Origin of the sequence: Bartonella sp. 220B, from assembly GCF_026930205.1 — a bacterium.
In the GTDB taxonomy this organism is placed as follows: Bacteria; Pseudomonadota; Alphaproteobacteria; order Rhizobiales; family Rhizobiaceae; genus Bartonella.
In genome coordinates, this window is sequence record NZ_JANHOI010000001.1 from 173014 (window position 1) to 230684 (window position 57671).

At 37.9% G+C, this 57671-nt stretch carries 56 protein-coding genes (2 of these 56 only partly in view); 30 read left to right on the forward strand and 26 right to left on the reverse strand.

Annotated elements, in window-relative coordinates; genetic code table 11:
- A protein-coding gene (locus tag NPX99_RS00600; protein ID WP_269029825.1) for a lysine--tRNA ligase crosses the window boundary here: on the reverse strand, nucleotides 1-55 show its 5' end (the start). Its footprint begins 1607 nt before the window's first position; the window shows 55 of its 1662 coding nt (coding positions 1-55); its start codon is at nucleotides 53-55; its stop codon lies beyond the left edge, outside the window.
- Nucleotides 56-225: 170 nt separating this feature from the next.
- Here NPX99_RS00600 and NPX99_RS00605 point away from each other — a divergent pair, with 170 nt between their 5' ends.
- A complete protein-coding gene (locus tag NPX99_RS00605) occupies nucleotides 226-375 on the forward strand; it encodes a hypothetical protein (RefSeq protein ID WP_269029826.1) in 150 nt (49 codons plus the stop codon).
- 74 nt (nucleotides 376-449) lie between these two features.
- On the opposite strand, the gene NPX99_RS00610 is transcribed toward NPX99_RS00605, so the two are convergent.
- Nucleotides 450-1676 (reverse strand): argininosuccinate synthase, encoded by a 1227-nt coding sequence (locus NPX99_RS00610; RefSeq protein ID WP_269029827.1) that lies wholly within the window; start codon nucleotides 1674-1676, stop codon nucleotides 450-452.
- A gap of 178 nt (nucleotides 1677-1854) precedes the next feature.
- Between NPX99_RS00610 and NPX99_RS00615 the strand changes: the two genes are divergently transcribed.
- Entirely contained in the window at nucleotides 1855-2493 is a 639-nt protein-coding gene (locus NPX99_RS00615; RefSeq protein ID WP_269029828.1) for a LysE family translocator, read from the forward strand.
- A gap of 2 nt (nucleotides 2494-2495) precedes the next feature.
- Here NPX99_RS00615 and rlmN read toward each other — a convergent pair whose 3' ends face one another.
- The 6 genes from rlmN to lptC all read right to left on the reverse strand — a co-directional run bounded on the left by rlmN (nucleotide 2496) and on the right by lptC (nucleotide 8785).
- Nucleotides 2496-3725 (reverse strand): 23S rRNA (adenine(2503)-C(2))-methyltransferase RlmN, encoded by a 1230-nt coding sequence (gene rlmN, locus NPX99_RS00620; RefSeq protein ID WP_269029829.1) that lies wholly within the window; start codon nucleotides 3723-3725, stop codon nucleotides 2496-2498.
- A 41-nt stretch (nucleotides 3726-3766) separates the two neighbouring features.
- On the reverse strand, nucleotides 3767-4270 hold the full coding sequence (locus tag NPX99_RS00625; protein ID WP_269030022.1) for an invasion associated locus B family protein: 504 nt from the start codon (nucleotides 4268-4270) through the stop codon (nucleotides 3767-3769).
- A gap of 753 nt (nucleotides 4271-5023) precedes the next feature.
- The gene (ptsN, locus tag NPX99_RS00630; protein ID WP_269029830.1) at nucleotides 5024-5488 is read right to left on the reverse strand and encodes a PTS IIA-like nitrogen regulatory protein PtsN; all 465 of its coding nucleotides are present in this window, start codon (nucleotides 5486-5488) and stop codon (nucleotides 5024-5026) included.
- A gap of 1162 nt (nucleotides 5489-6650) precedes the next feature.
- The gene (lptB, locus tag NPX99_RS00635; RefSeq protein ID WP_269029831.1) at nucleotides 6651-7445 is read right to left on the reverse strand and encodes an LPS export ABC transporter ATP-binding protein; all 795 of its coding nucleotides are present in this window, start codon (nucleotides 7443-7445) and stop codon (nucleotides 6651-6653) included.
- 6 nt (nucleotides 7446-7451) lie between these two features.
- Entirely contained in the window at nucleotides 7452-8057 is a 606-nt protein-coding gene (locus tag NPX99_RS00640; RefSeq protein ID WP_269029832.1) for an LptA/OstA family protein, read from the reverse strand.
- Between the two features lie 83 nt (nucleotides 8058-8140).
- A complete protein-coding gene (gene lptC / locus NPX99_RS00645) occupies nucleotides 8141-8785 on the reverse strand; it encodes an LPS export ABC transporter periplasmic protein LptC (RefSeq protein ID WP_269029833.1) in 645 nt (214 codons plus the stop codon).
- Nucleotides 8786-8974: 189 nt separating this feature from the next.
- On the opposite strand from lptC, the gene ihfB reads away from it, so the two are divergent.
- The 7 genes from ihfB (at nucleotide 8975) to NPX99_RS00680 (ending at nucleotide 14364) form a co-directional block, all read left to right on the forward strand.
- Nucleotides 8975-9265, forward strand: a complete 291-nt coding sequence (gene ihfB / locus NPX99_RS00650; RefSeq protein WP_269029834.1) for an integration host factor subunit beta — start codon at nucleotides 8975-8977, stop codon at nucleotides 9263-9265.
- Entirely contained in the window at nucleotides 9262-9558 is a 297-nt protein-coding gene (locus tag NPX99_RS00655) for a lipopolysaccharide assembly protein LapA domain-containing protein (RefSeq protein ID WP_269029835.1), read from the forward strand. The genes ihfB and NPX99_RS00655 overlap by 4 nt, the downstream gene beginning before the upstream one ends.
- Nucleotides 9559-9721: 163 nt before the next feature.
- On the forward strand, nucleotides 9722-10654 hold the full coding sequence (locus NPX99_RS00660; protein WP_269029836.1) for an RsmD family RNA methyltransferase: 933 nt from the start codon (nucleotides 9722-9724) through the stop codon (nucleotides 10652-10654).
- 2 nt (nucleotides 10655-10656) lie between these two features.
- Nucleotides 10657-11511, forward strand: coding sequence for a TrmH family RNA methyltransferase (locus tag NPX99_RS00665; protein ID WP_269029837.1), 855 nt, complete (start codon nucleotides 10657-10659; stop codon nucleotides 11509-11511).
- Nucleotides 11501-12004, forward strand: coding sequence for a signal peptidase II (gene lspA, locus NPX99_RS00670; protein WP_269029838.1), 504 nt, complete (start codon nucleotides 11501-11503; stop codon nucleotides 12002-12004). Before NPX99_RS00665 ends, lspA begins: the two co-directional genes overlap by 11 nt.
- A 597-nt stretch (nucleotides 12005-12601) precedes the next feature.
- Entirely contained in the window at nucleotides 12602-13375 is a 774-nt protein-coding gene (locus tag NPX99_RS00675) for a Bax inhibitor-1/YccA family protein (protein WP_269029839.1), read from the forward strand.
- 110 nt (nucleotides 13376-13485) lie between these two features.
- Nucleotides 13486-14364, forward strand: coding sequence for an endonuclease/exonuclease/phosphatase family protein (locus NPX99_RS00680; protein ID WP_269029840.1), 879 nt, complete (start codon nucleotides 13486-13488; stop codon nucleotides 14362-14364).
- On the opposite strand, the gene polA is transcribed toward NPX99_RS00680, so the two are convergent.
- From polA to NPX99_RS00710, 6 genes are all read right to left on the reverse strand, one after another.
- The gene (gene polA, locus NPX99_RS00685; RefSeq protein WP_269029841.1) at nucleotides 14361-17267 is read right to left on the reverse strand and encodes a DNA polymerase I; all 2907 of its coding nucleotides are present in this window, start codon (nucleotides 17265-17267) and stop codon (nucleotides 14361-14363) included. The genes NPX99_RS00680 and polA overlap by 4 nt on opposite strands.
- Nucleotides 17268-17605: 338 nt before the next feature.
- Nucleotides 17606-18310, reverse strand: coding sequence for a DNA polymerase III subunit epsilon (gene dnaQ, locus NPX99_RS00690; protein WP_269029842.1), 705 nt, complete (start codon nucleotides 18308-18310; stop codon nucleotides 17606-17608).
- Nucleotides 18311-18314: 4 nt separating this feature from the next.
- Nucleotides 18315-18902 (reverse strand): dephospho-CoA kinase, encoded by a 588-nt coding sequence (gene coaE / locus NPX99_RS00695; RefSeq protein ID WP_269029843.1) that lies wholly within the window; start codon nucleotides 18900-18902, stop codon nucleotides 18315-18317.
- Complete coding sequence (locus tag NPX99_RS00700) at nucleotides 18899-19777, reverse strand: shikimate dehydrogenase (protein ID WP_269029844.1); 879 nt, start codon at nucleotides 19775-19777, stop codon at nucleotides 18899-18901. The genes coaE and NPX99_RS00700 overlap by 4 nt, the downstream gene beginning before the upstream one ends.
- Entirely contained in the window at nucleotides 19770-20366 is a 597-nt protein-coding gene (locus NPX99_RS00705; RefSeq protein WP_269029845.1) for a Maf family nucleotide pyrophosphatase, read from the reverse strand. The genes NPX99_RS00700 and NPX99_RS00705 overlap by 8 nt, the downstream gene beginning before the upstream one ends.
- 6 nt (nucleotides 20367-20372) lie before the next feature.
- A complete protein-coding gene (locus NPX99_RS00710) occupies nucleotides 20373-21191 on the reverse strand; it encodes a pyruvate, water dikinase regulatory protein (RefSeq protein ID WP_269029846.1) in 819 nt (272 codons plus the stop codon).
- Between the two features lie 576 nt (nucleotides 21192-21767).
- Between NPX99_RS00710 and rho the strand changes: the two genes are divergently transcribed.
- The 6 genes from rho (at nucleotide 21768) to NPX99_RS00740 (ending at nucleotide 28749) form a co-directional block, all read left to right on the forward strand.
- Nucleotides 21768-23033, forward strand: a complete 1266-nt coding sequence (gene rho / locus NPX99_RS00715; protein ID WP_126602128.1) for a transcription termination factor Rho — start codon at nucleotides 21768-21770, stop codon at nucleotides 23031-23033.
- Nucleotides 23034-23063: 30 nt separating this feature from the next.
- Nucleotides 23064-24371, forward strand: a complete 1308-nt coding sequence (mnmE, locus tag NPX99_RS00720) for a tRNA uridine-5-carboxymethylaminomethyl(34) synthesis GTPase MnmE (protein ID WP_269029847.1) — start codon at nucleotides 23064-23066, stop codon at nucleotides 24369-24371.
- A gap of 108 nt (nucleotides 24372-24479) precedes the next feature.
- Nucleotides 24480-26348 (forward strand): tRNA uridine-5-carboxymethylaminomethyl(34) synthesis enzyme MnmG, encoded by a 1869-nt coding sequence (gene mnmG / locus NPX99_RS00725; RefSeq protein WP_269029848.1) that lies wholly within the window; start codon nucleotides 24480-24482, stop codon nucleotides 26346-26348.
- A complete protein-coding gene (gene rsmG / locus NPX99_RS00730; protein ID WP_269029849.1) occupies nucleotides 26348-27004 on the forward strand; it encodes a 16S rRNA (guanine(527)-N(7))-methyltransferase RsmG in 657 nt (218 codons plus the stop codon). The genes mnmG and rsmG overlap by 1 nt, the downstream gene beginning before the upstream one ends.
- Nucleotides 27001-27798 (forward strand): ParA family protein, encoded by a 798-nt coding sequence (locus NPX99_RS00735; RefSeq protein WP_269029850.1) that lies wholly within the window; start codon nucleotides 27001-27003, stop codon nucleotides 27796-27798. The genes rsmG and NPX99_RS00735 overlap by 4 nt, the downstream gene beginning before the upstream one ends.
- A 45-nt stretch (nucleotides 27799-27843) precedes the next feature.
- Nucleotides 27844-28749: a ParB/RepB/Spo0J family partition protein gene (locus tag NPX99_RS00740; protein ID WP_269029851.1), complete on the forward strand. Its 906-nt coding sequence runs from the start codon at nucleotides 27844-27846 to the stop codon at nucleotides 28747-28749.
- A 24-nt stretch (nucleotides 28750-28773) separates the two neighbouring features.
- Here the strand turns inward: NPX99_RS00740 and NPX99_RS00745 are convergent, their stop codons facing one another.
- From NPX99_RS00745 to dapF, 6 genes are all read right to left on the reverse strand, one after another.
- Nucleotides 28774-29229, reverse strand: coding sequence for a hypothetical protein (locus tag NPX99_RS00745; RefSeq protein ID WP_329957918.1), 456 nt, complete (start codon nucleotides 29227-29229; stop codon nucleotides 28774-28776).
- 23 nt (nucleotides 29230-29252) lie between these two features.
- Entirely contained in the window at nucleotides 29253-30014 is a 762-nt protein-coding gene (gene gloB / locus NPX99_RS00750) for a hydroxyacylglutathione hydrolase (RefSeq protein ID WP_269029853.1), read from the reverse strand.
- A gap of 66 nt (nucleotides 30015-30080) precedes the next feature.
- Nucleotides 30081-30770 (reverse strand): septation protein A, encoded by a 690-nt coding sequence (locus NPX99_RS00755; RefSeq protein WP_269029854.1) that lies wholly within the window; start codon nucleotides 30768-30770, stop codon nucleotides 30081-30083.
- The gene (gene ftsY / locus NPX99_RS00760) at nucleotides 30767-32002 is read right to left on the reverse strand and encodes a signal recognition particle-docking protein FtsY (RefSeq protein WP_269029855.1); all 1236 of its coding nucleotides are present in this window, start codon (nucleotides 32000-32002) and stop codon (nucleotides 30767-30769) included. The genes NPX99_RS00755 and ftsY overlap by 4 nt, the downstream gene beginning before the upstream one ends.
- Nucleotides 32003-32016: 14 nt before the next feature.
- The gene (mtaB, locus tag NPX99_RS00765; protein ID WP_269029856.1) at nucleotides 32017-33300 is read right to left on the reverse strand and encodes a tRNA (N(6)-L-threonylcarbamoyladenosine(37)-C(2))-methylthiotransferase MtaB; all 1284 of its coding nucleotides are present in this window, start codon (nucleotides 33298-33300) and stop codon (nucleotides 32017-32019) included.
- A complete protein-coding gene (gene dapF, locus NPX99_RS00770; protein ID WP_269029857.1) occupies nucleotides 33300-34151 on the reverse strand; it encodes a diaminopimelate epimerase in 852 nt (283 codons plus the stop codon). The genes mtaB and dapF overlap by 1 nt, the downstream gene beginning before the upstream one ends.
- A 232-nt stretch (nucleotides 34152-34383) precedes the next feature.
- Between dapF and NPX99_RS00775 the strand changes: the two genes are divergently transcribed.
- The 8 genes from NPX99_RS00775 (at nucleotide 34384) to lpdA (ending at nucleotide 45498) form a co-directional block, all read left to right on the forward strand.
- A complete protein-coding gene (locus NPX99_RS00775) occupies nucleotides 34384-34929 on the forward strand; it encodes an AprI/Inh family metalloprotease inhibitor (RefSeq protein WP_269029858.1) in 546 nt (181 codons plus the stop codon).
- 99 nt (nucleotides 34930-35028) lie between these two features.
- Complete coding sequence (gene zapE / locus NPX99_RS00780) at nucleotides 35029-36207, forward strand: cell division protein ZapE (RefSeq protein WP_269029859.1); 1179 nt, start codon at nucleotides 35029-35031, stop codon at nucleotides 36205-36207.
- 282 nt (nucleotides 36208-36489) lie between these two features.
- Nucleotides 36490-37452 (forward strand): malate dehydrogenase, encoded by a 963-nt coding sequence (gene mdh, locus NPX99_RS00785; protein WP_269029860.1) that lies wholly within the window; start codon nucleotides 36490-36492, stop codon nucleotides 37450-37452.
- 90 nt (nucleotides 37453-37542) lie between these two features.
- Entirely contained in the window at nucleotides 37543-38739 is a 1197-nt protein-coding gene (sucC, locus tag NPX99_RS00790; RefSeq protein ID WP_269029861.1) for an ADP-forming succinate--CoA ligase subunit beta, read from the forward strand.
- A 3-nt stretch (nucleotides 38740-38742) separates the two neighbouring features.
- The gene (gene sucD, locus NPX99_RS00795) at nucleotides 38743-39645 is read left to right on the forward strand and encodes a succinate--CoA ligase subunit alpha (protein ID WP_269029862.1); all 903 of its coding nucleotides are present in this window, start codon (nucleotides 38743-38745) and stop codon (nucleotides 39643-39645) included.
- A 156-nt stretch (nucleotides 39646-39801) separates the two neighbouring features.
- The gene (locus tag NPX99_RS00800; RefSeq protein ID WP_269029863.1) at nucleotides 39802-42801 is read left to right on the forward strand and encodes a 2-oxoglutarate dehydrogenase E1 component; all 3000 of its coding nucleotides are present in this window, start codon (nucleotides 39802-39804) and stop codon (nucleotides 42799-42801) included.
- Between the two features lie 32 nt (nucleotides 42802-42833).
- Nucleotides 42834-44060, forward strand: a complete 1227-nt coding sequence (odhB, locus tag NPX99_RS00805; RefSeq protein ID WP_269029864.1) for a 2-oxoglutarate dehydrogenase complex dihydrolipoyllysine-residue succinyltransferase — start codon at nucleotides 42834-42836, stop codon at nucleotides 44058-44060.
- Nucleotides 44061-44091: 31 nt separating this feature from the next.
- Nucleotides 44092-45498 (forward strand): dihydrolipoyl dehydrogenase, encoded by a 1407-nt coding sequence (gene lpdA, locus NPX99_RS00810; protein WP_269029865.1) that lies wholly within the window; start codon nucleotides 44092-44094, stop codon nucleotides 45496-45498.
- A gap of 151 nt (nucleotides 45499-45649) precedes the next feature.
- Here the strand turns inward: lpdA and NPX99_RS00815 are convergent, their stop codons facing one another.
- Both NPX99_RS00815 and NPX99_RS00820 read right to left on the reverse strand, forming a co-directional pair.
- On the reverse strand, nucleotides 45650-46888 hold the full coding sequence (locus NPX99_RS00815) for a saccharopine dehydrogenase family protein (RefSeq protein ID WP_269029866.1): 1239 nt from the start codon (nucleotides 46886-46888) through the stop codon (nucleotides 45650-45652).
- Nucleotides 46889-46944: 56 nt separating this feature from the next.
- Nucleotides 46945-48042, reverse strand: a complete 1098-nt coding sequence (locus NPX99_RS00820; RefSeq protein ID WP_269029867.1) for a carboxynorspermidine decarboxylase — start codon at nucleotides 48040-48042, stop codon at nucleotides 46945-46947.
- A gap of 156 nt (nucleotides 48043-48198) precedes the next feature.
- Between NPX99_RS00820 and NPX99_RS00825 the strand changes: the two genes are divergently transcribed.
- The 7 genes from NPX99_RS00825 to mnhG all read left to right on the forward strand — a co-directional run bounded on the left by NPX99_RS00825 (nucleotide 48199) and on the right by mnhG (nucleotide 54920).
- Nucleotides 48199-48648, forward strand: a complete 450-nt coding sequence (locus tag NPX99_RS00825) for a BA14K family protein (protein ID WP_269030023.1) — start codon at nucleotides 48199-48201, stop codon at nucleotides 48646-48648.
- Between the two features lie 244 nt (nucleotides 48649-48892).
- Nucleotides 48893-51814 carry a monovalent cation/H+ antiporter subunit A gene (locus NPX99_RS00830; RefSeq protein WP_269029868.1) on the forward strand — a complete coding sequence of 974 codons (2922 nt, stop codon included), beginning with the start codon at nucleotides 48893-48895 and terminating at the stop codon, nucleotides 51812-51814.
- Nucleotides 51814-52155 carry a Na+/H+ antiporter subunit C gene (locus NPX99_RS00835; RefSeq protein WP_269029869.1) on the forward strand — a complete coding sequence of 114 codons (342 nt, stop codon included), beginning with the start codon at nucleotides 51814-51816 and terminating at the stop codon, nucleotides 52153-52155. Before NPX99_RS00830 ends, NPX99_RS00835 begins: the two co-directional genes overlap by 1 nt.
- Nucleotides 52155-53774, forward strand: a complete 1620-nt coding sequence (locus NPX99_RS00840) for a monovalent cation/H+ antiporter subunit D (protein WP_269029870.1) — start codon at nucleotides 52155-52157, stop codon at nucleotides 53772-53774. Before NPX99_RS00835 ends, NPX99_RS00840 begins: the two co-directional genes overlap by 1 nt.
- Nucleotides 53774-54259 (forward strand): Na+/H+ antiporter subunit E, encoded by a 486-nt coding sequence (locus NPX99_RS00845; protein ID WP_269029871.1) that lies wholly within the window; start codon nucleotides 53774-53776, stop codon nucleotides 54257-54259. Before NPX99_RS00840 ends, NPX99_RS00845 begins: the two co-directional genes overlap by 1 nt.
- The gene (locus NPX99_RS00850) at nucleotides 54256-54537 is read left to right on the forward strand and encodes a K+/H+ antiporter subunit F (protein ID WP_269029872.1); all 282 of its coding nucleotides are present in this window, start codon (nucleotides 54256-54258) and stop codon (nucleotides 54535-54537) included. The genes NPX99_RS00845 and NPX99_RS00850 overlap by 4 nt, the downstream gene beginning before the upstream one ends.
- On the forward strand, nucleotides 54534-54920 hold the full coding sequence (mnhG, locus tag NPX99_RS00855) for a monovalent cation/H(+) antiporter subunit G (RefSeq protein ID WP_269029873.1): 387 nt from the start codon (nucleotides 54534-54536) through the stop codon (nucleotides 54918-54920). The genes NPX99_RS00850 and mnhG overlap by 4 nt, the downstream gene beginning before the upstream one ends.
- Nucleotides 54921-54960: 40 nt before the next feature.
- On the opposite strand, the gene NPX99_RS00860 is transcribed toward mnhG, so the two are convergent.
- The 4 genes from NPX99_RS00860 to NPX99_RS00875 form a co-directional block, all read right to left on the reverse strand.
- Nucleotides 54961-55353, reverse strand: a complete 393-nt coding sequence (locus NPX99_RS00860; protein WP_269029874.1) for an MliC family protein — start codon at nucleotides 55351-55353, stop codon at nucleotides 54961-54963.
- A gap of 17 nt (nucleotides 55354-55370) precedes the next feature.
- On the reverse strand, nucleotides 55371-55766 hold the full coding sequence (locus NPX99_RS00865) for an MliC family protein (RefSeq protein ID WP_269029875.1): 396 nt from the start codon (nucleotides 55764-55766) through the stop codon (nucleotides 55371-55373).
- A gap of 402 nt (nucleotides 55767-56168) precedes the next feature.
- Nucleotides 56169-57299 (reverse strand): 3-dehydroquinate synthase, encoded by a 1131-nt coding sequence (gene aroB / locus NPX99_RS00870; protein WP_269029876.1) that lies wholly within the window; start codon nucleotides 57297-57299, stop codon nucleotides 56169-56171.
- A protein-coding gene (locus NPX99_RS00875) for a shikimate kinase (protein WP_269029877.1) crosses the window boundary here: on the reverse strand, nucleotides 57265-57671 show its 3' portion. Its footprint extends 235 nt past the window's final position; the window shows 407 of its 642 coding nt (coding positions 236-642); its start codon lies beyond the right edge, outside the window — the gene reads right to left on this strand; its stop codon occupies nucleotides 57265-57267. Before NPX99_RS00875 ends, aroB begins: the two co-directional genes overlap by 35 nt.

A 57671-nucleotide genomic window follows, 5' to 3' on the forward strand; every position in this document is an offset into this window, starting at 1 on the left:
CTGCATCTCTTAATTCTGGCGTAAGGTTAAGGGCATCATACTGGTCACGCATCATTATCTTGATCCTAAAATTAAATTCTTAAATGGCTTTGTGTATGGCTATTGTATTTATTCGTCAATAATAGCGCACTAAAATCTTCTTAATCATGCTCTTGTTATGACCAGTACCTGCCCTATTCTTTTCATTGTACCCTCTTTTATTTTTATTAATGAAGTATAAGTATCATGAACCGTAATTTACTCGTTTTGATCATTGGTATTTTAATTGCCATTATTCTAGGTCTTTCCTATTACACGTATCAGAAAGAAAAAAAATCCTCTAGTATCGAGCTAAAAATAGGACAATTAACCTCTTTGCAGACACCAATAAGTTAGAAAAATGACAAAATTAAACATTTTATATAAAAAGTCCTTTTTATTATATTTTAGGAGTCATTTTATAGAATCGTTTATTTACATGCCAAAGAACGCATTGCCAATGTGCGCAGACGTAGAGCATTTAATTTAATGAAGCCTGCAGCATCTTTTTGATCATAAGCTCCTTTATCATCCTCAAAAGTTACCAATTTACTAGAGTAAAGGGACTTGTTGCTTTGGCGTCCTTCAACAATTACATTCCCCTTATAAAGTTTTAATGTAACTTCACCTTCAACATCTTCTTGGGATAAATCAATCGCAGCTTGCAACATTTTCCGCTCAGGCGAAAACCAAAAGCCATAATAAATGAGTTCTGCATAACGCGGCATTAACTCATCTTTTAAATGTGCCGCTCCTCGATCTAGTGTTAAAGATTCTATTGCACGATGAGCTGTTAAGAGAATAGTTCCTCCTGGTGTTTCATAAATGCCTCGTGATTTCATGCCAACAAAACGATTTTCTACCAAATCTAACCGACCGATACCGTTGTCTCGTCCATAACGATTCAATTCAGACAGTAAATTCGCGGGCGATAAATTTTTCCCATTTATTGAAATGGCATCACCTTTCTTAAAGCCAATCGTGATTCTGGTCGCCTTATCTGGAGCAGCTTCTGGCGAAAGAGTCCGCATATGCACATATTCAGGAGCAGGAAGTGCTGGATCTTCCAACACTTTTCCTTCTGATGAAGAATGTAATAAATTTGCATCCACGGAAAAAGGTGCTTCTCCTTGTTTATCCTTCTCTACCGGAATTTGATGTGCATGCGCAAAGTTAAGCAAATCCATCCGACTTTTAAAAGACCAATCACGCCATGGAGCAATAATTTTGATATCAGCGTTAAGCGCATAAGCAGAAAGCTCAAAGCGTACTTGATCATTGCCTTTCCCTGTCGCCCCATGGGCAATTGCATCTGCACCTGTTTCTTTGGCAATCTCAATAAGTCGTTTTGCAATAAGCGGACGAGCTATGGATGTCCCCAAAAGATAAGTTCCTTCATAAACTGCATTCGCTCGAAACATTGGAAAGACAAAATCACGTACAAATTCTTCACGTAAATCTTCAATAAAGATTTCTTTAACACCAAGCATCTCAGCTTTACGGCGAGCAATTGTTAACTCTTCCCCCTGCCCTAAATCAGCTGTAAAAGTTACAACTTCCGTACCTAATTCACTTTGTAACCATTTAAGAATAATCGACGTATCCAACCCCCCTGAATAAGCCAAAACAACTTTTTTTACGTTTTGCCATTTTTTCATTTTAAAGCTCTATATGATTTGCTTTCTTTGCTTGTATTCAGAAATAAAAACGATATAAGCAGTATAAAATAAATTCTCTTTAAACAACATTAAAAAGACGCAAAAAAAAATGTAAGTGAATATGTTTTTGTCAGAGGTAAAAATGGTAAGCATCGCTTACAAATAAGAGGAGTTTTACGTGTCATTTCTACCAGAGTGGTCTGTTGTTGTACAATTTGCTTTAGCATCGTTGATTTTAGCGCTCATTCCAGGGCCTGATATCATGCTATCAGTAGGACGTACTATTGCACAAAGCAAAAAAGCTGGAATTATGTGCGCTTTAGGAAGTGCAACAGGTTTTGCCATTCAGGTGACTGCTGTAGCGCTCGGTTTATCTGCGCTTATTTTTACTTCGCCCCGTGCTTTTTTTCTCCTCAAAATTGGCGGGGCTTTTTATCTTTTATGGCTTTCCTTGCAAACATTATGTAGAAAAACGACATTTTCTCTCAACCAAACATCTCAAAAGCGTCAAAGCCTTAGACGTCATTATTTTGCTGGTATTGGAATTAATCTCTTAAATCCTAAAGTTATTCTTTTCAACGTAACTTTCCTACCACAATTTATTCATGCAAATGATCCCATGGCTACACAGAAATTGTTCATTTTAGGGCTCTCTTATATCCCTATTTCTCTACCAGTTACGATTTCCATGGTTTTTATGGCTCATAAACTTACTCAAAACCTTAAAAAAAATCCTTCTTATATTCGCTTTTTAGATTGGTGTATGGCGAGTATTTTTACCAGTTTTGCTTTACATCTTCTTATCATCCAAGATTAAAGTCATTTATTGCTAACTGCATCTTCAAATTTTAAACGTTCCGATTTTCGTAAGCGCTCTGAAGCTGATTTAAGTTGACCACACGCAGCCAAAATATCACGTCCACGCGGTACCCGAATAGGTGAAGCATAGCCTGCTCGATTAACCACATCAGCAAAACGCTCAATTTGCTCCCAATCAGAACATTGATAATTGCTTCCAGGCCATGGATTAAAAGGAATCAAATTAATCTTAGCAGGAATCCCTTTTAATAATTGAATCAATCGCTTCGCATCATCCAAACTATCATTAATATTTTTCAACATAACATATTCAAATGTAATGCGCTTGGCATTAGAAAGACCAGGATAATTTCGACAAGCATCCATCAAGAGAGAAAGTGGATACTTTTTATTGATGGGAACAAGCATATCCCGTAGTGTATCATTTACTGCGTGGAGTGAAATCGCCAACATCACTCCAATTTCTTCTCCAGTGCGGATAATTCCAGGAACCACACCACTGGTTGAAAGCGTAATTCGACGTTTCGATAAAGAAAGTCCCTCTCCATCAGAAGCAATCAATAAAGCTTTTTTAACTGCTTCAAAATTATAAAGTGGTTCGCCCATCCCCATCATAACGATATTGGTGATTTTACGCCCTTCAACTGGGACAATTGCTCCATCCGGAGTATTTTTATCAGGAAAATCACCTAAACAATCACGAGCAACCAATAATTGCGCTAAAATTTCTTCTGCTGTCAAATTACGAACAAGAACCTGTGTTCCCGTATGGCAAAAGGAACACGTTAACGTACATCCTACTTGTGATGAAAGACATAAAGTACCACGCCCTTCTTCAGGGATATAAACCGTTTCAATTTCAACGGGTCTTCCTGCTCCACGGGCTGGAAAACGCAACAGCCATTTACGCGTTCCATCCTTTGATATTTGTTCTCCAACAATTTCCGGACGTGCAATGGAAAAATGGTTTTTAAGCATTTCTTGCATGGATTTAGAAATATTCAGCATCTCATCAAAATTTGAAACACCGCGCACATAAAGCCAGTGCCAGAGCTGGCGTACACGCATACGCGTTTGGCGCTCTGGAACACCTATTGTCTTTAAAGCGTGCATCATTTCATCTTGTGATAAGCCAATTAAAGAGAGTTTTGCATCCCCCTCCACGATAACAGTATCTGTTTCTCGTGCTCGACATGCACCGACTGGTCTAAGGTCATATGAAATGGCCATTGTTTTCCAATTTATATCACGAATTTAGAGTTACAGAAACCTTAATGACATTTCTGGACCGCGTTTAATGCAGCAGTTATACCTTTTAAGGAATAAGTATAGGTGGTATGGGTTCCTCGTTTTGAAAGTGCTTTCACCGTCATACTCATCCCAGAACGCATAGCAGAAACAAGCTGCTTTTCTAGCGCTGATGATGCCAACCAAGCCGATGAATCTTTCGTAAAAAAATCAAAATCCACATTTCCAATGGTCACAGTAACTTTTGATCCTTCTTTAAGTGTATATCCAGCCATAAATTGTGGTTCAAATGAGATAGGTGAATCCGAACGCTTGGTAACCAAAAAGAAATTATCGCCATGATTAACCGTCGTTGGAAGTGCCTCTAAAGGTACCGATAACACGTAGCAAATCGTATTCTTCGGTGATTTATAAGAATAAGCTCCCCACGCTTCAAACTGATTCAAACGGCTTGGCGTTTGTGCACACGCTTCTCCGAAAGTAACCAGAACCATTATAGATGCAGCAATAATCGTCTTTTCAAACATCTTCATTTAGCTCACTTCTTTAGTCTCTAACAAGATTCTCATCATGAAAAAAGCTCATAAACGCTTTAATTGTAATCGTTCTTATCCTTTCAACAAGCAAAAAAATTTTACTCTAACAAGAAAAGATTTTTATTTAACTTTGACTCTTCGGTTGTTACGAAATATGGAATTTTTATTCAATAACCAGATTGTGAAAAATAACATCTTGATTGTATGCTACAAATTCCATTTCTCCTATAAAAAATCTTTCTTCTTTAAGCAATCAGACTTTCAAATAAAGTGTGAATATAGCATCACCCTGTTAAGAAATAAACCACGCCCTTACACCACGGAAAATTTGTTGTAAAGTTCCAGAAATGTATTCCATAAAGGAACAGCCTTTCGAATATCATTATAAATTTAACATGATTAATGCATTTGCGTTAATAAAAATCACAAAATATTCGCCCTTCAACAAATTATAGTGTGTCCACACTTTCTATTCAATACTGTTTAGATATCACCTTTTTACATTCTTCAAGCCATTTTAATTTTCAAATCCAATTCACGGATAAATTAAAAGACCTAAAAGCATGATAATGGATGCTTTGTGTACAAGCTTCAGAGTTGTTCGCGCTTTTTGAAATGATGATTCCATTGCTGGAATTCTTTTTAAATCACATGATATCATGAGTGGTTCTAAGCTCTTTAAGAACAGACTGTCTTCCCCATCCACTCTGTGGTGCATTGTAGAGAATATACCACACCATTTTTTTAAGCTGCATTTGATTCTGAATTCTGAATTAATAGAACGTAAAGTGCATGAGCATCATACGTATTACGTAATTTTTGAACAACATCAACATGACGCAAAACACGTGCAATCTGCGATAAAGCTTTTAAGTGATCTGCCCCAGCATTTTCAGGGGCTAAAAGGAGAAAAATAAGATCTATAGGCTCGTCATCAAGAGCTTCAAAGTCAACAGGGCTTTCAAGGCGCGCAAATAAACCAATGATTCGATGAATATCAGGCAATTTTCCATGAGGAATCGCAATACCACCACCCAGACCCGTTGAACCTAGTTTTTCACGTTGCAAAACAATATCAAAAATCACACGTGCACTAAGACCTGTCAGTTCAGAAGCTTTTTCAGACAAAATTTGTAGAACTTGTTTCTTCGAATTCGCTTTAAGAGCCGGAATAATTGCTTCCGGTGCAATTAACTCACTCAAATTCATATTTTAATTTTCCTTTTACACGCTTAAATACTCATCAATAAATCTGTAAACATATTCATTTTCTTGCATCATCGCATGTGACTTTATTTTTCAATTTATAACGGGTGACGGCTCAATTCATCTCACTATCAGTGCAACAATAAATAGTCACTCAGCTCCTCATTAACAGCATGAGAAAACAAAGAAATGAAATTGTCCGTAAAATTAATTTTCCTACGATAGTCGCAAAGGCATTGTTCGTAAATCTATCAACCTTTTTATTACAAGAACTCGTGTATCATTTCTCATCAGATCTTCCTCTTCTTTTTAAAACCTAGCTCTTCATAAAATGAGAAGCATATCGAGGTAAAATAGCTTTTTACTTTGATAATCACCATGCAGCTTGAACACCGCCCAACTACAACGATCTAAAAAGCTTTAAGTCGTTCAACATTTATTTTAAAGGGATTCACATATTCAGATTAGCATCCGCTGCCATGCATCCGCTTTTAAATGCGCAATGCAAACCAACAAAATATCACAAATCTTATTTGACAACCGTAATATATAACCCATGGCGCCACCCTCAAATATCCTAAACAGCGCTATTGTTCCGTTGTTTTTTCAACAAAAAAGATATCATCAATACCCTCTCTTTTCCAACAACATGCGCATTTATTATTTATAGCTCCGTTTATCATTCATTATCAGGTTAATCTAGTGATATCTTTTCCATGCTATAGTCAAAAGCGAACGAAATCTATAAATATAGTAAAATCACCTCATCTTGTTGAGGATTTTTCAACATTTAGCAAAAATTCAATTTAAGGTGATCATCATAAAAAAAGTTTTGGCACAAATAAGGAGCCTCTCAACAATAACCCAATAAATAGAACCCCCATTATATTAACAAAACTAAAAAACATCCGTAGCCTTTTTTCTGCGAGACTGTTGTGTCTTCTGTTTTATTTAAAGTTCTTAATAACATAATCATAGCTTCCGCAACGCATTAATAATTGTTCTTGGTTATACAATGGAGACGCATCTTTATAATCGCAGTTAAGAATCAAAATAAAGCTTTACTTCCCCCTGTATAATGCGTTTAATTTTCTGAACATTCAAGAATGGTGTTTGTGTTCATCATATCCTCTTTAGATTTAAGGTATTCATTGAAACTATAAAATCAGAGAGAAAACTGATTTCCTAAATAAATTCTGCGCACATCAGCATTGTTGATAATATCGTTGGGACAACCGTGAACTAACACTTGCCCTGCATGAATGATATAAGCACGGTCGACAAGACCTAATGTTTCTCGTACATTATGATCTGTTATCAAAACACCAATTCCGCGCTGGGTTAAATAACGAATAAGCTGCTGAATATCAAAAATGGCTATAGGATCAATTCCTGCAAATGGTTCATCAAGTAACATAAAATGGGGACGAGAAGCTAGAGCACGTGCAATTTCAAGCCGTCGGCGCTCTCCTCCTGATAAAGAAAGAGCCGACATCTTGCGTAGATGATCAATTTTAAATTCATGTAAAAGAGCATCCAATTCTTCACGTCTCTTGAGGGGATCCTTTTCAACACCTTCCAAAACAGCCTTGATATTGTTTTCTACTGAAAGTCCGCGAAAAATCGACGCTTCTTGCGGAAGATACCCAAGACCTAAACGTGCACGTCGATACATTGGTAGATGGGTGACATCAAATCCATCAATTCTAATAGACCCTCCATCAGATTTAATAAGGCCCGTAACCATATAAAAACAAGTTGTTTTACCCGCACCATTGGGACCTAAAATTCCAACAGACTCTCCAGTACGAATACCAAAAGAAACTCCCTTAACAACCTGCCTTCCACGATAAAACTTAATCAAACGACTAGCAATCAAAGTCCCCTTTAAACGCTTTTTTAAAGCTTCATTTGCAAGATCATTTCTGTCCGTCTGTTTTTTTCTTTTGATTCCAAACATAAAATCTTAATGGCCATTTTTTTGATTTTGTTTGAAAATAATAGAAACACGGCCCTTTTTCTCAGATGTCTCACAACCTTCTAAAAAAGCCTTTCCGCTTTTCATATCTGCCGTTAGCTTGCATCCTGTTGCCACATTATCACCATCAGTTAATACAACATTATTCCCTGTTAAATGCATGATTTTCGACTTACCATCAAAAACGCCCTTATCACCTGTAGCAATCTGTGTAGCATTTTTTATATAAACTTTTCCTAAAGCTTCCATTTTCTTAATACCTGTTGAACCAAACCAAGCAGGCAATGCCTTTATCTCTCCTTGATCCTTATGAGCACCTTTATATGCTTTATCGTAGTACACAACCAATTTTGCCGTTCGCAAAAGGCGTTCACCTTGAATCACCGAAACATTACCATTAAAGAGCGCTATCCCCTCTTTATCACGTATTTCTAAAGAATTCGCATAAAGTTCTAATGGTTCTTTGTCGTTTGATAAATTAATTCCAAAATGAGCAACTTCAGCATATCCCAAAACTGTTCCAATCCCTAACATTCCCATGCCTAAAGCCACAATCATACTCAACCATTTTTTGTATGGTTTCTTCGGCTTCATCTCATCACCCTTAATTCCTCTGTCCATATACACACAGACTTATTTTTCATAATAGACACTTAAAAAGTCGTATTGAAACTTTCTCATTGCTTATCAAGCACTAAATGCACACCACCATGAAAGTACATATTTTGTCCTTTTTTTCGAATTTGCAAAGCATTGGCTGCAAGATGCAAACCTGCACGCTGAATATTGACAGGTTGATTTGTGTTTAATTGCCCCTCAGATAAATTAATATTTGCCGCCATAAATTGCGCAGTCATTCCATCATTTGTTGTAATAGTGAATGGCTTATCCAGTTGTAAACAACCATTCATATTATCATAAACTCCCCCTTGCGCATCAAGAAAAACCCGTCTTTGTTTACCCAAATGCGCTTCAGCTGTGATATTTTTCAACCCAATCACTCCAGAACGGATACGATCTTGAAATACCTTTTCTGCTTTAAGCCAATAAGGCTCATGAGAGCGCGTATAACCTTCTAATTTTGGATTGACCATTGTTAATTTCATTATCTCTCCCTCTTCACTCTTTAAAGTAACAGGATCAGAAGAAACGGGAACAAAGAAAAATGTAAACCAGCAAAAAACCAGTGCTGCCACCAATGCCAAAAGAGGTAAAAAAAACTTCAATAGGCTAATGCGACGCGAATGACGGTATGCTTTTTTAAAAATATCACTGCAAGATGATTTTGCTGAAAAAGCTTCATAATAATTGTGTACGGACATACTACCCTAATCTCTTAAATATTCCGTGTTTTCAACCTGTATAACCTTTATAAAAGGGATTTTCAAATTTTGTTTCTTGCAATTTGTTTTTTCTTGGTTTTATTTTGCTTTCAACCATTTATATGTTGTAATATGCATACATAAAATGCACAATTATAAAAAACCTTTTTATATGAAAGCGAGGCTATTTTGGTTAAATCAGAGCTTGTGCAAATTATTGCCCGTCAGAATCCGCATCTTTTCCAACGTGATGTGGAAAATATTGTGAACGCTATTTTTGAGGAAATTTCAACAGCACTTGCTAATGGTAATCGCGTTGAACTTCGCGGATTTGGGGCTTTTTCTGTTAAAAGCCGCTCCGCCCGTAACGGTCGTAATCCACGAACAGGTGAAGCCGTTGTCGTTGAAGAAAAATGGATTCCTTTTTTCAAAACTGGCAAGGAATTGCGTGATCGCCTTAATCAACGAGTGACTTTATGATAATTAAGCGTATTCTTTCAGTAGCTTCTTTGGTAGTTTTTACAGTATTCTTAGTTGCTTTTATTTTAGTAAATCGTCAAATAGTTGCATTGACGCTTGTCCCTTTTCGGATAAACTCTGAAAGTTTTATTTACCATGCTCCTTTTTTTATATGGCTCTTTTTCTTTTTTGGTCTTGGTATTTTACTAGGAATCTTAATTAATTGGTTTGCATATCATAAATGCAAAAAAGCGCTAAAAAAAAGCAGCGCTGAGCTCGAGAAATTAAAAACCTCTATTACAAATATAGTGTAATAGTATTTTAGTGAAATCTTTTCTTTGTTGTGTTCAACGGAGAGTAAAATGCTCTTTCTCTTTTTTCCTATACATGCTTTAATTAAAAATCTCTGCACTCTTACAAGAAATTTAAGAGCTTTTTAATGTAAACTTTTAAAATACCTGTATCATGATACCGAATATGCCTGCACAATGTATTCAACCTCACCAAAATGATAAATATCCGCAGGAAAAGCTACCTCTTATTTTAGAAACAGGTATAAGTGGAGATTATGCCCTCATAGATTCTGGAAATGGGCAAAAATTAGAACGTTATGGAGCTTACCGCATTATCCGTCCTGAAGGTCAAGCATTATGGAAACCTGCTTTACCACAAAAATATTGGGTAGATGTTGATGCTATTTTTACAGGAAACCGAGAAGAAGAAGGGGTGGGTCGCTGGCATTTTCCCAAAAAACCGCTGGGTGAAACTTGGCCTCTTTCTTGGAATGGACTGTCTTTTCTAGGTCGTTTTACTTCTTTTCGTCACGTGGGGGTCTTTCCTGAACAAGATGCCCATTGGCGTTTTATAGAAGAACAAATTATTAAAACTCAACGTCCGGTAAAATTGCTCAATCTTTTTGGCTATACAGGGATTGCTTCTCTGATTGGCGCTCGCACAGGTGCGCATGTTACGCATGTTGATGCTTCTAAAAAAGCTATCGCTTGGGCAAAAGCTAATCAAGAAAAAGCAGAATTGACGGATCGTTCTATTCGTTGGATTTGCGATGATGCTGTAAAATTTGTCGAACGTGAACTGCGGCGCAAAAAAACTTATGATATGATTCTTCTTGATCCTCCTGCATATGGGCGCGGACCTCATGGCGAAATTTGGCAACTGTTCGATCACTTACCGGCTATGATTACAAACTGTCGTAAACTTCTCTCTGATAAACCTCTTGCCATCATTCTTACAGCTTATTCTATTCGTGCTTCTTTCTATGCACTTCATGCTTTAATGCGTGATGAATTCATAAATCTTGGTGGCACAATCGAATCAGGAGAGCTTATCTTGCGTGAAGAAGCCGCTGGACGCGCCCTTTCTACTTCCCTTTTTAGCCGTTGGATTGCCTGAATATGTGTATACCCAAAACTGGTAAGGTTAAAGAAATTACCTCCCTTAGTAATCCTATTATCAAAGATCTTCGAGCACTCAGTCAAAAGAAAAACCGGAATCGAGAAGGGCTTTTTATGGCAGAAGGGCTTAAATTGGTGATTGATGCTCTCAATCTCGGCTGGACTATACAAACACTCATTTTTTCTAAAAGTAAAATTGGTAATGCCGCTATCGAAAATACTGCTGCACATACAGTGTCCAATGGCGGTTTTGTCATTAAAGCCTCAGAAAAGGTAATGGAATCTATTACCCGTCGTGATAACCCACAAACAGTTATTGGCATTTTCAAACAACAGTGGCATTCCCTTGAAACAATAAAAGGACATGTCACAGATGTTTATGTTGCTCTTGATCGTGTGCGTGATCCTGGAAATCTCGGTACCATTATTCGTACTGCTGATGCAGTAGGAGCTAAAGGCGTTATTTTGATCGGCGAAACAACAGATCCTTTTTCGCCCGAAACAGTACGTGCAACAATGGGATCAATTTTTTCCATACCGCTCTATCGTTTGGATGAAAATGCCTTTTTAAACTGGTCTTCTCACTTTAAAGGGATAATCATTGGCACACATCTCAAAGGATCTATTGACTATCGTACAATTGATTTCAAAAATGGCCCTATTATACTTCTCATGGGAAATGAAAAACAGGGACTAACAGATATTCTTACAAATCGTTGTGATAAACTCGCACGTATACCACAAAGTGGACGTGCTGACTCGCTTAATCTAGCGATAGCCACAGCTCTCATGCTTTATGAAATTCGCCGACCTTATTTAACACTGGAACATGCGAGGACAGAATATGATACGTAAATCGCTGCCTTTTTTTATCCTTGGCTTAGTACTTATGATAGGACTTGATCAAGCAGTCAAATACTGGGTTATGCATAATATACTCTTAGGAACAGAAAAAACACTTCTTCCTTTTCTTTCTCTCTACCATGTACGTAATTCTGGTATTGCATTTTCGTTTTTTTCTTCTTTTTCTCACTGGGGGCTTATTGCCATTACATTTGCTATTCTTGTTTTTCTTTTATGGGTCTGGAAAAATGTTGAGTATAATAAATCTTTAACGCGTTTTGGACTTACTCTTATTATTGGCGGAGCAATCGGAAATCTTATTGACCGTATTCGTTTTCACCATGTCACTGATTATATACTCTTTCATATCGATGATATTTTTTATTTTGCTATTTTCAATCTTGCCGATAGTTTTATAACACTTGGTGTTATTGCTATCCTTTTTGAAGAATTGCGTAATTGGATAAAAACAAAACGTCATTCCAACCACACATCTACTCAATAAGAGCTTGTTCATTTACTGGGGATCATTGCATTTTCTAAAATATGTTTAGAAAACGTTCATATCTTTACATCTTATATTTTTGAGATCATTCTTTATCATTTTTCATGTAGTGTTCAAAATTCTTGAGTCTTTTTTTGTTTTTTCAACGCCTCTTATTCCGAAACACAAAAAACATTTAACAACAGATCAATAGATAAATCATCATGTGTCTTAAAAGGTATAATGTTTACTCAATCATATAGCATCATGAACGTAAAAAGATCACATCCAGTAAATTTCACAGGATATTATTGTGATAAGAAATAAAGAAAGCCTCACACTCTAAGCTTTTCTCTTATAAACTCTTACAAAAAAGACTTTATAGTTTTACTTAAAATAAGTCTTTTCCTTACCAATTTGTAAGGTTTCTTTCGAATGAAAATCTCTTGTAATTTTAAAATAAATCCCCATAATAAAAGGAGGTATGCTGGAATTCCACCGGCGGCGCCTGGGGTTGGTTATATAGGGTGAATGAGGGTTTACACAAGCCTGCTCTTATAAAGAGATAACCTTTTAACTCCGACATCTGGTGGAACATATGCTAAAGGACTTTATATTATGGCTGATTTTAAAAATCTACGTTCGGCATCTGTTTCCCATGCCGATGCATCAATTGATCAAGGATTGCGCAGCTATATGCTGGGCATTTATAACACAATGACCCTTGGATTGCTTATTACGGCTGTTGCTGCTTATGCAATTGCATCATTAGCAACAACGACGGATATGACCCAAGCAGCCGCTCAAATCAATAGCAGTGTTTACTTAACTTCATTCGGGGTAACGTTTTATACATCGCCACTCTCCTACATTGTTATGTTTGCACCACTCGTGGCAGTATTATTTCTGAGTTTTAAAATCAATACATTGAGTACAAATGCAGCGCGTAGTCTCTTTTTTGGTTATGCTGCTCTGGTTGGTCTTTCACTTTCCTCGATCATTTTGCGTTATACGACAGAAAGTGTCGTACAAACTTTTGTCATTACCGCTGCAGCTTTTGGTGCTCTTTCACTTTATGGTTACACAACAAAACGTGACCTTACTGCGATAGGTTCATTCCTTTTTATCGGTTTGGTTGGTTTGATGCTCTCCATGATTGTGAATATCTTTCTTGGATCAAGCGCGTTGCAATTTGCTATCTCTGTAATTGGCGTATTTATCTTTGCCGGTTTAACAGCTTACGATACACAAAATATCAAACTAATGTATTATGAAGGAGATGGAGCTGACACTCAAGGTCGTAAAGTGATTATGGGTGCATTAAATCTCTACCTAGATTTCATTAATATGTTTGTCTTCTTACTGCAATTTCTTGGCTCAAATCGTGATTGATTGTAAAAGCTATAGCTTAATTAAAGAACCTTGTTTCCTTTGAGAAACAAGGTTCTTTTGCTTTTAATCTAGCATTTACCCTCTACCTTTTAGGCATCCCTATTCACAAAATGACAAAGAAGCCTTACAAGAAGAAATTTCCTTGGTTCACTGCTTTTATCCAGCAAAAGCTCCATAATTCTCTTTTAAAGACCCTCCATAATCATTCCCATCATCAGTCAAACATCATCAACCAGAACAATCATTATGATCTTACTGTTGCTTCCTATAATGTTCATAAATGCGTAGGTGTCGATAAAATTTTCGATCCTACGCGTATTGTACGTGTCATTTCTGAATTGCAAAGTGATATTCTCGCCCTTCAAGAAGTAGACAAACGTTTTGGTGAACGCGTTGGTTTAATTGATCTTCAACTTTTAAAAACTGAAACGGGACTGATTCGAGTGCCTCTGAATCCCATGTCATCTCATGGTCATGGATGGCATGGGAATGCTCTTTTTATGCGAAAAGGACATGTACGTGATATCTTACAAGTCACTCTTCCTGGTATTGAACCACGTGGTGCTGTAATTGTAGAGTTGGAAATGGACGCAGGTCTTCTTCGTGTTATTGCCGCTCATTTTGGCTTATTACGCCACTCTCGCAATCAGCAAACAAAAATGCTCCTTGCACTCTTACAAAAACGCCCCCTTATGCCTACACTCCTTATCGGAGATTTCAACGAATGGCGTGTGGGAAAAGGTTCATCTTTAAACCATTTCTCCTCTTATTTTGATAGCACAGTTGGAACAGTGCCAAGTTTTCCTTCTCGCTTTCCCTTTCTTGCCCTTGATAGAATTTTTGCTTTCCCCCAACAATTGGTAATAAATGTTGAAAATCATGATTCACCACTTGCACGTATTGCCTCAGATCATTTGCCTATCAAAGCTTATCTTAACCTCGCCAATGCTATCACTATTCTGAAAAACAAAATAACTCAAAAAGGCTAATGTGCCTCATCCCAATTTTGAGCAACCATGACTTTCACTTCAAGTGGTACAGACAAAGAGAGGACTGGCATTGTAGCATTTTCCATAACCTTTTTAACAACAGCCATGGTTTTTTCACTTTCATTTTCTGGTATCTCAAAAATGAGTTCATCATGCACTTGCAGCAGCATTTTTGCCGACAGTTTTTCCTTTTCTAAAGCATCTTCCATTTGAATCATGGCACGGCGAATAATATCCGCTGCTGATCCTTGAATCGGTGCATTAATAGCAGCCCGCTCATTAAAAGCACGAACTTGTGGATTTGCTGCTTTTATTTCTGGATAATGGATACGACGTCCAAAAATTGTCTCTACAAAACCATTTTGACGTGCAAATGTTTTCGTCGTTTCCATATAGTCTTTAATTCCTGGAAATCTTTCAAAATAAAGCTGAATATAACGGCTTGCTTCTTGTCGCGAAAGACCCAATTGATTAGCTAATCCAAAAGCTGAAATACCATAAATAATACCAAAATTAATTGCTTTTGCACGGCGTCGTACATCTGAATGCATCCCTTCTATCGGAACCCCAAACATTTGTGATGCTGTAATAGCATGAATATCCTGACCTTGGGCAAAAGCCTCTTTTAACGCCGTGATGTTAGCAATATGCGCAAGAATGCGTAATTCAATCTGGCTATAATCAGCCGATAACAGCAAATGTCCTTTTGGAGCAATAAAAGCTGCTCGTATTTTACGTCCCTCAGCAGTTCGTACTGGAATGTTTTGTAAATTAGGTTCTGATGACGATAACCGCCCCGTTGATGTTATTGCCAAAGAATAATTCGTATGAACACGCCCTGTTTTTGGCAAAATGTAAGAAGGTAAAGCATCTGTGTAAGTAGATTTTAGTTTTGCAAGTTGACGCCAATCAATAATTTTACGTGGCAAAATATGACCTTCATCAGCTAACTCTTCTAAAGTCTGAGCAGAGGTTGACCATTGCCCACCTTTGGTCTTAGAACCACCAGGCAAGCCTATTTTATCAAAAAGGATATCACCTAATTGCTTTGGCGAAGCAAGATTAAATTTCTCACCGGCGAGCTGATAAATTTCTTCTTCCAAAATAAAAGCAGCCTGCGCTAATTCTCCTGAAAGACGTAATAAAATCTGTCTGTCAATGAGAATCCCGCGCTCTTCCATTCTTGCAAGAACTTCTATCAGAGGTCGATCAAGACGTTCATAAATTTTTGTCATTCCCTGCGCGACAAGCTGTAGTTTTAAAATTTTCCACAAACGAAGTGTTACATCAGCATCCTCAGCAGCATAAAGGGTTGCCTGTTGCAAATCTACTTGCGCAAAAGAAGTAATCTTTTTTCCATTATGCGTTAAATCCTTATAAGCAATTGGTTTATGCCCAAGCCAACGCTTTGATAAATCATCCATATTATGTGTTAAGGTTCCAGCATCTAAAGCATAGGACAAAAGCATGGTGTCATCAAAAGAGCTGATCACAATGCCGTGTTGTTTCATTACCAACCAATCATATTTTATATTCTGACCAATTTTTAATATCGCTTGATTTTCTAATATCGGCTTTAAAAGTGCCAAAGCCTTTTGCGTCTCAATTTGTCCGGCAATGCGCCCGCTCCCTAAAAGATCATCTCCCCCTTCAATGTGCTCAAGAGGCACATAAGCTGCTTTTTCCGGCTGTAATGCTAATGAAAAACCAACAAGCTTTGCTTGCAGTGGATCAAGTGAAGTCGTTTCAGTATCAAAAGCGAAAAAACCTTGCTCTTGTGCTTCCGATAGCCATTCTTTTAAAACTTCTTCATCAAGAATGGTCATATAAGTATCTCTCGTGATTTTTTGCGTTCGTGCTTGGTCTTTACGTTTTTGTGCTAACAATTGCGGGGAATTTTCAGAAAAATCTTGAGAAAATTCTCTCTCAGCTTTTTTCGCTTCATGAGTAACATCCTGTACAGAATCCGGCCACGCAACATGGATATCGACTGCGTCAATAACGGCTGCATCACATTCTGTTGCCTCTGCCACACGACGTGTTAATGTCGTAAATTCCATAGCCTTAAGAAAAGCAATTAAACGCGGACCATCTTGCGATTCCAAAACAAAATCATCTAAACTATTGTCTATAGGAACATCTCTTTTAAGCCGAACCAACTCACGAGAAATCTTCGCCTGTTCACTATAAGCTTGAAGATTTTCCCGTCGTTTTGTTTGCTTAACTTCCGATACGCGCTGCAACAAAAGATCAAGAGTACCAAATTGATCGAGCAATTGAGCTGCAGTCTTAGGGCCAATACCTGGAATACCTGGTACATTGTCTGTCGAATCTCCAATCAAAGCCTGCAAATCAACCATTTTTTCGGGCGGAACACTCCATTTTTCTATAACTTCAGAAATACCAATATGCTTATCTTTCATTCCATCATACAAAGATACGTGCCCATTCACCAACTGCATAAGATCTTTGTCAGAAGAAATAATTGTTGTTTTTGCTCCTTCCTTTGTTGCTAATTGTGCATAGGTAGCAATAAGATCATCCGCTTCAAATCCTTCCTTTTCGATACAAGGTAAATTAAAAGCCTTTGTTGCTTGGCGTATAAGAGAAAATTGAGGAATAAGATCTTCAGGAGGTGTTTCTCGATTCGCCTTATATTGCGGATAAATTCGTTTGCGAAATGTATCGGATGAATAGTCAAAAATAACAGCAAAATGTGTTGGAACAACACCGGTAGCTGTATTTCGCGCATCACAGAGCAATTTCCACAGCATATTACAAAAACCAGCGACAGCTCCTACAGGTAGCCCATCCCTTTTGCGCTTTAAGGGCGGCAAAGCATAATAAGCACGAAAAATATAGCCTGATCCATCAACTAAAAAAAGATGATCTGTTGCTTTCATGACAATTTTATTTCTCCATTTCAGCCAAAAAACAATTTAATTTTATATATTTTTTTCATTCTTTTTTAAAATTTATCGAATTGCCTCTAAAAAGCCATTTTTTATTTTCATAAGGTGTGAAGTCGTTGCAATTTGTAGTTCGTACCTAGAGCTTTTCTTTGCTGTTACAGGATATAATAGCTTTCATTTTGCTCCTCCTATGATAGCTGAGGTACGATGTAGCGACAGGGTCGTTGTGGTGTTCCCCTCCCCACAACGACCATTTTTTTGGTGATATTTTCAGAGAATTCATTTTTCTTGGATTTTTTAATAATCTTTCGGAAGAAAAAAGCGGTAAATTACTCAGGAATTTTGAAGTCATTCCACAAAGCTTTTTCACCCATTTTATTAATAAAATCAGCATGCAACCTTCTTTCCTGTGCGCTTAATCTTGAAGGTAAAGCCTGTGGACGGGATTTCACTGTGTAGAGAATGTCTTTGTCATTCTGGATATTTTCATCAACACCCCCTTTATTAAAACCCAATACTCCTTGTTTTCCACCAATCAGCTCAATATAAACATCAGCAAGAATCTCCGCATCAAGCAAAGCACCATGAAGAACACGATGACTATTATCAATACCAAAACGCTTACACAAAACATCAAGGGAATTTGGGCCCATAGGAAATTTACGTCGTGCCATAGCCAATGTATCAAGAATATTATCAACACTGATGAGCGGTTTATTTACTCGGCTTAATTCTGCATTAAGAAAGCCAATATCAAAGCTCGCATTATGTGCAATCATCATTGCGCCATTGATAAATTCCAAAAATTCATCGGCAATATCACTAAAGCTTTTTTCATTCTTTAAGCGTTCATTGGTCAATCCATGAATTGCTACAACTTCATCAGGAATAATCACGCCTTGTGGGTTTAAATAGACATGGAATCTGCGTCCTGTAAGATAACGGTCAACCATCTCTACACAACCAATTTCGATGATGCGATCTTTCTCTTTATCTAAACCTGTTGTTTCTGTATCAAAAATAATTTCACGCATTATTTCAATTCTCTTGTAATTTTTTTATCACGCAAAAAACTTGTTGACGTGTATTCTCTAAATCTTTTCCTGTATCAATAATAAAATCAGCACGTTCTCGTTTTTTTTCATCAGACATTTGCCTTGCACGAATAAGGGCAAATTTTTTTTCATTCATATTTGGGCGAATCATAGCACGCTCTTTTTGTATTGCTAATGGAGCAGAAACAACAACAACACTGTCTACACGCTTTTCACCATTCGTTTCAAAAAGAAGAGGAATATCAAGAACAACCAATTTTTTTCCCTGTTGGCGTGCTGTCTCAATAAATTCTTTTTCTTTTTTTTGTACCAAAGGATGAATGATTTTTTCTAATGTTTGTAATTTTTCATTATCGTCGATCAAAATCTCCGAAAGCTTGCGGCGATTAACTTTGCCATTTTCAACAACATTAGGAAATGTACGCGCTATAAGGGATAAAGTTGGCTCATTTTTATAAAGTTGGTGCACTGCATCATCAGCACTAAAAACAGAAATACCAGCTTTTTTGAAAAAATCAGCAACTGTTGATTTTCCCATAGCGATTGATCCGGTCAACCCTATGATTTTCATCCTATCTCTTCACCCATATCCTTTAAAATTTCTGTCCGTAGTGCTTTTGTGACTTCTGGTCTTATTCCAAACCATCGTTCAAAACCAGGAACAGCTTGATGTAAAAGCATACCAAGCCCATCTACTATCTTTAAACCATGTGCTTTTGCTTGTTGTAAAAAAGGTGTTATTAATGGCGTGTAAACAATATCTGTCACTAACGCCGTTGCTTTTGTTTTATCAAAATCGCAAAAGAAAGAACTCCTTTCTTTCTCATGGGGGTTTGCCATCCCCACAGAAGTTGTGTTGACAATTAAATCAGCTTGGTTAAGTATTTCACCAGCGCGATACCAATCATAAACTTCAACAGGCTTCCCAAAATATTCAGCCAAATTATCTGCACGTTTCTTTGTGCGATTAAGTAAGAAAATACGTTCAAATCCACGTTTTTTTAAAGCGTATAGGACAGCACAGGCAGCGCCACCGGCACCAAAAACAAGTGCTGTTTCTCCCCCCCAATTAGGGACAAAATCATCAAGATTAGCGCTGAAACCATAGGCATCACTATTCGTTGCACAAAGTTTATTCCCTTCATACCATAGTGTATTAACAGCACCAATCATTGTTGCTACATTGTCTTTATGATGTGCTAAAAGAAAAGCTTCCTGTTTATAGGGTAGAGTGACATTCCCCCCACAAAAACCTCTTTTTTGTATAGATCTGACAAAATCTCTAAAGTCTTCAGAGCTTACTTCCTGTGCCAGATATTCACCTTGTAAATTATAGTGTTTAAGCCAAAAATTATGAATTTTGGGTGATTTTGAATGATGAATAGGAGTACCAACAACAAAAGCACGTGGAATTGTTTTTTCACACCTTATTGTCACATCAACCATCAATAACCCCCAAATGCCGCAATTTTGCTAATAAAGGTAATAAAGGTAAACCAATAATGGTAAAAAAATCTCCATCAATTTTTTCAAACAGATGGATTCCTTCCCCTTCAATTTGATACACTCCTACACTGTTTAAAACATCTTTTCCTACACGTGCTAAATAACGTTCAATGTACTCTGATGATAGAGGACGTACTGACATATATGCACTAAAAACTTCCACCCAAATTTCTTTACCATTTTGAAATAAAGCTACTGCGCTATGAAGCGCGTGGGTTTTTCCTGATAAATCACATAAACGTTGATGTGCTTCCTTTTCGGTGGTGGCTTTATGAAAAACTTGTCCTTCTAAATCAAGCACTTGATCACAACCGATGACAAAGGCATCAGGAAAGCGATCAGAAACATCTTTTGCCTTTGCACTTGCAAGAAAACAGCTGAGTTCTTTAGGTGTTTTTTCTTTTGCTTTTTTTTCTATTTCTCTTTCATCAAAAGAAGCTCCTTCAATGAAAAACTTTAAACCTGCTTTTTTCAACAATTGTGCACGATAAGAACTAAGAGATGCTAATATTAACATACCTGTTACCATTTTTTCTCATTTTCCTTCACGGAATCGTGATAAAAGTTCAAATATAGCAGCAGCTGTTTCTTCAATAGAACGTCTCGTGACATCAATAATAGGCCAACCAAAACGTTCACAAATGCGTTTTGCATAAGTCAATTCTTCAGCTATGTTCATACGATTAGTATAACTTTCAATACACTTTCCCAAATCCCGATTTTGACGAATATGTGAGATTCTTTCAGCAGAAGCGATTAAACCAACAATCAAAGCATTTTTTGCTTCTAAAAGGGTTCCTGGTAAATCAATGCCTGGAATAAGAGGAATGTTAGCTGTTTTGATACCACGATTTGCTAAATAAATACTGGTAGGTGTTTTAGAGGTTCTTGAAATTCCTACAAGGATGACATCCGCATCTGATAAATCAATAGAAGACTGTCCATCATCATGTTCTATAGTAAAATCCAATGCTTCAATACGACGAAAGTAATCTGCATTGAGATCATGCTGTGCACTCGCACGCAAATTTGTTGGCATTCCAAGATAAGACTGAAAAGCATCTAGAACAGGTTGTAGTATGTCAATACAGGGAACTTTTATTTTTTCACATCTTCTCCTAAGAAGACGTTTAATTTTTTCATCAATGATTGTGTAAAGAACTATCCCCGGCTCTTGTTGTATTTCATCAAAAGCTCTCTGCAGCTGTATTTCATTACGAATCATCGGATAAATATGCTCTGTTGTTTGAGTCATTGTATACTGTGATGCAACAGCCCTTCCAACAGAAATGAGTGTTTCTCCTGTTGCATCAGAAAGCATGTGCAAATGAAAGGATTTTTTTTTTCTTGTCACAAAAATTTTAACTCCTTGTTAATAAATGTGTATATATCCTGGTCGTTTCTCATAAAGATAAAATTGAGGAAAATTTCTCCCTTATTATGCACAAATCAAACTGTTGTGATAATGAAATCTTTTTTATGATAAAAGAACTGGGATAATGTCTTTAAAAGAATGTTATACTTGCCTTTTTTTCTTTTTTATTTGTGGATAAAATTGAGGATGAGTGAAGTATAACTTATAATTCACATTAAACACATACATAAATAAAAAAAATCTCTCTCTTTAGATAAAATTTTAAATAAAAAAAATCTGTAAAAATTAAAAATATTTTTGAAAATTATCTTATGAATGATATAGGATAAATTCATATTTCTATAAAATTATAGAGGTAATTTTATCTTTATTTTATAAAGAGTTATATTCTATACAATTATTTAAATTCATACCAAGATAATTCTTATGAATGATGCTTGCAGATTGAAAAAATTGAGTGTACAATACTTTCTCCTTATAAGAATGTTTCGTTCTTTAAATTTTCCATAAATCAATTAAAGGACAGTCCTCTCCACTACTTAAAGAGCATATTTGATGCAAGAAATGAAACTACAAGAACTTAAAAGTAAAAATCCTGTTGAACTTGTTTCTTTTGCTGAAACATTAGAAGTTGAAAATGCTTCTTTGATGCGCAAGCAAGAATTAATGTTTGCTATTTTGAAAAAACTTGCTCTGCAAGATGTAGAAATTATTGGAGAAGGAGTCGTTGAAGTTTTGCAAGATGGATTTGGATTTTTGCGGTCTGCTGATGCTAATTATCTTCCAGGTCCTGATGATATTTACCTTTCTCCTGCACAAATTCAGTCCTTTTCTTTAAAAACGGGTGATACTGTTGAGGGACTTATACGAAGTCCAAAAGAAGGAGAACGTTATTTTGCTCTTCTTAAAATTAATACAATTAATTTTGAAGATCCTGAAAAAATTCGTTATAAAATTCACTTTGATAATCTCACTCCTCTTTACTCGAATGAACGTTTCCAAATGGAAATACAAGATCCTACAGAGAAGGATATGTCATCACGGGTGATTGATTTAATATCTCCATTGGGAAAGGGACAAAGAGGGTTAATTGTCGCTCCTCCTCGAACAGGAAAAACAGTTTTACTTCAAAATATTGCTCATTCTATCACGACTAATCATCCTGAATGTTATCTTATTGTTCTTCTAATTGATGAACGACCAGAAGAAGTTACTGATATGCAGCGTTCTGTAAAAGGAGAGGTTGTTTCTTCTACTTTTGATGAACCAGCAATACGTCATGTGCAAGTCGCTGAAATGGTTATAGAAAAAGCAAAACGCCTTGTCGAACATGGGCGTGATGTCGTTATTCTTCTTGATTCTATTACGCGTCTTGGACGTGCATATAATACGGTTGTTCCTTCATCCGGTAAGGTTTTGACAGGTGGTGTCGATGCAAATGCTCTACAGCGTCCTAAGCGTTTTTTTGGTGCAGCACGTAACATTGAAGAAGGCGGGTCTTTAACCATCATTGCAACGGCTTTGATTGATACCGGTAGTCGTATGGATGAAGTTATTTTTGAAGAATTTAAAGGAACGGGTAACTCAGAAATTGTTCTTGATAGAAAAGTTGCTGATAAGCGTATTTTCCCAGCTATGGATATTTTGAAATCTGGAACACGTAAGGAAGAGCTTTTAGTAGCGCGGCAAGACTTACACAAAATTTTTGTACTTCGTCGTATTTTGACGCCTATGAATGTAACGGATGCAATTGAATTTTTAATTGATAAATTAAAACAAACGAAAAACAATAGTGAATTTTTTGATTCAATGAATACATAAAACATTAAGTTTTTTGCTTAGGAATATCCCGTGGATACAATCTTTGCTGTTTCGAGTGGATTGTTGCCTTCAGGGGTTGCAGTCATTCGTCTTTCTGGTCCTCATGTAGTAAATGTCGTGGAGACGCTTTGTGGTCGTTTACCTAAAGCGCGATTCATGCATTATGGAAATCTTACTGCTCGTGATGGAAGCTTTTTAGATTCTGCTTTGACTGTTTTTTTTCCTGCACCTCACAGTTTTACAGGAGAAGATTGTGCAGAATTTCATTTGCATGGAGGAAAAGCAGTTGTTCATCGTTTTCTTGATGAATTGTCTACATTTTCTGGATGCCGTATTGCAGAAGCAGGTGAGTTTTCACGTCGTGCATTTATGGAGGGAAAATTAGATCTTGTTCAAGCAGAAGGTCTTGCTGATTTAATAGAAGCAGAGACGGAAAGCCAACGACGTTTAGCAATTATGGGGACAAGTGGGCGTTTAACAACGCTTTATCGCGATTGGCGTCATAAGCTTATGAAGGCACGTGCTTTTATTGAGGCAGAACTTGATTTTGTTGATGAAGCTGATATCCCAAATTCGATATCTGATAAAGTTTGGAAAGATATGCAAGATCTCTGCTCTTCTCTTCAGGAACATATTAATGAAGGAGAACGTGCAAGTATTTTACGTGATGGATTAAAAATTGTTATTGCAGGTGCTCCAAATTCTGGAAAATCAAGCATTATGAATCGTTTGGCTGGGAGACCTGTTTCTATTGTAACAGAAGAAGCAGGTACAACGCGCGATGCTTTAGAAATGAGGCTCGTTCTTGGTGGTTTACCTGTTTTTTTAACAGATACTGCTGGTTTTAGAGAAACAGAAAACAAAATAGAACAATTGGGAATAGAAGTTGCTAAGCAGCATGTGAGGGATGCTGATTTGGTTATTTTGGTTTATGATATAGGAAATCCTAAGCAAGTTGATTTACCTGAAACATCAGCTGAAATATGGCATGTTGCTAATAAGCTTGATCTTTATGAGGAAAATAAAACCCATTATTTTATACAGTTTTCTGCATTAACTGGTTTAAATTTTGACTGTTTTATTAAGGAACTTGAGTTGTTTTGTTCGCGTCGTGCTTCTAAAATTGGAAATCTTGTTCCAGCACGTAAAAGGCAACTTCAGTTATTAAGAGAGGCTGTTAAAGAAATTGAAGCTTCTATTCATTATACTTCTCTTGATTTAAGTTTACGTGCAGAGCATCTTCGTCGTGCGAGTGATTTTCTTGGGAGAATTACGGGAGATATAGATGTTGAAGATTTACTTGATATTATTTTTTCAGAGTTTTGCATCGGTAAATAATGATTCACGTGAAACATTCATTATTTCATAGACACATTTTAAAGATTATGTAATTTATATTCTGTTTCACGTGAAACTTTAGAATGATTCTTTATGGAATGAATCCCGATGGAATTATATGATGTTATTGTTATTGGAGGCGGTCATGCTGGCTGCGAAGCTGCTTCAGCTTCCGCCCGTGTTGGAGCACGGACAGCGCTTGTTACGCATAAAATATCAGCATTGGGTACAATGTCATGTAATCCTGCTATTGGTGGGCTAGGAAAAGGGCATCTGGTTCGTGAAGTTGATGCTTTGGATGGTCTTATGGGAAGGGCAGCAGATGCTGCTGGAATTCAATTTAGACTTCTTAATCGACGAAAAGGACCAGCAGTAAGAGGTCCTCGTACACAAGCTGATCGACAACTCTATAAAAAAGCTATCCAAAAACTCTTGCAAGAACAAGATAACCTCGTTCTTGTTGAAGATGAAGCCGTTGATCTTATTGTTAAAGATAATTGTGTTTCAGGTGTTATATTAAAAAATCAAGGAACAATTTTTTCTGGTGCTGTTGTTTTGACAACAGGTACATTCTTGAATGGTTTTATTCATATTGGTGATAAAACATGGGCTGCTGGACGTATGGGGGATCAGTCGAGTGTACAACTTGCTGAACGCCTGAGAAGTTATAATATAAGTCTTGGGAGATTAAAAACAGGAACTCCTGCGCGTCTTAGTAAAAAAACAATTCGTTGGGAATCTCTTCCAAAACAGCAAGCTGATGAAGATCCCGTTCCTTTTTCTTTTTTAACAGAAAAAATCGAACAATCACAAATTGAATGTGCAATAACACGTACAAATACGCAAACACATCAAATTATTCGTGAAAATATTCATCGATCTGCTTTATATTCTGGAAATATTGAAGGATTAGGACCACGTTATTGTCCTTCTGTTGAAGATAAAATTGTTAAATTTGGAGAACGTGATGGACATCAAATTTTCCTAGAACCTGAAGGATTAGATGATGATACTATTTATCCAAATGGTCTTTCTACCTCTCTTCCTGAAGACGTACAAATTTCTTTTTTAAGAACTATTGAAGGTTTAGAAAATGCTGAAATTTTACAACCTGGTTATGCTATTGAATATGATTTTGTTAATCCACAACAGTTAACTAAAGCCTTAGAATTACGCTCTTTACCAGGGTTGTTTTTAGCGGGACAAATTAATGGTACAACGGGATATGAAGAAGCTGCAGCACAAGGCCTTTTAGCTGGGATAAATGCTGCACGTAAAGTGGGTAAATTAGATGAAGTACTTATAAGCCGTTCAACAGCTTATATTGGTGTTATGGTAGATGATTTAGTCTCACGTGGTGTTTGTGAACCTTATCGAATGTTCACATCACGTGCTGAATTTCGTTTATCTTTGCGATCTGATAATGCTGATGTTCGGTTAACACCTTTAGCACAACAATGGGGTATTGTGAGTAAAGTGCGTTGGGATTGTTATAAACAAAAACAACAGCGTCTTGATCAAGCGCGATCAATATGTCAGGAGCTTTTTCTAACTCCTAATGAAGCTTCTGCTTATGGATTACAAGTCAATCAAGATGGTATTCGGCGTTCGGCATATGATCTTCTTGCTTATCCTCACATGACTATAGAGCGTCTCTCACATTTTTGGCCACAATTGCAATCCATTGATTCTAAAACTGTTGAATCTTTAGAAATTGAGGCACAATATGCTGTTTATTTAGAGAGACAAGCACAAGATATTGCTTCTCTTCAGCGTGATGAACGTTTGGAAATACCCTCTTCTCTTGATATTCAGTCAATATCAGGTCTTTCAAATGAATTAAAAACAAAAATCCAACAACTTTCTCCACGTTCAATCGCTGATGCTCAAAAAATTGATGGAATGACGCCAGCAGCATTATCCCTTATTATTACCTATATTCAACGTCAACGACGCGAAAAGGCTAAATCAGCTTGATGGATATTTCTACAGAAAAAAAATATCAAGAACTCTTAAATATTGTTCCTTCTGTTTCACGTGAAACGATGAAAAATTTAATACAATTTGAAACTTTGATAATGCAATGGAATAGGCATATTAATTTAATATCTCCTGCAACAATTCCAGTTTTATGGACACGACATATTTTAGATTCAGCACAACTTTATCCTCTCCACAGTGATTTTTTGCATTGGTGTGATCTTGGATCAGGTGGGGGTTTTCCCGCAATCGTTCTTGCTATTTTTCTGAAAGAAAAAAAATCAGGGCATATTGATCTTGTTGAGAGTAATGGAAAAAAAGTTGCCTTTTTACGAACGGTTATTACTCAACTTAATCTTCCTGCAACGGTTTATCACTGTAGGATTGAAGATGTGTATAAAAAAATAGCACTGCCAGAGGTTATAACAGCACGAGGATTAGCTTCTCTCGATGCTCTTTTACGGCTTATTTTTCCTTTATCAACAAAAAAAACAATAGCTCTTTTGCAAAAAGGTCGGGATTACGCTACAGAAATAAAAAATGCCTCTGCCAATTGGCAGTTTGATCTGCTAAAATATAAGAGTAAAATTGATGAAAATTCTGTTATTTTAGAAATTTCTCATGTTCGATCAGTAGAGGGTAAAGCAAAATGAGCGAAACACGGATTATCGCTATTGCAAACCAAAAAGGTGGGGTCGGCAAAACAACTACGGCAATTAATCTTGCAACTGCTTTGGCAGCTATTGGTGAAAATGTTCTCATTATGGATGTTGATCCACAAGGAAATGCAAGTACGGGATTGGGAATTGATCGTAACAGCCGTCCTTTATCATCTTATGATGTTCTTGTTTCAGGGATTTCAGTCACACAAGCAGCTTTAAAAACAGCTGTTCCTAATCTCCATATTGTACCCTCTACTCTTGATCTTTTAGGGGTAGAAATGGAAATTGCTTCATCACAAGATCGTATACAACGATTACGTAAAGCTCTCTGTGATGATCCGAAGATGGAAAAGAAGTTTAGTTATATTCTCATTGATTGTCCGCCCTCGCTTAATCTTCTCACACTTAATGCTATGGGGGCTGCAGATTCTGTTTTAGTACCTATGCAATGCGAATTTTTAGCACTTGAAGGTTTAAGTCAATTGCTTGAAACAGTAAAACAAGTACGATCCGTTCTTAATCCATCTCTAGAAATTCAGGGGATTGTCTTAACCATGTATGATGGACGTAATAATCTTTCAAATCAAGTTGTCGAAGATGTCCGCTCTTTTATGGGAGATAAAGTTTATCGCACTGTTATTCCACGAAATGTGCGTGTATCAGAAGCTCCTTCCTTCGGTAAACCAGTATTGCTTTATGATTTAACATGTGCTGGTAGCCAAGCTTACTTACGTCTCGCATCGGAAGTAATTCAACGTGAAAAACAAGCACACGCGGCTGCTTAAAAATGTAAAAAATAATTTTTGTAAGAAAACGCAAAGAGCAAGATTATGAATGATGATCAATCAAAAAAAAGACTGGGTCGTGGATTGGCAGCATTGATTGGGGATATCAATTTAAACAGCGATCTTAAACGTTCGTCAAATACTGATAAATTGACGGAGTTCAATACAGTTTCTTCTGTTTCTGAGCGATTTGTTTCCCTTGAATCTATTTCGTGCAATCCACATAATCCACGGCGCCATTTTACCGATTCAGAACTTGACAATTTAGCACAATCAATTCGTCAGCATGGTGTTGTTCAACCTGTTATTGTGAGACCTTCACGTGATCATCCTCATCGGTTTGAGTTAATTGCTGGTGAACGGCGGTGGCGTGCTGCACAACGAGCCAATTTAAGTAAATTGCCAGTCATTGTTCGCGATGTTGATGATAAGACAGCTTTGGAATTAGCAATTATTGAAAATGTTCAGCGTGCTGATCTTAATCCTATTGAAGAAGCAATGGGGTATGAAATTTTGCTCAATGAACATGGATATACGCAAGCAGATTTAGCACAAGTCATTGGAAAAAGCCGGAGCCATGTTGCTAATACGCTTCGTTTATTAAAGCTTCCACAAAAAGTACAGCAATTTTTAACAGAGGGACAACTTTCAGCAGGTCATGCACGCTGTCTTATCACTGTCGATAATCCGCAAGATTTAGCTGAAAAAATTATTCGTGAAGGACTCTCTGTGCGTCAAACAGAAATACTTGCTTATGAACAGGCAAATCCTAAAGTAAAAAAAAGAACTGTTGTAGAGAAAGATACAGAAACAAAATCTTTAGAGAAATTACTTGCAGATGTTATTGGAATGAAGGTCATTATCCGGCATGGTAAAAAAGGTGGTGATTTAAAAATACATTATTCTTCATTAGAACAATTGGATGATATTTGTCGACGTTTGCAAAGTTAAATTCACTGTTTAAGAAGAGATAAGCTATTTACAACTTTCTTTTAAAATAACAAGCATTCTGTATAAATGTTTTTTACCAAATTCTAAATTACTTAAAAATACAGAATTTTTTTTAGGAAAAGAAAAACCCTCTCTTTTAAGATCTCCAGGGAAAGATTCATTTAAAAGTTCTGTTACTGCTGCTTGAATTGCCAAATTACCAAGAGCAAAGTCTTTTGGTGTAATATTATTTTTTCTTAAAAGAGCCATAAGTTTTGGTTGATCAGAAATAAGAGCAATAAAACCCTCAAGACTATTCTCATAACTTTTATGAGATGTTGCTGGCTTTTCTGGTGGTAGATTTTTACAATCTTTTTCAATTTGTTCCACTTTTAAAAGAAAATCTTCTGTTAAGGTATAATTTTCTAAAATATATGGGAAATCAAACACATTGTTTTTTTCATTTGCTATTGTTATTGGGGTATATAAAAGAAAAAACAAATGGCATATAAACCTAAACATAACTAGAAATTATCCTTTTTTCTTCGGATTTCAGAAAAGACCTCTTCGTCTGTTTGATTTTCCATCGCAAGTTCTTTTCGCAGAGTACTACTATCCCAGCGAAGAAAGGGATTGGTTGCTTTCTCTTGCCCTAAGGTTACTGGTAAAGTCATAGCGTTTTTGGCGTGTAATAAAAAAACTTCTTCGATTCTTTGACGGAGTTTTTGATTGTGTGGGTCAATTGTTAATGCAAAAAGAGCATTGGTTTTGGTGTATTCATGACCACAATAGAGAAGTGTTTCATCGGGAAGTTGACGAAGCTTTTTTAAAGAATTCAGCATTTGTGAAGGTGTTCCTTCAAAAAGACGTCCACAACCGAGCGAAAAAAGTGTATCTCCAGCAAAGAGTAAACCATCTTCAGGAAAATAGTAAGATAATGCACCTAAAGTATGACCAGGTGTTGAAAGGGCTAAGAGCGGGCGTGTGCCAAAGAAAAAACGTTCATCAGGTTGAAGTGTTTGGTCAAGATGATGAATCTTTTCTTTTTCTGCTTCTGGTCCAATGACTATAGCTTTATAAACTTGTTTTAACTCTTCCAATGCTTCTACATGATCGTGATGATGATGCGTGACAAAAATAGTCTGAAGTGTCCAGTTACGGCGTTTTAAGGCTTTCTGAATAGCTTCGCTTTCTGGAGCATCAATTGCGGCTGTGTAGCCGCTTTTTTCATCATGAATGAGAACACCAAAATTATCTTCTCGACAGATAAATTGCTCAATTAACACGTCTTCTCTCCATGATCAGTGTACAGCAATAAATCTACCAAAAAATTGTAGTAATGAAGATTTATTTTAAGAATCAGATTTATCCTCTTCTGTAAAAAGCCCCTTTGAATGTTTAAGTATAAGAGGCATTTGGGTAAGCATAAAAAGAACTGTTATGGGCATAACACCAAATACTTTAAAACTCGTCCAAAAATTATCGCTAAAGTTACGCCAAACAACTTCATTCAAAAGAGCAAGAAACACGAAAAAAAATGCCCAACGATATGTAAGCTTTTGCCATCCTAAATCATCGAGTTTTAAAGTAGAATCAAGGGCATAACGTAAAAGTGGTTTTTTTAAAAGTATGCCACCAAAAAGAATAAAAGCAAATAAGCTGTTAATGATTGTTGGTTTCATTTTGATAAAAGTGTCATTATGAAGCCAAAGAGTTAAAAATCCAAAGACAAGAACAAATATTCCTGAGATGAGAGGCATTATGGGAATTTTTCGTGTAAGAACCCATGATAAACTCAGTGCAACTATGATTGCTACCATGAAAATAGCTGTTGCAGGGAAAATAGGTTTACTAAAATTTTTAAAAATCTCAATGTTGTTTATTAACCACTCACCCTTGTAATTAGCAAAAAAGAAGACAACCAGTGGCCCCATTTCCAAAAGAAATTTAAGTGTGGGTGAAGAGAGATTTTCTTGATGATCATTGGCATTTTTCGAATCGAGATTGTTATGCGAATTCGGTTTAAATGAAGTTTTTTTCATACGTTTCTTCCTGAAATGGTTTCGGCAAAGTCAGAAGCAGAAAAAGGTTGCAGATCCTCTATATTCTCTCCTACACCGATAAAATAAACGGGTAATTTATATTTTGCTGCAATGGCAACAAGAATTCCTCCCCGTGCAGTTCCATCGAGCTTTGTCATGATGAGACCATTAACGCCAGCAATATCACGGAAAATATCCACTTGGTTTAGAGCATTTTGCCCAGTGGTTGCATCAAGTGTTTGAAGAATTGTATGGGGCGCTTGGGAGGAGTGTTTCTTTAGAACACGAATAATTTTTGCTAATTCGTCCATCAGTTCAGTTTTATTTTGTAAGCGTCCAGCTGTATCAATAATCAATACATCACTGTTTGCTTTTTTTGCTTTTTCATAAGCATCAAATGCTAGACTTGCAGCATCTGCTCCTAGTTTGGTTGAAATAACAGGAGAGCCGGTGCGTTCACCCCAAATATGGAGTTGTTCAATAGCAGCAGCACGGAATGTGTCACCAGCTGCCAACATAACTTTTAATCCTCCTGCGGTGAGTTTTGCCGCAAGTTTTCCAATAGTTGTCGTTTTTCCGGTACCATTCACACCTACCAGTAAAATAACGTGCGGCTTATGATGAAGGTCAAGTTCTAGTGGAATTGCAACAGGTTCCAACACTTTTTTGATTTCTTCGGCTACTATAATGTGAATATCATCTGAAGATAAATTTTTTTCATAACGATTAGAAGCTAAGATATCGGTGATCCGTGTCGCCGTTTCTACACCAAGATCAGCTTGAATAAGGATATCTTCCAGTTCTTGTAATGTATCTTCATCAAGTTTTCCCTTAACAAAAAGATCACTAATTGATCCACTTAAGCGTTGTGAAGAAAGAGCTAACCCTTTTTTAAGGCGCCCAAACCACGCTGTTTTTTTCTGTTCAAGAGAAGCTACGGGTAAAATCTCTTCTTTTTTTTCACTGATTATATCTGTGACAATTACTTTGCCAGAATGTAGTGCTTTATCAGAATGTGCTTCAGAAGATGGAGCTTTCGCGTCAGACTTTGCAGGTGTTGTATTTTGATTAGCTCCTTGTTGTTCTTTGTTTATGAAGGGCTTGTCGTTTTTTATATTTTTATATTCACTTTCTTCTATCTTTTCGTCGTTATAAGGAATGGAGGTTTTTTCCATTTCCTGCTCTTTCGGTTTGTTAAAAGAGAATATTTTTTTGATAAAAGATTTTTTCATAAGGGTTTTCCTGCTCAAGCGGCATTCAATTTTGGAAGGACGGCAATCAATTTATCACCATCATGGTCAACAATAAGGGCTTGAATAATTGTTCTAGCTTTTGCACCTTTAATTTGTACAAGAGTATAATCTTCTGTTCGTCCAATTTCATCTTTTTCAACGAGAATTGTTTGTTGACTATTTTGTAAGTGTGCAAGATGCTTTTGGTAAGCTTCATTTCCTGCTTTGCGTAATCTTTCTGCACGCATTTTTACCACTCTACGGTCGATTTGTGGCATACGCGCAGCAGGTGTTCCTTCTCTTGGGCTAAAAGGAAAGACATGAAGATGTGTTAAATTACAATCATTGATTAAAGAGAGACTATTTTGGAACATCTCGTCTGTTTCGGTTGGAAAACCAGCAATTAAATCAGCACCATAAACCATTGTAGGACGTTTGGCACGTAAATCTTGGCAAAATTGAATTGCATGTTCGCGCAAATGCCGCCGTTTCATTCTTTTTAAAATCATATTATCGCCTGCTTGCAAGGATAAATGCAAATGAGGCATTATCCTTTTTTCATAAGCCAAAAGATTAAAGAGCTCTTCATCTGCTTCAATAGAATCAATGGATGAAAGGCGTAATCGAGGTAAGTCAGGAACATGGTGTAAAATGGCTGAAGTTAATTTTCCTAGTGTAGCCTTTCCTGGGAGATCGTGCCCATAACTTGTAAGATCTACACCTGTTAGAACCACTTCTTGAATGCCATTGTCTATCAATTGTTTAATTTGTTCGATGACGGCTCCCATGGGAACTGAACGTGATGGTCCTCGTCCATAGGGAATAATGCAAAATGTACAGCGATGATCACATCCATTTTGTACTTGTACAAAGGCACGAGTGCGCTCTTCCATTGCATTTACCATGTGTGGAGCAATTTTTTGAACTTCCATGATGTCATTGATACGCAATTTTTCAGAATGGTTGATGCCAAAATCAGGAAGTTGGCGGTAAGAGTGCGCATGAAGTTTTTCTTCATTTCCTAAAACAAGATCAACCTCTGTCATTGAAGCAAAATTTTGTCCTTCTGTTTGTGCGGCACATCCTGTCACAATAATGCGGGCATGAGGATTTTCGCGTCTTGCTTTACGGATAGCTTGTTTTGCTTGTCGTACGGCTTCGGCAGTGACAGCACAGGTATTAAAAATGATAGCACCATCTTTGAGTTGATCTAACCCCGAGGAAGAGCTTTCTTTCCGTATGATTTCCGATTCGTAGCTGTTTAGTCGACAACCAAATGTTACAATTTCTATTGTCATTAAGAGTGATCCTTTTTGTAACTCCCTGTTAAAGGGTCAAAGAAACCACTAAATTCATATTTGATTGGACCCGTCATGATAATGTGATCATCTTCTCGATAAAAAATATTTAGTGTTCCCCCTGGTAAATTCACATCAATATGGCGTTTTGTAAGTCCACGTCGATAAGCCGCCACCGCACTCGCACACGCCGCGCTACCACATGCTTGCGTTAATCCAGCCCCTCGCTCCCATGTGCGTAAATTTAGGCTTTTCTTTGACGTGACATAAGCAATAGAAATATTGCAGCGCTCTAGGAAAAGGGGATCATGTTCCAGTTTTGGTCCGTATTTTTCTAATGGAATATGTTGAATATCATTATCAACAAAAAAAATAGCATGGAGATTGCCAATGGATACAAGACAAGCATCTTTTAAAGGACCAGCAGTAAGTTCTACGTGATTGGTATCGACTATTTCACGTGAAACAGGCATCTCTTTTGCATTGAAATGGGGCTTTCCCATGTCAACAGAGATAAGTCCGTCAGCTTGACTTTTACCTTCAATAATTCCAGCAGGTGTTTCTAATTGAAAGATTTTACCAAGATTATGATCTGTAAGCCACGCAATTACGCAACGGGTACCGTTACCGCAAGCTTTAGCCATTGAACCATCCGCATTCCATATTTCAATACGAAAGTTGGCTTCTTTTTTTGTTGATGCGTGAAGGGTCATAATTTGATCAAAATGTGTTTGAGGATCTTTCGATAAAGCAAAAATTGCTTGTTGCGTGAGAACATCTGTGCTTTCGCGCATGTCAGCAACAATGATTTGATTGCCAAGACCGTTCATTTTGCTGAATGGTATTTTCATGAAATTTCTCTGTTTTTAGTGATTTCTCACAAAAGATATATGACTGAAAGCTTTATAAATTTCCAGTACTTAATCATAAAAGGACTAGTAAAAAATTATTTATCGTTTAAAACAGCCAATTTTTATCCTGTTTTTTTTAATTTGTTAATTTATCTTTGTAAAATGCCATATAACAAATATTCACCTATTTCTTTGGGTGAGCTTATTTATTGTTGTGGGAAAGAGTATAGATATGTCGTTTTCAAAAATTTCGTTTTTCGTTGCAATATCAATTGTAATTTCTTTAGCAGGATGTTCAACATCTCGCTTTGACAATAACAATGACGATAACACATTAGAAGTTTTTTATCCACTTCAACAAGTGCAAACAGAGGTGATGTCTGATCTGTCATCTTCTTATTCTTCAGCATCTGAAGCAGCAGATGTTTCGATGTATGAGAAAGGAGATTCTCAAAGTGATGGACGAATGGCTAATCTCGAATTGCCAAGCAACGCCATGGATTTGTTTCCTGCAAGTATTGCTGGGGTGTGGAATCTTTCTATGGGTGGTAAAGTTTGCAGAATTGCAACGCCACAAACGAAATTTGGTCAAGGATATCGCGCTGGTCCTTTACACTGTCCGGGAATCGTTTCTCAAGTAAATTCGTGGACGGTTAAAGGAAAAAGATTATATTTCTATAATAATTCAGGACGCGTTATTATGACACTTTATTCTTCTAGTGTTGATCGTTTTGAGGGACGTACAATTGATGATTATCCAGTCGTTTTAAGCCGTTAAATCATTTTTGGTTGCTTATGAAAAATGAGAAATTTGTACACAGATTTGTGAAAAGAACTTATATTTTTCATTGAGAATAGGTTGAAAAAGGTTGTTTGGATGGTGCTAGTGTCAACGCGCTATAAGGAGTTGGCGTACAAAGGAGAAATAAGTTTTGATCCTGCTCAATTGGCTTTAGCAGAGCATTTAGATCATTTGTTACAAAATATTATGGAACAAAGTGTTTCGTGTCCTTGGCGGTTTTGGCATTTTTTTAGGAAGAAAAAACAAAGTTTTTTTCGCTGTTCAAGGCAAAATGATGATTTCTTACGAGGCTTATATATTTATGGTGAAGTAGGGCGAGGCAAAACCATGCTTATGGATTTGTTCTTTTCTTGTTTACCGCAAGAACGTAAAAAGCGTGCTCATTTTAATGATTTCATGGCTGATGTGCATGAACGTATTAATGTTTACCGTCAAAAATCATCTGCAAAAACTGGAAAAGATAATCCCATTTTAGCTGTTGCTGAAGATCTTGCACAAGAAGCTCGGGTACTTTGTTTTGATGAATTTAGCGTAACAGATATTGCTGATGCCATGGTGTTAGGGCGTCTCATCTCTGCTTTGTTTGATAAAGGGGTTTTCTTCGTTGCTACTTCAAATGTTGCTCCCGATAATCTTTATTATAATGGTTTAAATAGAGAGCTTTTTTTGCCTTTTATTCAAGTTTTGAAAGCGCGTGTCTACGTTATCAATCTTGATGCAAAAACAGATTATCGTCTTGAAAAATCAAATCCACAACATGTGTATATAACACCGTTAGGATTGGAAGCCAATAAATGTATGGATCAAGCTTGGGCATTGGTGCTGCAAGGACAGAAGGAAATATCTCATGAACTTTCTATAAAAGGACGTATTGTTTATATTCCACGCTCTGGTGAAGGATGCGCACGCTTTGATTATCAGGATTTATGCGCAAAGCCTTTGGCTGCAGCTGAGTATTTAGCATTAGCTGAGCGTTATCACACGATTTTTATTGATAATGTACCCGTGATGGATGATACATGTCGCAATGAAACAAAACGGTTTATTTTACTTATTGATATTCTTTATGAACGCAACATAAGATTATTTATGTCGGCCGCGGTTATACTTGATGATTTATATAAAGGTTATGCACAGACGACGGAAACATTTGAGTTTAAAAGAACACAATCGCGTCTTTTTGAAATGCAAAGTCAGGATTATTTGAAATTTTGGGCAGAGCGCTTTCCTTTAAAGGAGAAAAGCGGAATATAATTTTACCTTTACGTAAACTGTAAAAATAATAACTCTTTGAACTTAAAAGAAGTGTGATAATTCTGTTGTATTTTTTTTAAATTCATTTTATCGATACTTCATGGTAGTTTTCTGATAGTTGTTTCTGTGGAGAATTGTTGCTTCTATGAAAAGAGAAATTTGGTAAGTTTCATCTCTTTCTCTTTTTAATGATTTATTGAAAATATAGCTAAGGTCAAAGAAATATTTAGTATACTGGCGCTGATAAATGTGCGCTGAGTTCTCTAATGTTAGGAAGAAAAAATGGCACGAAAAAAAATAGCTCTTATTGGTTCAGGTATGATTGGTGGTACTTTAGCACATCTTTTTGGACTTAAAGAGCTTGGTGATGTTGTCTTATTTGATATTGCAGAAGATATGCCTCAGGGTAAGGCTCTTGACATTGCCGAATCTTCACCCATTGACGGTTTTGATATCAGTTTAAAAGGTGCCAATGCTTATGAGGCAATTGAAGGATCTGATGTTGTTATTGTAACGGCAGGAGTTGCACGAAAACCTGGTATGAGCCGTGATGATCTTTTAGGCATTAATCTAAAAGTGATGGAGCAAGTTGGGGGTGGGATTAAAAAATATGCGTCTTCAGCGTTTGTTATTTGTATTACAAACCCTCTTGATGCCATGGTATGGGCATTGCAAAAATTTTCAGGTCTTCCTACACATAAAGTCGTTGGAATGGCTGGTGTCCTTGATTCAGCACGTTTTCGTTACTTCTTATCTGAAGAATTTAAGGTTTCTGTTAAGGATGTAACAGCATTTGTTTTAGGAGGACATGGTGATTCGATGGTGCCTCTCGTGCGTTATTCAACGGTGGGGGGTATTTCTTTGCCTGATCTTGTGAAAATGGGTTGGACAACACAGCAACGAATTGATCAAATTATTCAGCGCACCCGTGATGGTGGTGCGGAAATCGTGGGTTTGTTAAAAACAGGATCTGCTTTTTATGCGCCAGCCGCTTCTGCTGTTTCTATGGCTGAAGCCTATTTGAAGGACACTAAGCGTGTTGTTCCTGTTGCCGCCTATCTTTCAGGGGAATACGGAGTAAATGATACCTATGTTGGTGTTCCCGTTATACTTGGTGCAGGTGGTATTGAACGGGTTATAGAAATTGATCTTGATAAAGAGGAAAGAAATGCTTTTGAGCATTCAGTGAATGCGGTGCAAAAACTTTGTGAAGCTTGTATCGCTCTTGTACCTAGTCTCAAATAAATTGAGCAAGGTTCTGTTCGTGAAAACAGAGTATTTAAAATATAATAATTAGGATTAATGAAGTGATCCGTAAAAGAAAAGGACAAATGCATGAATATCCATGAATATCAGGCTAAACGTCTGCTTCATGAATATGGAGCACCAATTGCAAATGGTGTTGCTGTTTATTCTGTAGAGCAAGCTGAAAAATGGGCAAAAAAATTGCCCGGACCACTCTATGTGGTCAAAAGTCAGATACACGCTGGTGGTCGTGGTAAAGGAAAGTTTAAAGAACTTAGTCCTGATGCAAAGGGTGGTGTTCGGCTTGCAAAATCTGTTGAAGAAGTTGTTGCACATGTCCAAGAAATGCTCGGTAAAACTTTGGTAACCAAACAAACTGGTCCAGAGGGAAAGCAGGTCAATCGTCTTTATATTGAGGATGGTGCTGATATCGAGCGAGAGCTCTATCTTTCACTTTTGGTTGATCGTGCCGTTGGTCGGGTTGCTTTCGTTGTTTCAACGGAAGGAGGAATGGATATTGAAACGGTTGCTGAAGAGACACCAGAAAAAATATTAACTCTACCCATTGATGCTGTACAGGGTGTTACTTCTGCTGATTGTACAAGGCTTTGTGATGCATTGGAATTGCACGATAGTGCAAGAGAAGATGGTGAAAAACTTTTTCCAATTCTCTATAAGGTGTTTTGCGAAAAAGATATGAGTCTTCTTGAAATCAATCCGCTTATTGTGATGAAAGATGGCCATTTGCGTGTTCTTGATGCAAAAGTCTCTTTTGATAATAACTCTTTGTTCCGTCATCCAGATATTTTGGAATTGCGCGATATCTCAGAAGAAGATCCAAAAGAGATTGAAGCATCAAAACATGATCTTGCTTATGTTGCTCTTGAAGGCACAATTGGTTGCATGGTCAATGGTGCGGGTCTTGCTATGGCAACAATGGATATCATTAAGCTTTATGGAGCAGAGCCTGCAAATTTTCTTGATGTTGGTGGTGGAGCTTCAAAAGAAAAAGTAACGGCTGCTTTTAAAATTATCACCGCTGATCCAAATGTTAAAGGTATTTTGGTTAATATTTTTGGCGGTATTATGCGTTGCGATGTGATTGCTGAAGGTGTTGTTGCTGCTGTGAGAGAAGTTGGTTTAAAGGTTCCTTTGGTTGTTCGTCTTGAAGGCACAAATGTTGAGCAGGGTAAAGCGATTATCAGTGAAAGTGGTTTGAACGTTATTCCCGCTGATGATTTAGATGATGCTGCTCAAAAAATCGTTGCAGCCGTGAAGGGAGCTTAAGTTATGTCGATTCTTGTGAATAAAGATACAAAAGTTCTGGTTCAAGGGCTTACAGGAAAAACAGGGACGTTTCATACAGAACAGGCGCTTGCTTATTATGGCACGCAAATGGTTGGTGGTGTTAACCCTAAAAAAGGGGGTGAAACATGGGAAGGTTCAAAAGGCGAAACGCTTCCTATTTTTTCTAGTGTTGCGGATGGAAAGGAAAAGACAGGAGCGGATGCTTCGGTTATCTATGTTCCGCCTGCAGGGGCTGCAACTGCTATTATGGAAGCTATTGATGCTGAAATCCGTCTCATTATCTGTATTACCGAAGGTATTCCTGTTATGGACATGGTTAAGGTAAAGGCGCGATTGGAGAAATCAAAATCACGTCTCATTGGTCCTAATTGTCCTGGTATTCTCACACCCAATGAATGTAAAATCGGTATTATGCCCGGTTCTATTTTTAGAAAAGGCTCTGTCGGTGTTGTTTCGCGGTCGGGAACTTTAACTTATGAAGCAGTCTTTCAAACCACTCATGAAGGTCTTGGGCAGACTACAGCTATTGGTATTGGTGGTGATCCTGTTAAGGGCACAGAGTTTATTGATGTGTTAGAGATGTTTTTAGCTGATGAGGAAACCCAATCTATTGTTATGATCGGTGAGATTGGTGGTTCTGCTGAAGAAGAAGCGGCACAGTTTCTCCAAGATGAAGCAAAAAAAGGTCGTAAAAAGCCAGTGGTTGGTTTTATTGCTGGTCGTACAGCCCCTCCAGGACGTACAATGGGTCATGCTGGTGCTGTTATCTCTGGTGGTAAAGGTGGAGCAGAAGATAAAATTGCTGCAATGGAAGCAGCTGGAATTCGCGTTTCTCCTTCTCCATCGCAGATAGGAAAGACTTTGATGTCGGTTTTGAAGGGATAAAAAACTCACCTGAATAAGAATTTCTCCTTATTCAGGTGAAACATTGAATATAAAAAGGTGAAGCTTTTTTGAACTTTTTGATCTTTGTTTGCTTGACAAATATTGAGAGGTTAAAAAGAGATATAAGGAGACGGAATAAATGTTCCGGAGAGGTATATGGCAAGGCAGGACGAAATAAATAGTCTTTTTGCACAAACGTCTTTTCTGTATGGTGGAAATGCGGATTATATAGATCAACTTTATGCCGAATATGAAAAAGATCCCACCAGTGTAGATTCACAGTGGCGCACTTTTTTTGAAAACCTGCATGATAAAAAAGAAGATGTTCTTAGAAACGCTGAAGGGGCAACGTGGCAACGTGATCATTGGCCGTTAAAGGCTAATGGTGAGTTAGTTTCTGCTCTTGATGGCGATTGGTCTGCTCTTGAAAAGCATGTTGGTGATAAATTAAAAGAAAAAGCAGCAGCGGGTTCTGTGCAAAAAGGAACAGCCTCTAGCGAACAAGATATTATTCGAGCAACACGTGATTCTGTTCATGCACTTATGATGATTCGTGCTTTTCGAGCACGTGGGCATCTTCATGCACAGCTTGATCCTCTTCAATTGGCGGAAAAACTTGAAGATTATAAAGAACTCTCTCCGGAAGTTTACGGTTTTACCCCTGCGGATTACGAGCGCCCCATTTTTATTGATAATGTTTTAGGGTTGGAATATGCGACTATTCCACAAATGCTTGAGATTCTCAATCGTACTTATTGTTCAACGATTGGGGTGGAGTATATGCACATTTCTGATCCTGCTCAAAAAGCATGGCTTCAAGAACGTATTGAAGGACCCGATAAACAGATTGCCTTCACACAGAAAGGCAAGAAAGCTATCCTTAATAAGCTTATTGAGGCAGAAGGGTTCGAACAGTTTTTAGATACGAAATATAAGGGAACAAAGCGTTTTGGACTTGATGGTGGTGAAGCACTGATTCCTGCTCTCGAGCAGATTATTAAATGTGGTAGTGCTTTGGGTGTGCAGGAAATTATTTTAGGAATGGCGCATCGTGGTCGTTTAAACGTTCTTTCACAAGTTCTTGCAAAACCACATCGAGCTATTTTTCACGAATTCAAAGGGGGATCTTATAAACCCGATGATGTAGAAGGATCGGGTGATGTTAAATACCATTTGGGAACTTCAGCTGATCTTGAATTCGATGGTAAGAAAGTTCATTTATCGCTTGTGGCTAATCCATCTCATCTTGAAATTGTTGATCCGGTTGTTATAGGAAAGGCACGGGCTAAACAAGATCAACTTATGGGGCCTACGCGCACGGATGCACCCCCATTAAGTGAACGTTCAAAGATTTTACCATTGCTTATTCATGGTGATGCTGCTTTTGCTGGGCAAGGTGTTATTCAGGAAACTTTTGGTCTTTCAGGTCTTAAAGGTTACAGCGTTGCAGGTTCTGTTCATGTCATTATCAATAATCAGATTGGTTTTACAACAGATCCCCGTTTTTCGCGCTCTTCGCCTTATCCATCAGATGTAGCAAAGATGATTGATGCCCCCATTTTTCATGTGAATGGTGATGATCCTGAAGCTGTTGTTTTTGTTGCAAAAATCGCGACAGAATTTCGTCAAATTTTTCATAAACCCGTGGTAATTGATATGTTCTGTTATCGCCGTTATGGACATAATGAAGGAGATGAACCCTCCTTTACACAACCGCTTATGTATAAAGCAATTCGTAATCACAAAACAACGCTGCAGCTTTATGGTGAACAGTTAATAGCGGAAGGGGTGATTGCTTCAGAAGAAATTGAGCAACAAAAGAAGCAATGGCGTGATAAGCTTGAGAATGAATTTGAAGCGAGTGCTTCTTATAAACCCAATAAGGCGGATTGGCTTGATGGAAGTTGGACGGGTTTAAAGGCTTGTAGTAGTGCTGATGAACAGCATTGTGGGACAACAGGTGTTGCGATAGACACTTTAAAGGAAATTGGACAGAAACTTGTTGAGATACCAGCGGATTTTCATGTGCATAAAACGATACAGCGCTTTTTGAGCAATCGCGCTAAAATTTTTGAAACCGGTGAAGGCGTTGATTGGGCAACTGCTGAAGCTTTAGCATTTGGTTCACTCTGTTTAGAAGGAGCACCGGTGCGTCTTTCCGGTGAAGACGTTGAACGTGGAACTTTTTCACAACGCCATTCTGTTCTTTATGACCAAGAAAATGAAGCACGTTATATTCCTTTGAATCATTTGCAGAATGGACAGGCTTTTTACGAGGTTGTTAATTCTATGCTTTCTGAAGAGGCCGTTCTTGGTTTTGAGTATGGATATTCTCTTGCTGAGCCACGAGGGTTAACGCTTTGGGAAGCGCAATTTGGCGATTTTTCTAATGGAGCACAGGTCATTTTTGACCAATTTATTTCTTCTGCGGAGCGTAAATGGCTTCGTATGTCTGGTCTGGTGTGTTTGTTGCCTCATGGTTTTGAAGGGCAAGGACCTGAGCATTCTTCGGCACGTTTGGAGCGTTTCCTTCAACTTTGTGCTGAAGATAATATGCAGGTTGCTAATTGCACAACCCCGGCAAATTATTTTCATATTTTACGTCGTCAGATTAAACGCGATTTCCGCAAACCTTTGATTTTAATGACACCAAAATCACTTTTGCGTCATAAGCGGGCCGTTTCTTTCCTCAGTGAAATGGGACCAGAAATGAATTTTCAGCGTTTGTTACTTGATGATGCAGAACGTCTTAAAGATTCTGCCATTAAATTGCAGAAAGATAGTAAAATTCGCCGTATCGTTCTTTGTACAGGTAAGGTTTATTACGACCTTTATGAAGAACGTGAAAAAAGAGGCATTGATAATGTTTATTTGCTGCGTGTTGAACAGCTTTATCCTTTTCCTGCGAAAGCTTTGGTAGATGTGTTATCGCGTTTTTTACAAGCAGAAGTTGTTTGGTGCCAAGAAGAACCAAAGAATATGGGGGCTTGGTCATTTATTGAGCCTTATTTAGAATGGGTTTTGACGCATATTAATGCGCAATATTCGCGTGCACGTTATGCGGGGCGTCCTGCAAGTGCATCACCGGCCTCTGGGTTAATGGTGAAACATCTTGAACAGCTTGCTGCGTTTCTTGAAGACGCATTAGGTTCTTAATTTATGACTACTCTGATGTATGGAAAAATATTATGACTACTGAAATCCGTGTTCCTACTTTGGGCGAATCGGTTACCGAAGCGACAGTTGGCAAATGGTTTAAAAAACTTGGTGAAGCTGTTGCTGTGGATGAGCCCTTGATTGAATTAGAAACCGATAAAGTGACAGTTGAGGTTCCTTCGCCTGTTGCGGGAAAATTATCTGAAATCATTGCAAAGGAAGGCGATACGGTTGAAGTGAATGCGCTTTTGGGAATGGTTGAAGCTGGAGCAGCTGGTGTTGTTAAATCACCGTCGCCTTCTGAGACGTTTGTACCAACAACTCCATCTAAATTGGAGCAGCCTTCTTCAAGCAGTACAATGCCTCCTGCTCCTTCAGCAGCAAAATTGATGGCTGAAAATAATATTGCAAAAAAGGATATTTTGGGTTCTGGAAAACGCGGGCAAATTCTCAAAGAAGATGTTCTTAATGTGTTAACACAAGGAGTAAAAACGCCATCTCCTGCTGTTTCTGCATCCAGTGTCTCTGAGTCCAGTTCTTCTTCTGCTTCTGTTCAGGAAATACGTGAGGAACGGGTTCGTATGACGAAATTGCGTCAAACAATTGCACGCCGTCTTAAGGATGCACAGAATACAGCGGCAATGTTAACCACATTTAATGAGGTTGATATGTCTGCGGTGATGGATTTACGCAAGCGTTATAAGGATCTTTTTGAAAAGAAACATGGTGTTAAGCTTGGGTTTATGGGATTTTTTACCAAGGCTGTTTGTTATGCGTTAAAAGAACTTCCTGCTGTTAATGCGGAAATTGATGGGACAGATATTATTTACAAAAATTATGTTAATGCCGGAATTGCCGTTGGAACGGATAAGGGACTTGTCGTTCCTGTTGTTCGTGATGCAGATCAGATGTCATTGGCAGAAATTGAAAAAGAAATTGGACGTTTGGGCCGTCTTGCTCGTGATGGAAAATTAGCCGTTTCTGATATGCAAGGCGGAACTTTTACCATTACTAATGGTGGAGTTTATGGATCATTAATGTCAACGCCGATTTTGAATGCACCACAGTCTGGTATTTTGGGAATGCATGCTATTAAAGAGCGGGCAATGGTTATTGATGGTCAAATTGTCATTCGTCCTATGATGTATTTGGCGCTTTCTTATGATCATCGTATTGTAGATGGTCAAGAAGCTGTGACTTTCCTTGTGCGTGTTAAGGAAAGTTTAGAAGATCCGGAACGCCTTGTTCTTGACTTGTAAAATGCAGTTTTCAGGATGAAAGGAAAAACGGATGTCTTATGATGTGGTTGTGATTGGAGCGGGACCTGGTGGCTATGTCGCAGCAATAAAAGCAGCGCAACTGGGGCTTAAAACAGCAATTATTGAAAAGCGTACGACGTTGGGAGGAACATGTCTTAATGTTGGTTGTATTCCTTCTAAGGCGTTGCTACATGCTTCGGAAGTGTTTGCGGAAACGCAACATGGCTTTGAAACACTTGGTATTTCTATTGCAAAATCAAAACTTAATCTTGATCAAATGATGGCGCATAAAAAAGCTGTTGTTACAGCCAATACCAGTGGTGTCTCTTTCTTGATGAAAAAAAATAAAGTTGACACTTTTTTTGGTACAGCCAAAATTTTAGCCGCAGGTCAAATTGAAGTTGTTGCTAGGGATGGTAACAGACAAACAGTCGCAACCAAGAATATCATTATTGCTACGGGTTCAGAGAGTTCAGGTATCCCAGGTGTCAATGTTGAAATTGATGAAAAGGTTGTTGTCTCTTCTACGGGAGCTCTTGCTCTTGAAAAAGTACCAGCGCGTATGATTGTTGTTGGTGCTGGTGTTATTGGTTCAGAGCTTGGTTCAGTTTGGAGTCGCTTAGGCGCTAAAGTAACCATTATTGAATATCTTAATAAAGTTTTAGGATCAATGGATGGTGAAGTTTCACGGCAGTTCCAAAAAATAATGGAAAAACAGGGAATTGAATATAAGACGGGTGCAAAAGTGACAGCTATTACGCAATCTGGTTCAAGAGCTCAAGTGAGCTTTGAAGCGGTAAAAGGTGGTGAAACTGAAACTTTAGAGGCTGATGTTGTGCTTATTGCTACTGGACGTTCTCCATATACGGAAGGTCTTGGTTTGGAAGAGGTTGGTATCAAAGTGGATGAACGTGGTTTTATTGATATCGATGCGCATTGGCAGACCAATATTCCAGGAATTTATGCAATTGGTGATGTTGTTAAAGGACCAATGTTAGCGCATAAGGCGGAGGAAGAAGGTGTTGCTGTAGCAGAAATTTTGGCAGGTCAAAAAGGGCATGTTAATTTTGATGTTATTCCTAGTGTTGTCTACACACAGCCTGAAATTGCCAGTGTAGGAAAGACAGAGGAAGAATTGAAAGCTGCCGGTATTGAGTATAATGTGGGTAAATTCCCTTTTATGGCTAATGGTCGTGCACGTGCGATGCAAAAAAATGATGGGTTTGTTAAAATTCTTGCCGATAAAAAGACAGATCGGGTTTTGGGGGGACATATTTTTGGATTTGGTGCTGGTGAAATGATCCATGAAATTGCGGTCTTAATGGAATTTGGTGGTTCATCAGAAGATTTAGGACGTTGTTGCCATGCGCATCCTACGTTATCGGAAGCAGTGCGAGAAGCAGCTTTAGCAACATTTGCTAAACCACTGCATATTTAATTCTCTAGATGCGCTTGTTTGCGCTCTGTAACTCTTTCTGAAAAAGGCTAAGATACACATTTTTGTAAATTTATGTGTTGGAGGTTTATGAAAAAACCGCCTCTTTCAAAGGGCGGTTTTTCTGTATTTGTTTCTGGTAGTGGAAATAGGTTTAGAATTGTAACTTTTTCTCTTCTTGTTGTTCTCTTATCCAAGTTGAAAGCCCCATATGATCAAGATATTTGAGGAAAGGGCGTGAGGGTAATTCTTCTACATTGACCATGGTTTTAACATCCCATTTTCCGGTGGCAATAAGAAGAGCGGCAACAGCTGCTGGTACTCCAGCTGTGTAAGAAATGCCTTGTGCACCGGTTTCATGAAAAGCTTGTTTATGATCAGCGATATTATAGATAAAAACTTCTCTTGGCTTTCCATCTTTTTCGCCTTTAATAAGGTCTCCAATACAGGTTTTTCCTGTATAGTTTGGTGCTAAAGAAGCTGGGTCAGGTAAGACGGCTTTTACCACTTTTAAAGGAACAACCTCTTGATCCTCTGCTGTTTTAATGGGTTGTTCGGATAAAAGTCCGAGATTTTTCAAAACGGTAAAAACAGTGATGTAGTGTTCACTAAATCCCATCCAGAAGCGAATATTTTCAACATTGAGATTTTTAGATAATGAATGAATTTCATCATGTCCTGTCATATAAGCTTTTTGCTTTCCAACAACGGGAAGGTCCCATTCATGGCTGACTTCAAACATTTGATTGGAAACCCATTTTTTATTTTGCCAAGACCATACCTTTCCTGTAAATTCTCGAAAGTTAATTTCTGGATCAAAATTCGTAGCAAACCAACGTCCATGGTTTCCGGCATTAATATCGATAATATCAATATCGGTGATTTTATCAAAATAACATTCACGCGCTAACGCTGCATAAGCGTTTACAACACCTGGGTCAAAGCCTGCACCTAAAATAGCTGTTATACCAGCCTTTTCACATTCTTGGCGTCTGGGCCATTCATAATTGCCATACCAAGGAGGTGTTTCACAAACTTTCAAAGGGTCTTCATGAATTGCAGTATCGATATAAGCGCATTTTGTTTCAATACAAGCTGAAAGAACAGACATGTTAAGAAAAGCCGACCCAACATTGATGACAATTTCACATTTTGTTTTTTGGATGAGTTTTATGGTTTCTTCTACATTCATTGCATTGAGCGCATGCCCTTCAAGAACCCTTTGTTCTTTCATTGCGTTTTTTTCTTTAATGGAAGCAATAATGGTTTCACATTTTTTGAGTGTTCGTGAAGCAATATGAATGTCACCGAGAATATCGTTGTTTTGAGCACATTTGTGCGCGACAACTTGTGCAACACCTCCAGCACCAATAATGAGAATATTTTTCTTCATTGTCGATTCGTCTCCTTTTCAATACTGTTGTATAACGTTTCTTGAACGGTTATTTTTTATGAAAGACTTTTCAGATAGTCATTATAACTAAATTGGCGTTGCACTGTTAATGTACCATCAAATTCTTTAATAACAATAGCGGGCATTGCAACGCCATTAAACCAATTTTTCTTAACCATTGTATAGCCTGCTGCATCTTGAAAAGATAATCTATCACCGACTTTAAGCGGCTCAGGAAAATGAAATGTTCCAAAAATATCACCGGCAAGACAGGACTTTCCACAGACCATAATTTCATGAGGGCCCTGATTGGGCTCTAATTTGGCATTTTCACGATAAATGAGAAGATCAAGCATATGGGCTTCAATTGAGCTATCAACGATAGCGAGTTTTTTTTCATTATATAACGTATCAAGAACACTTACTTCTAGTGTGGTGCTTTTTGTTATAGCGGCTTCTCCTGGTTCTAGAAAAATGGTGACACCATAGGTTTGTGAAAAATGTTTTAAACGTTTTGCAAAAGTTTCTAGAGGATAATTTTCAGCTGTAAAATGAATTCCACCACCAAGGCTTATCCAGTCAACAGCAGCAAAAAGTTCTGCGAATTTTTCTTCCATATGATTCAGCATTTGATTAAAAAGATTAAAATCGGCATTTTCACAATTATTGTGAATCATGAGTCCATTGATAAAGGGCAGAACTTTTTTTATAGCGCTTTTGTTGATTTCTCCTAAGCGACTAAAAGGGCGAGAAGGATTGGCAAGATCAAAATTAGATGTGCTGATTCCTGGATTTAATCTTAGTCCTCGTTGAATGGTTTTTGTTTTATCAGCAAAACGTTGAAGTTGTTGGATGGAATTAAAAATAATCTTATCTGCGTAACCACAGGCTTCATCAATCTCATGATCTGCCCAAGCAACCGAATAAGCATGGGTTTCTTTGCCGAATTTTTCTCTTCCCAAACGCAATTCATAAAGGGATGATGATGTGGTTCCATCCATAAATTCAGACATTAAATCAAAGACACTCCATGTAGCAAAACATTTCAAAGCAAGCAAAATTTTTGCTCCAGATATTTCGCGTAAGCGCGTGATAATTTCCATATTTTTTATGAGTTTAGATTTATCTATCAGATAATAGGGAGTTCTTATCATTGTTTATCCATTCTCTTTTGAAGGATCTTATTGTGAAGTTTAACGTTTAATATAAAGAGCAACAGAATGTCTCAAAAAAAAAGGAGGTTTGTTTCTCTAGCTGTAAAAAAATTTTCTGTAACTGCATTTTGGTTTTGTGATGATGAGATTTACGTTATGTGTGTGAAAAAAAAATTATATTATGCTTTAGCTCTTATATTCGTTAGTGGTTTTTTCATGATAACAATCAACATTGTTTATTGGGGAAAAAATAAGAATGATGTTGAAGCCAAAGTGGCTTCTCAGGTTTTTATTCCAGAAAGTACGACGCCTCTGGTTTTTACGGGACGTAGAGAACTTAACGGTTTTAAAGGGTATCATAATTATCGGCGTGGTTACCGTAAGTATAGAGATAATTGGTGGTATCCTGAAGCAGCCTTTGTTGTATTGCCACATCTAAATGCAAAACACATGCTCTTGAAAGGTATATCAGATGCGAAAAAACTGCCTCAAGAGCATATTGAATCTTGTCGTGCGCGTTATCGCTCTTATAATAAAAATGATAACAGTTATCAACCTTTTTATGGGCCTCGTAAGCAGTGTCTTTCGCGCTTTTTAAAAGGGTAGAAGTTGTTAAACGTGAAAAATTTCTATCGAATCTTGTCGTATTCGTTCCTGTTCTAAAATTAAAGAGGGGGAATTTATATGATGCGTATTTTTTCACGCAACAGTTGTTTTTTAAAAATTTTAAGTGCTTTTAAGTTTTATTAAATCTTATTATCGTAAGTGCGGGATGAGGGGGTGACAATATAAATTATAAATTTTTATTTTGTTTATGACAAAATATTAAGGACTGTAGGGAGCTTAAAGAATGACAATACGGGAAGCAATGTTGATATTGCTCGTTTTGCTCCCCTTTGGTGGAAGTGCTGTTATAGGTTTCTTTCGTTCGACAGCAAAAAATAATGAAGCATGGTTTGCTGGTATCATTGCACTTTTCAGTCTTCTTTTTACAATAATACTTTATCCAGCCATACATGGCAATCACGTCGTGCGTTTAGATATTTCATGGCTTTCAGAGTGGGGTGTTGATTTGATTCTCCGTATGGATGGTTTATCATGGCTTTTTTGCTTGCTCATTACGGGAATTGGGCTGCTTATTGTTGTCTACGCGCGTTATTATATGGATCCAGCGGATTCTGTACCGCGGTTTTTTTCTTTTTTCCTAGCTTTTATGGGCTCAATGACGGGAATAGTTTTGTCAGGAAATCTCGTCTTTTTGGTTGTGTTCTGGGAACTCACCAGTATTTTTTCTTTTTTATTGATTGGGTATTGGTATCACAATGCGAGTGCGCGTGAAGGGGCGCGTATGGCTTTAACAATCACAGGTTTTGGTGGTTTTGCCCTTTTTATTGGGGTTTTATTGATTGGATTCATCGTTGGCAGTTTTGATTTGGATAAGGTGTTGCAGTCTGGAGATATGATCCGGTCAAGTTCTCTTTATAATTTTGCCCTTATTTGTATTTTATTAGGAGGATTAACAAAGAGTGCACAGTTTCCTTTTCATTTTTGGTTGCCCAATGCTATGGCTGCTCCAACGCCCGTATCGTCTTATTTGCATTCGGCGACAATGGTGAAAGCAGGATTATTTTTGCTTGTTCGTTTATGGCCCGTCCTCTCTGGAACAGAATCTTGGTTTTGCCTCGTTGGTTTTTCAGGTCTCTCAACCCTTTTGCTTGGTGCCTATTTTTCTATGTTTCAGCAAGATTTGAAAGGGTTGCTTGCTTATTCGACGATTAGTCATCTTGGATTGATTACCACGCTTTTAAGTCTTGGTAGTCCGCTTGCATGTGTTGCTGCGATCTTTCATATGGCCAATCATGCTACTTTTAAAGCTTCTTTATTTATGGCTGCTGGCATTATTGATCACGAAACAGGAACCCGTGATATGCGTAAACTGACAGGTCTTTATCGTTCTATGCCTATTACAGCAACTCTTGCTTTGGTTGCAAGTGCGGCGATGGCTGGAGTTCCTTTGTTAAATGGTTTTTTATCAAAAGAGATGTTTTTTGCTGAAGCAGTTGAAATGCATATGGAGTCGTGGCTCGACTGGATTGCACCTTATGTAGCAACATTGGCGAGCTTGTTTAGTGTGACTTATTCTATACGCTTTATTCACGGCGTCTTTTGGGGATCAAAACCTCTTCATTTACCCGAAACGCCACATGAACCACCGCATTTTATGCGTTTACCAATGGAACTTTTGGTCTTTATTTGTTTGGCAGTTGGTATTTTTCCTAATGTAACAATAGGACCTATTTTGGATAATGCGGTTGTGTCTGTTTTAGGACCAATGACAGTTCCTTATAGTTTAGCTGTTTGGCATGGAGTTAATACCCCGTTAATGATGAGTTTGGGGGCTTTATTAGGGGGTGGATTGCTCTATGCTCTTGGGCACCGTTATTTTTTATCCTGTGATGATGGAGCCCCTTTCTTTCGCCATTTAAATGGACCGCGTATTTTTGAGCGCATTCTCGCCATTATTTCTTGGAAATGGGCACGCGCTTTGGAAGCTATTTTATCAACGCGCTGTTTGCAAATACAGTTGCACTGGATTTTTGGTGTGTGTTTTGTCTTTGTTGGTTTTTTGCTTTGGTGTGATGGTTTGATTTCAGCAGGTTCTTTACCGCTTTTTCCACTTGATATTCCTTTTGTTGTTCTTTGGTTGGTTGGTGGATTGTGCGCACTTTTAGTTGCTTGGCAAGCAAAATTTCACCGTCTTGCTTCACTTATGCTGTTGGGGGGAGCCGGCTTGATGACTTGTGCAACCTTTTTATGGCTCTCTGCACCTGATTTGGCAATAACACAGTTGGTTGTTGAAGTGGTGACAACCGTTCTATTATTGCTTGGTTTGCGGTGGTTGCCTAAACGTTTATATAATCCTGCTCCAATCTCTGTTCATTTTTTTGTGCGTTTACGCCGTATGCGTGATTTCTTTATAGCTCTTGTCGGAGGTGCAGGGGTAGCGTGGCTTTCCTTTGCCATGATGACACGTTCTCAAGGGACAACAATTTCTGATTTTTTTCTGACGAATGCTTATTCTGCGGCTGGGGGGCGCAATGTTGTGAACGTGTTGTTGGTTGATTTCCGTGGTTTTGATACCATGGGCGAAATTGTCGTTTTGGGCGTTGTTTCACTCACTGTTTTTACTCTTTTACGGCGGTTTCGTCCTGCTCCTGAAAGTATTGATGCGCCTTTTCAACAACGTATTCAAAAAGCTTTTGATATGGAACATCCTGATCGGGATGTAGGGGATACAGTATTGAATTATCTTACTATTCCTGCTGTTATGATGGGATGGCTCTTTCCGGTTATTATCGCTTTTTCGATTTATTTATTTCTACGGGGGCATGATCTTCCTGGGGGGGGATTTGTCGGTGGTGTGACGTTAGCGATAGGCTTTATTTTGCAATATCTTGCACGTGATATTCGTTGGATAGAAAGTCGTTTGAGGGTTCTACCTTTACGTTGGATGGGGGGTGGCTTATTGCTATCAGTTGCAACGGGAGGTGGAGCTTGGTTGGTTGGCTATCCTTTTTTAACGTCCTTTTTTCAATATATTGATTTTCCATTGATTGATAAGGTTCCCATAGCATCCGCTTTTTTGTTTGATTGTGGTGTGTTTTCTCTTGTGTTTGGAGCAACAGTTCTCATTTTAATTGCACTTGCACACCAGTCCATTCGAAGTTACCGAATTGGTAAGAGACCTCTTTTGAAAGAGAAGGAGGATTAATGGAAATTATTCTTTCTTTAGGTATTGGTGTTCTTGTTGGATCAGGCATTTGGCTGGTTTTACGTCCACGAACTTTTCAGGTTATTCTTGGGTTATCTTTGCTTTCCTATGGCGTTAATCTTTTTATATTTTCAATGAGTAGACTGCGTAGCAATGCTGCGCCAATTGTTGATCCTTCTACAGTAATCAATCCAGAGAATTATGTTGATCCTCTTCCGCAAGCTTTGGTTTTAACAGCAATTGTGATTGGTTTTGCAACAACAGCTTTATTTTTAGTGATTCTTCTCGTTTCACGTGGATTAACAGGGTCAGATCATGTTGATGGACGTGAGGTGCAGTGATGAAATCCTGCATGCAGCATCTTCTTATTTTGCCTATTCTTTTACCATTAAGCACAGGAGCACTCCTTCTCTTTTATGATGAACGCCGTTCAAAACTTAAATCACTCATAAGTCTTTTTTCAGCGGGATTGTTGGTTATTATTGCGGTTTTGTTGATTATGCGTGCTCTTGAAGTTACGCCGGCCTCGGAGGTTTATCGGCTTGGCAATTGGCCTTCTCCCTTCGGAATTGTTTTAGTTCTTGATCGTTTAAGCGCTATGATGCTTTTGCTTTCTAGTTTGTTGATGATGAGTGCGTTGGTTTTTGCACAGGCTCATTGGTACAAAGCGGGTCCTCATTTTCAGTCACTGATGCAATTTTTTATTGTGGGAATAAACGGTGCTTTTTTGACAGGTGATTTATTCAATTTATTTGTGTTTTTTGAAGTGATGTTAACAGCTTCTTATGGGCTGGCATTGCATGGTTCTGGTCAGTTACGCGTGCGTGCAGGGTTGCATTATGTTGTGGTTAACCTTGTAGCTTCGCTCTTTTTTTTAGTTGGTACAGCACTCATTTATGGAGTCGTTGGGACCCTTAATATGGCCGATTTGGCTGTAAAAATAAAACAGATAGCTTCTGGAGATATTGTTTTATTCGAAATAGGTGCTGCAATTTTGGGTATTGCCTTTTTACTCAAAGCGGGTATGTGGCCACTTAACTTTTGGTTGATGCCAACTTACAGCGCAGCAGCAGCTCCCGTGGGGGCATCTTTTGCACTTTTGAGTAAAGTGGGTATTTATATTATTTTACGTTTAACATTGCTCTGTTTTGGTCTTGAAAGTGGATATTTGAACCATTTTGGTCATATGGTTTTGTTTTATGGTGGACTTGCAACCATGACTTTTGGTTTTATTGGGGTCTTGGCTAGCCAAATTTTGGTCCGTTTAGCAGCTTATAGTGTTCTTGTCTCTTCCGGTACATTGTTGGCCGCAATCGGAATTGGCAGTACAGAGCTTATAGCAGGTGCACTCTTTTATATTGTTTCTTCAACTTTAGCTCTTGGTGCTTTTTTTCTTCTGGTAGAGCTCGTTGAACGTTGTCAAGATGTGGCCGCCAATGTTTTAACTGTTACAATGGAAGTGTATGGTGATGATGAAGAGGAGGAAGAAGATGAAGTTGGCACTTATTTGCCAGTAACTTTGGCGATTCTTGGGGCATGTTTTGGTCTTTGTGCTCTTTTGATTATTGGTCTTCCACCTTTTTCTGGTTTTGTTGCAAAATTTATGATGTTCTTGGCAGTTTTAAACCACATGAAGAAGGATTTATCTGCCTCTCTACCGGTTTATCATGATTGGCTCTTTGTGATTTTTGTTACCCTCTCTGGTTTTGCAGCTTTAATAGCTCTTACACGCACAGGTATCAGAACTTTCTGGGTTTCTCTTGAAGAGAGGATTCCGCGTGTCCAAGTGATTGAATTTGCACCTATTGTCGTTCTCCTTGCTTTGTGTTTTCTTATAACAATTGTCGCTGGTCCTGTTGGTCATTATATGTCTGAAACAGCTAAAACTTTATATGAGCCTCAAAACTATATTGGCAGCGTTTTAGATGATTTTTCTCTCAAAAAGAGGGAGATGAATTAATGAATTATTTTTGTCCTTTCCCTTTTTTTAGTGCGGCAATTGTCTTTATGTGGTTAACCTTAAACGGTTTTAGTTTAGATCAATTGCTTTTAGGGATTATCGTTGCTTTATTTAGTGGTTGGGTGGTTCAGTTTCTTGAGCTGGAAAAGATCACTCTTAAAAATTGGCGTGCGGTTTTTCGTTTGATTTTCCGCGTGTTTATCGATTCTATCATATCAAATATTTCAGTAGCTTTCTTTGTTTTTACAAAAAGGCTTCAAAAACAGCAATCTGGTTTTATTGTGGTGCCTCTTTTGCTCGAGAGTTATACTGCTTTGGCTGTTTTAGCGTGTATCCTTGCAATAACTCCAGGAACCGTTTGGATTGCCTATAATAGAAAAAATGGTGAACTTTTGCTTCATATCTTAAATCTTAAGGATGGATATGATTACCAGCGGTTGATCAAACAACGATATGAAAAATTACTTTTGGAGATTTTTTCATGAGTATGGTTATTCTTTATTGGGGGCTTTTTCTCTCACAGTTTTTTTTAAGTTTAGCGATGATTCTCGCATTGTTTCGGTTGATTTGTGGACCAAGGGCGCAGGATCGGATTGTTGGTTTAGATGCTCTTTATATAAATACTATCCTTTTATTTCTTACATTTGATATCCGTTCAGGGACAACTATTTATTTTGTAGCAGCTCTTATTCTTGGGCTTTTAGGTCCTGTCTCGAGTGTTGCTTTGGCAAAATTTCTTATGCGTGGGGAAATTATTGAATGAAAGATGATGTATCGCTTGTGGTTGCTATTATTGTTACAGTTTTTTTAATATTAGGGTCTGGTCTCACATTGATTGGAGCAATAGGATTGGTGCGTTTTTCCAATTTTTATGAGCGTTTGCATATGCCTTCATTGAGTACAAGTTGGGGCGCTGGTAGTATCCTCATTTCATCGTTTCTTTATTCAATATTTGTAGATCATCATTTTGTTTTTCATGAATTCTTGTTGGTAATTTTCTTGTTTGTCACGACACCTGTAGCCTCTATGTTGCTGTCACAGGCCGCAGCTTATCGAAATTATTCAGAAAATAAATTAAAAAAACCGCTGGCTCTTTTATCGCATCAGATGGACGAAAAATCGTCCGCAACAGAAGAAACATCATAAGATCAAGAGCCAGCGTGGTTTTGAGTGTATAAGAACTTTTCTATTTTTTATCTTGTTCTTCTACACAGTGGAAGGGTTTTTCCTCCTTTGGATCATTAATGAGATCATATAATGAGGCTTCATTGTGTTTTGTCCACCAAATATATTCACCTCCCGCATATTTTGCTCCTGAAGCAGAAATGACATTGGCAGCGATAATACGCTTCTCATTCCATTTGAGATCAACTAAAGAAATATCACCTGTATTATAGTAGGTTGCTTCAACGCGCTCTTTTTTTGTTCCAATACTGCATTGGTAGGCAATAGATTCTATCGTTGGCTCTGGGGTATCCGGGACTTCAATGACTAAAGAGCTTGCAAAAGCACTCATTGCGCTAAACAGTGAGAGAGTTAAAGTAGCAAAAAATTGTAAATTAAAAAAAGTTTTTTTCATAATGTTTACCTAATTATTTAAAACAATAATGTTGATTCATCTTTACAGTGGATGGGTTTTTTTCTTTCTGGATCACGAGCAAGATCATAAAGTGTGATTTCATTGTTGTTTTCCAACCAAATGTACTCTTCTCCTTCATATTTTTTTCCTATGTCGGCGATTACATTTGCAGCAATGACACGATCACCTTTCCACTTGAAATCAAGCAACGAAATATTGTCAGCATTGAGATAGACTGCTTCAACCCGTTCTTTACTTGTTCCAGCATCGCATTGATAGGCAACTGTTTGTGTTTTTGGTTCAGGAGTGTCTGGTACTTCAATGACGAAAGAACCAGCGAAGGCATTTATTGAGCTGAAAGATGATAGAATTAAAATGGCGAAAAATCCCAAAATTTCTAAAGTTTTTTTCATAATGCTTCCCTGTGTTATGCAGAAGAATGATTTGACTGATAGGATGGTGTCTACGGCAGGATTCGAACCTGCGGCCCCAGGATTCATACCACTTCGATTTTCACCGCCAGCTTTACAGGCTGTTCGTGGTCTGGACTGTCTCTTCACCTTGAAGCTTATGCTCTTTAGGTGCTGCCCGTTCAGTCTCTACACCTTCCTCTTGTTAAAAAAGGCTTGGCTCGGGATTGGCATATAGTCTCCTATGAAGCTTTCCCCGAATTTGAGCAGATCCACTTTAAGGATTTCTCCTTAAGGCGCCCAATTTCTTTAGGAATCCTGTGCTCTATCCTCCTGAGCTACGCAGACATCATCATACTTTCTTTAATAGAAGTATAAAAACGAATCAATTATATTCAATATGAATTAACGAATTTCTGCTATTTTTTGTTCTAGAAAGGTTAAAACTGTCTCTGAAGAGACATTTTTTGCAATAAATGATTGGCCAAGTCCGCGTGTTAGAATGAAGGTCAAGCTGTTTTGCGAAACTTTTTTGTCTTGCGCAATGAGAGTCATCAGTGTTTTGGCGTCTGGAAGTTTCCCTGGAATGTCTTTTAATTGTGTAGGTAACCCCATGGTTTTGAGGTGTGTTTCGACACGTTGTGTGAGTGTGGGGTCTGTTAAATTGAGTTGCGCAGAAAATTGATGGGCTAAAACCATCCCAATTGCTACACCTTCACCGTGGATGAGGCGGTTTGAATCATAGGCGGTTGCTGTTTCAAGCATATGTCCAAATGTGTGACCTAGGTTTAAGAGTGCACGTTCTCCTCTTTCGTATTCATCACGTGCGACAATGTCAGCTTTAAATTGGCAGGAGCGGACAATGGCTTCTGTTCTTATGGGACCATTGGAGAAAATTTCTTGCCCATTTTTTTCAAGCCATTCAAAAAAATCAGGTTGGTTAATAAGACCGTATTTAACCATTTCTGCGTAGCCAGCGCGAAATTCACGCAAGGGTAATGTATCAAGAACAGATGTGTCGGCAATAACGCATTGGGGTTGATAAAAAGCACCAATGAGATTTTTACCATATTGGCTATTGATGCCTGTTTTCCCACCAACAGAAGAGTCAATTTGTGCAAGAAGCGTTGTAGGCATTTGAATGAAATTCATACCGCGGCGTATCATACTTGCGGCAAATCCTGCCAAGTCTCCAATGACACCACCACCAAAAGCAATAACGCAGTCACCTCTTTCTAGACGGGCAGCAAGAATTTTATCAATGACAGTTTGCAGGGTTGAAAATGATTTTGATTGCTCTCCTGCTTCTACGATGATTGGAACAAAATGGATTTCATTTTTTGTTAATTCTTCCTGCAATTTAGCCAAATGGAGATGTGCAACATTTTTATCTGTAATAACAGCCAAACGCGTTTGAAAACCTTTTTGATTAAGAGACCGCTTAATATGTGATGCAGCTTGCGCAATAAGATCTGGGCCGATGATGATATCGTAACAGTGCTTATCCAATTGAATGGTGACGGTCTTGGTTTGCATTCTTGTTGTTCCTATCGTTGATTTCTGTGTACAAGTAGTGCTGTACGGACCGTATAACATTTTGTGCTACAGTATGGCGGCTTTCTTTATGACTGTTAATTGTTAAATTTGCTTTTGCATAGATCGGATTGCGTTGTTCCATGAGTTTTTGCATGGTTTCTTTAGGATTGGCTGTTTGAAGGAGTGGTCGCGTTGGGCGCCGTAAAACACGTTTCATGAGGATATCAAGATCCACTTTGAGCCATATGGATATACCATTTTGATGAATGGCTTTGCGAATATTTTCGTTCATGTAGGCACCACCGCCTGTTGCTAAAACAAGAGGACTTTTTTTCATGATGTTGAGAATAACGCGTTGTTCAAGAGCCCGGA

What these genes read in the sequence shown, in the direction of transcription:
- ptsN (WP_269029830.1), bottom strand. Translation starts at nt 5,488, where the DNA reads ATGAATTTGAGTGAGTTAATTGCACCGGAAGCAATTATTCCGGCTCTT.
- lspA (WP_269029838.1), top strand. Translation starts at nt 11,501, where the DNA reads ATGATACGTAAATCGCTGCCTTTTTTTATCCTTGGCTTAGTACTTATG.
- NPX99_RS00755 (WP_269029854.1), bottom strand. Translation starts at nt 30,770, where the DNA reads ATGAAAAAAACTTCATTTAAACCGAATTCGCATAACAATCTCGATTCG.
- mtaB (WP_269029856.1), bottom strand. Translation starts at nt 33,300, where the DNA reads ATGACAATAGAAATTGTAACATTTGGTTGTCGACTAAACAGCTACGAA.
- odhB (WP_269029864.1), top strand. Translation starts at nt 42,834, where the DNA reads ATGACTACTGAAATCCGTGTTCCTACTTTGGGCGAATCGGTTACCGAA.
- NPX99_RS00740 (WP_269029851.1), top strand. Translation starts at nt 27,844, where the DNA reads ATGAATGATGATCAATCAAAAAAAAGACTGGGTCGTGGATTGGCAGCA.
- NPX99_RS00605 (WP_269029826.1), top strand. Translation starts at nt 226, where the DNA reads ATGAACCGTAATTTACTCGTTTTGATCATTGGTATTTTAATTGCCATT.
- NPX99_RS00820 (WP_269029867.1), bottom strand. Translation starts at nt 48,042, where the DNA reads ATGATAAGAACTCCCTATTATCTGATAGATAAATCTAAACTCATAAAA.
- NPX99_RS00665 (WP_269029837.1), top strand. Translation starts at nt 10,657, where the DNA reads ATGTGTATACCCAAAACTGGTAAGGTTAAAGAAATTACCTCCCTTAGT.
- aroB (WP_269029876.1), bottom strand. Translation starts at nt 57,299, where the DNA reads ATGCAAACCAAGACCGTCACCATTCAATTGGATAAGCACTGTTACGAT.
- rho (WP_126602128.1), top strand. Translation starts at nt 21,768, where the DNA reads ATGCAAGAAATGAAACTACAAGAACTTAAAAGTAAAAATCCTGTTGAA.
- lptC (WP_269029833.1), bottom strand. Translation starts at nt 8,785, where the DNA reads ATGTCCGTACACAATTATTATGAAGCTTTTTCAGCAAAATCATCTTGC.
- NPX99_RS00675 (WP_269029839.1), top strand. Translation starts at nt 12,602, where the DNA reads ATGGCTGATTTTAAAAATCTACGTTCGGCATCTGTTTCCCATGCCGAT.
- NPX99_RS00660 (WP_269029836.1), top strand. Translation starts at nt 9,722, where the DNA reads ATGCCTGCACAATGTATTCAACCTCACCAAAATGATAAATATCCGCAG.
- NPX99_RS00655 (WP_269029835.1), top strand. Translation starts at nt 9,262, where the DNA reads ATGATAATTAAGCGTATTCTTTCAGTAGCTTCTTTGGTAGTTTTTACA.
- NPX99_RS00840 (WP_269029870.1), top strand. Translation starts at nt 52,155, where the DNA reads ATGAAATCCTGCATGCAGCATCTTCTTATTTTGCCTATTCTTTTACCA.
- rlmN (WP_269029829.1), bottom strand. Translation starts at nt 3,725, where the DNA reads ATGGCCATTTCATATGACCTTAGACCAGTCGGTGCATGTCGAGCACGA.
- NPX99_RS00815 (WP_269029866.1), bottom strand. Translation starts at nt 46,888, where the DNA reads ATGAAGAAAAATATTCTCATTATTGGTGCTGGAGGTGTTGCACAAGTT.
- lptB (WP_269029831.1), bottom strand. Translation starts at nt 7,445, where the DNA reads ATGTTTGGAATCAAAAGAAAAAAACAGACGGACAGAAATGATCTTGCA.
- NPX99_RS00850 (WP_269029872.1), top strand. Translation starts at nt 54,256, where the DNA reads ATGAGTATGGTTATTCTTTATTGGGGGCTTTTTCTCTCACAGTTTTTT.
- zapE (WP_269029859.1), top strand. Translation starts at nt 35,029, where the DNA reads ATGGTGCTAGTGTCAACGCGCTATAAGGAGTTGGCGTACAAAGGAGAA.
- NPX99_RS00705 (WP_269029845.1), bottom strand. Translation starts at nt 20,366, where the DNA reads ATGGTAACAGGTATGTTAATATTAGCATCTCTTAGTTCTTATCGTGCA.
- NPX99_RS00640 (WP_269029832.1), bottom strand. Translation starts at nt 8,057, where the DNA reads ATGAAGCCGAAGAAACCATACAAAAAATGGTTGAGTATGATTGTGGCT.
- NPX99_RS00680 (WP_269029840.1), top strand. Translation starts at nt 13,486, where the DNA reads ATGACAAAGAAGCCTTACAAGAAGAAATTTCCTTGGTTCACTGCTTTT.
- NPX99_RS00735 (WP_269029850.1), top strand. Translation starts at nt 27,001, where the DNA reads ATGAGCGAAACACGGATTATCGCTATTGCAAACCAAAAAGGTGGGGTC.
- dnaQ (WP_269029842.1), bottom strand. Translation starts at nt 18,310, where the DNA reads ATGCGTGAAATTATTTTTGATACAGAAACAACAGGTTTAGATAAAGAG.
- NPX99_RS00610 (WP_269029827.1), bottom strand. Translation starts at nt 1,676, where the DNA reads ATGAAAAAATGGCAAAACGTAAAAAAAGTTGTTTTGGCTTATTCAGGG.
- sucD (WP_269029862.1), top strand. Translation starts at nt 38,743, where the DNA reads ATGTCGATTCTTGTGAATAAAGATACAAAAGTTCTGGTTCAAGGGCTT.
- NPX99_RS00700 (WP_269029844.1), bottom strand. Translation starts at nt 19,777, where the DNA reads ATGGTTGATGTGACAATAAGGTGTGAAAAAACAATTCCACGTGCTTTT.
- NPX99_RS00845 (WP_269029871.1), top strand. Translation starts at nt 53,774, where the DNA reads ATGAATTATTTTTGTCCTTTCCCTTTTTTTAGTGCGGCAATTGTCTTT.
- ftsY (WP_269029855.1), bottom strand. Translation starts at nt 32,002, where the DNA reads ATGAAAAAATCTTTTATCAAAAAAATATTCTCTTTTAACAAACCGAAA.
- NPX99_RS00775 (WP_269029858.1), top strand. Translation starts at nt 34,384, where the DNA reads ATGTCGTTTTCAAAAATTTCGTTTTTCGTTGCAATATCAATTGTAATT.
- NPX99_RS00835 (WP_269029869.1), top strand. Translation starts at nt 51,814, where the DNA reads ATGGAAATTATTCTTTCTTTAGGTATTGGTGTTCTTGTTGGATCAGGC.
- lpdA (WP_269029865.1), top strand. Translation starts at nt 44,092, where the DNA reads ATGTCTTATGATGTGGTTGTGATTGGAGCGGGACCTGGTGGCTATGTC.
- NPX99_RS00625 (WP_269030022.1), bottom strand. Translation starts at nt 4,270, where the DNA reads ATGTTTGAAAAGACGATTATTGCTGCATCTATAATGGTTCTGGTTACT.
- mnhG (WP_269029873.1), top strand. Translation starts at nt 54,534, where the DNA reads ATGAAAGATGATGTATCGCTTGTGGTTGCTATTATTGTTACAGTTTTT.
- coaE (WP_269029843.1), bottom strand. Translation starts at nt 18,902, where the DNA reads ATGAAAATCATAGGGTTGACCGGATCAATCGCTATGGGAAAATCAACA.
- mdh (WP_269029860.1), top strand. Translation starts at nt 36,490, where the DNA reads ATGGCACGAAAAAAAATAGCTCTTATTGGTTCAGGTATGATTGGTGGT.
- polA (WP_269029841.1), bottom strand. Translation starts at nt 17,267, where the DNA reads ATGAAAGCAACAGATCATCTTTTTTTAGTTGATGGATCAGGCTATATT.
- mnmG (WP_269029848.1), top strand. Translation starts at nt 24,480, where the DNA reads ATGGAATTATATGATGTTATTGTTATTGGAGGCGGTCATGCTGGCTGC.
- NPX99_RS00825 (WP_269030023.1), top strand. Translation starts at nt 48,199, where the DNA reads ATGTGTGTGAAAAAAAAATTATATTATGCTTTAGCTCTTATATTCGTT.
- rsmG (WP_269029849.1), top strand. Translation starts at nt 26,348, where the DNA reads ATGGATATTTCTACAGAAAAAAAATATCAAGAACTCTTAAATATTGTT.
- sucC (WP_269029861.1), top strand. Translation starts at nt 37,543, where the DNA reads ATGAATATCCATGAATATCAGGCTAAACGTCTGCTTCATGAATATGGA.
- NPX99_RS00800 (WP_269029863.1), top strand. Translation starts at nt 39,802, where the DNA reads ATGGCAAGGCAGGACGAAATAAATAGTCTTTTTGCACAAACGTCTTTT.
- NPX99_RS00830 (WP_269029868.1), top strand. Translation starts at nt 48,893, where the DNA reads ATGACAATACGGGAAGCAATGTTGATATTGCTCGTTTTGCTCCCCTTT.
- NPX99_RS00860 (WP_269029874.1), bottom strand. Translation starts at nt 55,353, where the DNA reads ATGAAAAAAACTTTTTTTAATTTACAATTTTTTGCTACTTTAACTCTC.
- NPX99_RS00865 (WP_269029875.1), bottom strand. Translation starts at nt 55,766, where the DNA reads ATGAAAAAAACTTTAGAAATTTTGGGATTTTTCGCCATTTTAATTCTA.
- dapF (WP_269029857.1), bottom strand. Translation starts at nt 34,151, where the DNA reads ATGAAAATACCATTCAGCAAAATGAACGGTCTTGGCAATCAAATCATT.